This window comes from Paenibacillus turpanensis, from assembly GCF_011421635.1.
GTDB classification, from domain to species: domain Bacteria; phylum Bacillota; class Bacilli; order Paenibacillales; family YIM-B00363; genus Paenibacillus_AK; species Paenibacillus_AK turpanensis.
In genome coordinates, this window is sequence record NZ_WTLI01000015.1 from 55,150 (window position 1) to 112,820 (window position 57,671).

Consider the following 57,671-nt stretch of genomic DNA (forward strand, 5'->3'; position numbering starts at 1 on the left):
TCATCCTGCTCGTGGTCGCCTTCGGCATTAAGCTGCCGATCTTCCCGTTCCACACGTGGATGCTGCGCGTACATACCGAGGCTCCGCCTTCGGTCGTCATGATCCATTCCGGGATCCTGCTGAAGATGGGGGCCTACGGCTTGATTCGGTACGGCGTGCTGCTATTTCCGGAGCAGGCCAAGGCTTGGGCAATGCTGCTGGCGATTCTCGGGGTGATTAACATTTTGTACGGCGCGGTGCTTGCTTTTGTGCAAAAGGAATTCCGCCTCGTGCTGGCCTACTCCAGTATCAGCCACATGGGCATTTGTTTGCTCGGGATTGCGGCGCTGAGTGAAATCGGACTGCAGGGCGCGGTGTTCCAAATGGTATCCCACGGGCTTATTTCCGCGCTGATGTTCCTGCTTGTCGGCAGCATCTACGAGCGTACGAACACGACCAGGCTGGATGAGCTGGGCGGATTGGCCAAAGCGGTACCATTCATGGCGGGGATTTTGCTCGTTGCGGGGATGGCTTCCCTTGGACTTCCGGGGCTGTCCGGCTTTATCAGCGAGTTCCTCGCCTTCTTGGGACTGTTTGAAGTCATGCCGATCATTACTGTGGTTGGTATGATCGGGATCGTTCTGGCGGCCGTCTATGTGCTTCGCGCGGTCATGGCGATAACATACGGGCCGATTGCGGAACACCACAAAGGCTTAAAGGATGCGCGATTCATCGAGACGATTCCGATGATCACGCTGGTTGCGTTTATTTTATTGATCGGGATTTATCCGGCGGTGCTGAGCGAACCGATCCGGCAGACGATCCTGACGCTTGTCGATACGATTCAAAGCTCAGGAAAGGTAGGGGGATAACGTATGGATTCGATGCAAAGGCTGAGCGCCTCCGATCTCGTTTATCTGCTTCCTGAGCTCGTTCTTGTCGGAGCAGCGGTCCTGCTGACGCTGCTGGACCTGTTCCTGCCGAAATCGGCCGGTCGGCACACGATTGGTGTGCTGGCGCTGGTCAGCTTGCTGGTGTCGGGCTTCTTCGCCTTCCAGCAGCTTGGCATGGAAAATCCGGTCTCGCTGTTGTCGGGAAGCTTCCGGGTGGATGATTTTTCTGCGCTATTTAAGCTAATCCTGCTTGGCTCTACAGCGTTCATTGTGCTGCTGGGCTTGGGGCAGGAGGAAAAGCAGGGCATTGTGCATCGCGGGGAATTTTATTATCTGCTGCTGCCGGCCGTCCTAGGCGGGATGGTGATGGCATCGTCGGCGGATATGATCACAATGTTCGTCGGCCTGGAAACACTCAGCATTTCTTCTTATGTGCTAGTCGCCCTAGCGAAGCAGAAAACCGTTTCTAACGAGGGAGCGTACAAGTATGTTGTAATGGGCGGGATTTCGACCGCGTTCATCCTATACGGCATGTCATTCCTCTACGGGCTGTCCGGTTCGACCCATCTGGGGCAAATCAATGCGGCGTTAGCGCAGCATGGCGGCTCGTATGAGTTGCTTATCTACGTGAGCTTTTTCCTGCTGCTGACGGGCTTTGGCTTTAAAATCGCGGCAGCGCCGTTCCATGCGTGGGCGCCGGATGTGTACCAGGGGGCACCGACACCGGTGGCTGCATTCCTTGCGGTCGTATCCAAAGGAGCCGCTATCGCGCTGATGTTCCGCTTCCTGTTTAATGTGTACTATGGAATTGTCGATCCGAATGTGAGTGCGCTGGAGAACGACTTCTTCTTGGCGATTGGCGTGCTTGCCGCCGCAGCGATGATTATCGGTAACGCGATGGCGCTCAAGCAAACGAACGCAAAGCGGCTGCTCGCCTTATCAGGCGTAGCGAATGCCGGTTATTTGCTAGTGCCGATTGCCGCGCATTTTAACACGATTCATTTCTCCAATGCGGCGGAAATGATGTATTATCTCATCGCTTACGCGCTTATGAATATCGGCGCCTTCGCCCTGCTCATGATCGTCAGCTCATCGGCGGGTCATGAGGAGCTGCGCGGCTTCGCCGGATTGTATCACCGTGCGCCTTGGACGGCCATTGCGGGAGTATTGATCGTCATTTCGCTGGCGGGCCTTCCGATTTCCGGCGGATTCTTCGGGAAGCTGTTTATTATGTTCGGCACGATGCAGGTGCAAAAATATTGGCTTGCCGCCATTATGATCGTCACGAGCGTAGCTTCCTTCTACTATTACTTTGGGCTGATTCGCCAAATGTTCATGCGGCCGGGGGATGATGCGCAGGAGGTGCGTGTACCTTGGAACCTTGGCGCCGTGCTTTGGATCATGGCCCTCGGGGGGCTGCTGCTAGGCTTATTCCCGCAGTGGGTGCTTACAGCACTGAATGACTTGATCGCTTTAAGCGTTGATTTATTTGAGAGATAAGTCACGAGTTGGATTTTTCTTTTTGACTTCGGCTCCATGCTCCGGCATGGGGCCTTTTTTTATGCAGTCGATCGACGGGCATCCCATCATTTACAAGGACAAGCCCACACATAATTTAAAATTTGAAAGAGGAAATAAAGGCGGTCTGGAGAATATAAATATTTTCGGAAGAACGTGAGAATGGGGAAACAGGAGAAATTTTCGCGATGCAAAAGCTTTTAATATATGTCTGTTTATTTGCGCTGTTGTCGGTCATCGCTGTACCCGCGGCCAACGGAGCGGAGCCGCACGCGCAGCGCGGGCGGGCGAACCTCCCGGATACGTGGATTGTGAAGTGGAAAGAGAGTGTGCCTGAGCGTTTTCGTGCAGAAAGCGAAATTGTTCGCAGCTATGAAGACAGATTAATTACGGTTGTAAAACCCAAGAAGGGAAGAGACCCGGCGGCTTGGGCGGCTTATTGGGGGCAATCCCGCGAGACGGTCTATATGCAGCCGAACCAAGAGGTTCGGATTCAAGCTGGAGTGAAGCCTAACGATACGTATTACAGCAAGCAGTACCATTTGCAGCAGATTCGGGCAGAGGAGGCGTGGTCGGAGGCGACGGAAAACCCCCAATTGATTATCGCTGTCGTGGACACGGGCGTCGATCTGGATCATCCCGATCTTACGCCGAATCTTGTCAAGGGCTACAACCTCATTGATCCGTCCGAACCGCCGGAGGATGATAACGGTCATGGAACGAACGTGGCCGGGGTGATTGGAGCGGTAGGCAATAATCGTCTTGGGGTCACCGGCTTGCTGTGGCGCACAAAAATTATGCCGATCAAGGCGGTCGAGGCGAATGGCCGGGGGGAAGAGGATAAGCTAGGAGAAGGGATTCGTTATGCCGTTGACCACGGCGCCAAAATTGTGGTGCTTTCTCTTGGGCTCAACCGTTATACCCCATATTTGAAAGAAATTGCGGATTATGCGGAGAAGAAAGGCGTCCTGCTCGTTGCCGCTTCCGGCAATGAGGGGACGGATGTGAAATACCCGGCGGCGTATCCGACCGTTGTGGCTGTAGGCGGCGTAGGGCTGGACAACACCGCGGATTACCGTTCGAACCGGGGACCGGAGCTGGATATCGTCGCACCTTGGTTTGTGTACACGACCGCGAAAGACGGCGGGTACGAATATAATGAAGGAACGTCGATGGCAGCGCCGCAGGTAGCCGGTGTGGCCGGATTGATATGGAACAAGTATCCGTATATGAAGCCAGTAGAAATTCGCAGCCTGCTGCGCCAAACGGCGGAGGATCTCACTTCGTCCGGCTGGGACGCGGCCACAGGCTATGGCCTGCTGCGGGCCGACTTAGCGCTGAAGGAGCAGCTGATGGCCGATCCGTTCGAGCCGAATGATACGAAGCTGACCGCGAAGCCGCTGCCGATTACGAATGCGATCAGTGCGCAGTTTGCGGATTCGTCAGATGTGGACTGGTTTTACTTTGATGCACCATATGACGGATATATCCAGCTGCAGTATCAGCCGGCGATTGCCGAATCGGTGGAGCTGACCTTCGAAGGTGCGGGCACGCCAACCGCTTACGAGCTAAAGTCCGGCGGGGTCGGGAAGTTTCCGGTGCGCAAGGGGCGTACGCAGCTGCGGCTGCGGTTGATGAATCCGACTGTAAAAGCTGCGGTTCCATACACGCTGACCAGCTCCTTTGAGATGGGGGCCGATCCGTTTGAAAACAATGATAAAAAGTATCAGGCATTTACGCTCCCGGGGCGCAGCGGAGTGTATACCGGATCGTTTCACAAAGTGTCGGATGTTGATTGGTTTGCGATCGATTTTGAAGAGACCGGCTCGCTGCAGGTAAGAGTGTCAACGAACACACCGCGGATTGATCCGGAGATTTTGATAGAACCGCAGAAAGCGGAAAAGGAATTGCTTGTCGATCAGTACGGAGAGGGCATCGAGGAGAGTACGCCGATGATTGATGTAACGCCGGGCAGGTATTACATCCGCTTACGAAACGTCGTATCGGCGATGCCGTACCCGGTCGTGGGTGAATACGATCTGGCAATTGAGTTTACGCCGCGGTTCTTTGATCCGAACGAGCCGAACAATCGGGCGTATCAGGCTGTGGCGGTAAGCGACGGAACGCAATACGAGGGTGTATTCCACAATGCACAGGATGAGGATTGGTTTTCGTTCCGCGTTCCGCAGTCGATGGTGACGGATATCCGGTTGGATGGAGTGCCTTATGAGGCCACGGTCGGAATGGAGCTGATCAATGCCAGCTTGAAACCGGTCGGTCATTATGTAGCGGCCGGAACCAGCGGAGGCTCGGTGCGGGTTCGCAGTCAGCTTGAACCGGGAACCTACTATATTCAGCTGAAGTCCGACCGAACGTTCCATCATCAGAAATATACGCTGAAGGTAGAGAGCTACCCGCTGCTGAGCGGATTTATGGACATCGGCGGTCACTGGGCAGCGCCGCAAATTCAAGAATTGACGCAAAAAAGCGTGATAAACGGCAAAGAGGCTTATTTATTCCTTCCGCAATCGAAGGTGACCCGGGCGGAAGCCGCCGCCATGATCGTAAGGGCATTTAAATTTACCAAGAGATCTTCGGAATCGTTTCATGATGTAGGAGGAGATCATTGGGCGTACGAGGTCATTCAGAAGGCGCTGCAGGCCGGGGTCGTCAGCGGTTATCCTGACGGGACGTTCCTCCCCGATCAGCCCATTACGCGGGTGGAAATGACGGTGATGCTGGCGAATGCCCTCAATATCCGGGGGAAAATTCGCGGTCCGAACCCGTTTGCCGATGTGACGGAGGAATGGGCGATTCCGATCATCAAGCAAATGAATGCCGAAGGCTGGATTACCGGTTATGGAGACGGGTTATTTTATCCGAAAAATCAAGCCACCCGTGCCGAATTCGCTGCATTGCTGTACCGGGTGATCAGCGGGAATAATCGATAAAGGGGGCGGCTTGTAAACGATGGATGATTTATCGCAATCGTTTTTAGGGTATTCGGGTATTGTCTATATTGTTTTGAATCTAATTTGTATCGCAGCTGCTTGGTGGGCGCTCCAAGCCGTCCGTGTAGATGTTTTGCTCTTCCGTCCCAACGGGGCCAGAGCCAAAGCGCTTCTCATCATGGTTTCGATTGTACTCGGTCACGGTCTGGCCGGATTTTTGATACAATATATGGGTTGGACCTCTCTTTTAAAATGGATGTTTTAGATTCGCAGCAGAGAATAACATCGGTGGATGTTGTCAAAAATGAGTAGTACAACCACATCAAACCGGCAGTACGCTACAATCCTTTGTTAACCCATCAGAACAGATTTACATCTAATAACTGAAGCGCGGAGGGACCGAAGGAATGAGCAAAATCATCGTCCGCGGCGGTAAACGTCTAACGGGTAATGTAAAAGTAAGCGGCGCAAAGAACGCCGTTCTTCCGATTATTGCAGCGTCGATTTTAGGCTCGGAAGGGGAAAGCGTGATTTTAGAAGCGCCAGCCCTTGATGATGTAATGACTATCAGCAGTGTGTTGGAAGCAATGGGAATTAAGATACGTTACGATAATGAAACCATTACAGTAAACGCAGAGCACATTGAACGTTTTGAGGCGCCGTATGAGCTTGTACGCAAAATGCGCGCATCCTTCCTTGTCATGGGGCCGATGCTTGCGCGGGTAGGCCGGGCACGCATTTCCTTGCCTGGCGGCTGCGCCATTGGAACAAGACCGATTGACCAGCACCTAAAAGGCTTTGAAGCAATGGGGGCGGAAATCGGGCTGGGCCAAGGCTACATTGAGGCGAAGGTCGACGGACGGCTGCAGGGCGCAAAAATCTACTTAGATGTCGCGAGCGTTGGAGCGACGGAGAACATTATGATGGCGGCCACGATGGCTGAAGGGGTAACCTTTATCGAAAATGCCGCCAAAGAACCGGAAATCGTAGACCTGGCGAATTATTTGAATGCGATGGGGGCAAAGATTCGCGGCGCCGGCACCGGCGTGATTCGCATTGAAGGCGTCGATCAGCTGAAAGGCGTGACGCATACCGTTATTCCTGACCGCGTGGAGGCGGGCACGTATATGATTGCTGCCGCGATCACCGGCGGAGATGTGCTTGTCGAAGGCGCGATTTCCGACCACCTGACTCCGGTGATTTCCAAGCTGGAGGAGATGGGGGTTACGGTGCAGGAAGAGGAGCTGGGACTGCGTGTAATTGCCGATCGCAGCAAGCTTCGCTCGGTGGATGTGAAGACCCTTCCGTATCCGGGCTTTCCAACCGATATGCAGTCGCAAATGATGGCGCTGCTGCTTGTCAGTGAGGGGACGAGTCTCGTGACCGAGACGGTGTTTGAAAATCGGTTTATGCATGTGGAAGAATTCAAAAAGATGAATGCGCAGGTGAAGGTGGAAGGCCGTACCGCTGTAATCAGCGGCGGAGCCCAGCTTGTCGGCGCCAAGGTTTGCGCAACCGACTTGCGCGCAGGAGCTGCGCTCGTGCTGGCGGGTCTCGTTGCCGATGGCGAAACCGAAGTAACCGGCCTGCATCATTTGGACCGCGGCTATGTAGACATGGAGGCGAAGCTGGTGCAGCTTGGCGCCGATATTCGCAGAGTGACGACGGAGGAAACCGCGGCATCCGCAGATTTGGCTGCAGCGGAGCCTGATGCTGTACCTGTTAAGGCAAAACAGAACAAGCGTAACACAAGGGAAAAACGGGAAGGCAGCAGCGATGCGTTTAGCGTCAATGCGGTGCAGCCGACCTTAGCATAAGCAGCACCACAGCAGGGAGACGGCCCAAGAGGCGTCTCTCTTTTTGTTTGCTCGTTCTACTCGGTAGAGGGTTCTCATAGAATAATAGTGTTCCAAACGAGAATCGACGGAGTAAAGGAGCAGACAGCATGAAAATGAGGTTAAAGGTGCGGGCGAAGCCGCTGGCGGCGGTGGGGCTCGGAGCGCTTTTTTTGGCATCCTTTTTTATCCCCTTCATTCTAGCATCGCGTGAAGGAGACCGAGCGATAGGGGCCCAGACTCACGGCTTCGAATCGATAGAGGCTGCGGCGGAATGGTCATTTTTAAACCAAGGGCCGGTCATTCCGGTATATCGTACCCGTTCCCATATGGTAGAAAACGTCCCTCTGGAAGCGTACGTCCGCGGCGTGCTAGCAGCGGAAATGCCGGCCGAATTTGAGATGGAGGCGCTGAAGGCACAGGCCATCGCAGCACGGACGTTTATTGTGAAGCGAATTGGCGAACGGAATAAGGGGACGCTGCCCGTACAAGGGCTGGGACCGCAGGCTAACGAAGCGGAGAAGAAGGCTGCGGATTCGGCGGGAGAGCAAGCGGCTGTGGAAGCCTGGGTCAATGATACGATCGAGCATCAGGTGTATCTTTCTGTAGAGGAAATGAAGCAGCGCTGGAGAGGCGGGGAGTTTTCGCAGTATCTGACCAAGCTTACCCGTGCCGTGAAAGAGACAGAGGGCAAGGTCATCACCTACGGCGGTCAACCGATTCAAGCTTCCTTTTTCTCCACGAGTAATGGGTTTACGGAAAATTCGGAGGAATACTGGAGCAATGCCTTTCCGTATTTGCGCAGTGTGGCAAGTCCTTGGGACAGCGAGGTATCTCCGAAATTTTCGGCGGTTACCATCTTTACGGTCGATGAGTTTACGGAGAAGCTCGGGTTAGGGGCAAGCGCGAAGGCTTCGTTTATCAAGAGCGGGGTGAAGGTGGAGGCTTACTCTACCGGCAAGCAAATCGCTAAGCTGAAAATCGGCGGCCAAACCTTTACAGGAAGAGAGCTGCGGGAGAAGCTGGAGCTTCCTTCGGCAACCTTTACGATTCGGCGCAGCGGGCAAGAGGTGCGGATCGAAACGAAGGGCTACGGACACGGAGTCGGTTTAAGCCAATACGGCGCGAACGGGATGGCGCTGGAAGGCAAAACGGCGGAAGAGATCATTTCCTACTATTATAAAGGGGTTACGGTTGAAAACGCAGCAGCCTATCTACCAAAATAAAACCGTGTGAAAGTCTTAAAAAATTGTTTTCAGCCTCAGTATAAAAGTGCGCAATCTGGCAACAATGGCTACTGAGGTGATAGAATATGAATCAAGAAAATCAAAAGAATCAAACGCAGGACAACGCTCCAAAATCTATCGATGGAGCAGCTTCTGCCGACACTTCCACTTGGAAGAGAGCGTCCGGTAAAAAGTGGGTATTCCCAGCGGTTTACATGGCGGCAGCGGCAATTATTCTAGCATTGATGTGGGTATACCAGGATGCCGGAACAAACACGAATTCCGAAACGAAGCCGGGATTGGAAGTTTCCTCGAAGACCAACAACCCAGCTGATACGACCGGTATGCCAGCAGTGCCCGTAAATGCGAACAAGTCGGAAGCTATGCAGTGGCCAGTAGCGAAAGAAGCAAATGCTCAAATGAGCATGCCTTTCTTTGACAGCAACGCATCCAACGATGTGAAGCAGGCGGCAATCGTTGAGTACGGCGATTCCTTTACGCCTCACATGGGCGTGGACTTCTCCCGTGAGGACGGTCAAGCTTTTGAGGTTGCTGCAGCTATGAGCGGTAAAGTTGTTCGTTCCGAGCAGGTGCCGCTGGTAGGCCATGTCGTTGAAATTGAGCATGAAGGCGGATTGAAGACGGTTTACCACAGCTTGGCGGAAGTGAAGGTTAAGAAAGACGACCAAGTGGCGCAAGGCGATATCATCGCAACTGCAGGCCGCAACGAGCTGGAAAAGGGCGAAGGCACACATCTTCACTTTGAAGTGCTGCTCGACAACCAGCCGGTAAATCCAGAAACATACTTAATGGAAAATCAACAATAACATAATCACGACAGAGCCCGGGCGATCGTCCGGGTTCTTTTTTTATCGCTACGCTCTGTTGATCGGCGTAAATGCAGCACAAGAAACACGAAAGGAATGAGATTTTTCTATATAGTGCAAGGCGGATTCGGTTTTCCCGGGAAATAACTTGGCTGCCCATTTTTGTCCGCTCTTTGGACATTATTTCGTGCCGCTTGGGCGATCCTAGATGGACAAATAATCAAAAAATGTAGCTAAGCTAAGCTTGTCATGCTTGGAAACAAAGAATATAACAGTTTGCCCCTCATATAATGTACCAAACTATCTCGATTAGGGAGGCGAGGGGCGTGCACGATTACATCAAAGAACGAACCATTAAAATTGGTCGCAGTCTTGTGGAGACCAAAAACACGGTTCGTATGATTGCCAAAGAATTCGGTGTTTCGAAAAGTACGGTGCATAAGGATTTAACGGAACGTTTGCCGGAAATTAACCCGGAGCTGGCCAATCAGGTGAAAACGATTTTGGAATACCATAAATCGATTCGTCATCTGCGCGGCGGGGAAGCAACGAAGGTGAAGTACAAAAAAACGCGCGGCCGTTCGTCTCAGGCAGCAGCACAGCAGCAGACGGCAATGGTGTCTTCTAAAAATTAGAAGCACACTCCTCCTAAATTTTTGTGACGTCCTAAAGGATTTTCCCCCTCCACGTCGAAATAATAGTTAACTTATATATTGCGCGTCGATAACCCTTTAGGGTTGATGAAATTTAGGAGGAACTGTCCGATATGTTCAGCAAGGATATAGGCATCGATTTGGGAACGGCAAACGTATTGATTCATGTGAAAGGCCGCGGTGTCGTTCTCGATGAGCCTTCAGTAGTCGCAATTGAAAGCGATACGAAACGAGTTTTGGCCGTCGGTGAGGAAGCACGCCGAATGGTAGGCCGTACGCCGGGCAATATTGTGGCGATTCGTCCCCTGCGGGACGGAGTTATTGCCGACTTTGAAATTACGGAAATGATGCTCAAGCACTTTATTAACGTAGTCGGAGGCAAGAAGTGGTACAGCCATCCGAGAATTTTGATTTGCGCACCGACGAATATAACGTCCGTTGAACAGAAAGCGATTCGCGAGGCTGCAGAACGCAGCGGGGCGCGCGATGTGTACTTAGAAGAGGAGCCGAAGGCTGCTGCGATCGGCGCAGGAATGGATATTTACCAGCCTAGCGGGAACATGGTAGTCGATATTGGCGGCGGCACGACGGATGTGGCGGTACTGTCCATGGGGGACATCGTTACCGCCTCCTCTATTAAAGTTGCTGGGGACAAGTTCGACGCGGCGATTATGAAATATATTAAGAACAAGTACAAGCTATTAATCGGGGAACGCACGTCGGAAGATATTAAGGTAAAGATCGGTACAGTTCTTTCCAATTCTCGGAATGAAGTGATCGACATCCGCGGCCGCGATATGGTCAGCGGTCTTCCGCTGACAATCAGCATCAGCTCGGAGGAGGTTCGCGAGGCGCTTTGGGAGCCGGTTTCGTCGATCGTGGCGGCTGCCAAGACGGTGCTGGAGCGGACGCCTCCGGAGCTGTCGGCGGATATTATTGATCGCGGAGTCATCTTGACCGGCGGCGGAGCGATGCTGCACGGCCTTGATCAGCTCATGGCGGAGGAATTGAAGGTTCCTGTGCTCATTGCTGAGGACCCGATGCATTGCGTTGTAAAAGGCACTGGCATTATGCTGGACAACCTTGACAAGGTGACCAAGCGAAACTTTGGTTAATGATCGGAGTAGTAATATAGAAGGGTTATCTTTTGAAAGAGGTGAATTCCTTTGTTAAGAGGATTGGGAACTGCGGCGGCTGGCATGATTTCGCAACAGCGCAAGCATGATACGATCACGAATAATATTGCGAACATTAACACGCCCGGTTACAAACAAGGGAATAGCGTAAACCGCTCCTTCCCGGAAATGCTGATCGCATTGTCCGGCGGCGGGAACGGTACGAACAACGATGTAAAGCAAATCGGCCGGCTGAATACCGGTGTGTTTGCCGAGGAAGAGCCGTTTACTTTCGTCCAAGGCGAGCTTTACGAAACCAAAAACCCGAGCGATTTTGCGATTGCTTCGTTTATCGAGGTTCCTGGCGTTCAGTTTGATGCTTCCGGCAAAGCAGTGCAGGAGGACGGAACAAAGATCTTCCGGCCGCAGGCATTTTTCACTGTAGCAGATGCGAATAACGAGCTTCGGTTTACCCGTAACGGCAAGTTTACGGTTGACTCGGCTGGACAGCTGGTTACCGGCGATGGACTGCGTGTCGTAGACCAGAATATGCAGCCGATCGTGATTCAGGGACGTTCGATCAGCGAAGTAAAGGCCAATGAACGCGGGCAGTTGTTCAGCGCTTTTACAGGGGAGCCGATCCTCAATGCGGCTGGACAAGCTGTACAGCTTCGCATTTCCGTGCTGGACAACCCGAACGATCTCATCCGGGAAGGCAACGGAAATTTCCGTTTGGCTAATGCGGACGATATCCCGGAGGAACTGGGAGCGAATGACCGGGTACAGGTAAGCCAAGGCTTTATTGAACGTTCCAATGTGGATGCAAATCAGTCGATGGTCGATATGATGGCTGCTCTACGGGCTTATGAAGCCAACCAAAAGGTCGTGCAGTTTTACGACCGCAGCCTAGAAAAGCTTGTGAATGAGGTTGGTCGAGTATAACCGCAGAGAGGTAGGAAACGATGAATCATTCATTAATCACGTCCAAGGTATCGATGAACGCTCTCCAGCAAAAGCTGGATATGATCGCAAATAACATCTCGAACGTAAATACGAACGGATTTAAGCGCCGCGAAGCGACGTTTCAGGACGTGTTGACGAATGTGAAGGCGCAGCCGGAAGGCTTTATGCAGCCGGGCCGCTTGACGCCGAGAGGCTTGACGGTTGGCTGGGGCGCCAAGCTGAGCCAGACGCAGGTCGATCTGTCGCAAGGGTCGATTAAGCCGACCGACAGACCGCTTGATGTTGCCATTGAAGGAGACGGGCTGTTTGAGGTTGTGACCGACCAAGTTGGAACGGACGGCCAACCGGTTATCGCTTATACGCGTGACGGCAACTTCCAATTCACAGGCATTCCGGGCGATAACCAGAGAATGTTCCTGACGACGAGCCAAGGCTATTTGGTTCGCGGCGAGAATGACCAGCCGATTGCCGTACCTAACGGCTACCAGGTGGAAATTAACGAGACCGGCCGTATTATGGCTCGTGACCCGTTAAATCCGAATGCGCCATCGCAAAAGCTGGGCCAGCTAAAGTTGGTGCGGGCGGTGCGTCCACAGCTGATGATCAGCAACGGCAACAACATTTACACGATTCCGGATAACGTGAATCGTCAAGACGTGGTTGCGAACTATAACGCGAATGCCCCAGAAGCCGATCAGTACAAGATTTCCGTCCGCCAATACCATTTGGAAGAATCCAATGTAAATTTGGCGGATGAAATGACGGAGCTGATGCAGGTACAGCGGGCTTATCAATTGAATGCAAGAGCCATTACGTCGAGTGATACGATGATGGGTCTGGTTAACAATTTGCGAGGATAATTTCAATGACGAATGAAGCTAAACCGGTCCGCCGCGTGAAGCCCCGCGGGCTTAGGATCACCCTCCGCATCCTGCGTGTGCTGGCCGTCCCGCTTTTATGCTTGATCTGCTTCATCGTAGGCCTGTCGATCGGCTTTGTGACGATCGGCGGAGGAGAGGCTGGCGACGTTTTCCGCTGGGGAACGTGGAAGCACCTGTATGATTTAGTTTTTGCCCCCTAAAGGCCTTGGAAACTCCCGGTATAAACCGGGAGTTTTCTTTTTGGAGGGGTTAACGTTATAATAAATGGGTGAATATGACAACCAGGAGAGATGAACGTTGAATATGCCCAATCTGTTGACGTTCGGGCGTTTTGCACTCGTGCCGGTCTACTTGGCGGTGTTTCATTCCGCACATCCGTTGTGGGCACTCGGTGTGCTGCTGTTGGCGGGGCTTACGGATATCGCCGACGGCTGGATCGCTAGATCACGCGGCATAACGACGGCGCTCGGCGCCATGCTTGATCCGCTTGCAGACAAGTGCATGATGCTGGCCGTCATGCTATCGCTGCTGCTATCCGGGCAAATTCCGTGGAGCGCTGCAATCGTACTTGCCCTACGGGAAGTTTGCATGATTGCGGGATCGGCCTATTTTACAGTAAAAGGGTGGCGAACGGTTCCGGCGAATCAAATGGGAAAGCTGACAACCGTACTATTATACATAAGTATAGTTTTAATCTTTATCCAAGCCCCGTTTCGCAACGAATTTTTGTGGGGCACGATTTTCTTTTCTTTGTTTACATCGTGGAACTACATTGTGCAGTTCCGTCATTTAAATGATCTGCATGGAATGGAAAAAGAGCATATCGGCAAATAAGTTCATCGCGCGCCGAATATGCTCCTTTTATATCAACCTTCACGTCTGCAGAACCGCGAAGGATGTTCCTATTATCATGCTGAAGGCCAAATTTTATTCAAATTGAACTGGAGGACCGAATATGTTAAATGTTACCGAGATTCAGGACATTATCCCACACCGTCATCCCTTTTTATTAGTGGATCGGATTTTAGAGGTAGAAGAAGGCGTCAGGGCGGTCGGCATCAAAAATGTGACTGTAAATGAGCCTTTTTTTTCAGGTCATTTTCCGGGGTACCCGGTTATGCCGGGCGTTCTGATCGTGGAAGCATTGGCGCAGGTCGGCGCTCTGGCGATGCTGAAGGTGGAAGGGAATAAGGGCAAAATCGGATTGTTTGCCGGTATTGACGGCTTCCGTTTCCGCGGGCAGGTTGTTCCGGGGGATACTCTGCGTCTTGAAGTAGAAATTACCCGCCTGAAAGGGCCGGTGGGCAAAGGAAAGGGAACGGCATCCGTAGACGGGAAAGTGGTTGCGGAAGGAGAACTCATGTTTGCGCTAGTCGATCCGCAGGAAAAGAAGGCGGGGGAAGCATAAGATGAGCCAAAATTCGAACACTACCTATGTACATAAATACGAGGCTTGGTTACATGATCCGTCCATTGATGAGGCGACAAAGCAGGAATTGCGGGTCTTGGCGGGGCAGGACAAAGAAGTGGAAGACCGGTTTTACCGCGACCTTGAATTTGGTACCGGCGGCTTGCGCGGGGTGGTCGGCGCAGGCACGAACCGGATGAATATATATACGGTTGGCAAAGCGACACAAGGCTTGGCGGAGCACTTGCTGGCTAAAGGGCTGGAAAAGCAGCCGGCGGCTGTTATCGCTTATGACTCGCGGAACATGTCCCCGGAATTTGCGCTTGAGGCGGCGTTGGTGCTCGCGGGCAATGGAGTAAAAGCGTATGTGTTCACATCGCTGCGGCCGACGCCGGAGCTTTCCTATGCCGTTCGCAAGCTGGGCGCAAGTGCCGGTATTGTCGTTACGGCGAGCCATAACCCGCCGGAATACAACGGGTATAAGGTGTATGGCGCCGACGGCGGCCAGCTTGTACCGGGTGAAGCGGAGCAGGTAATCGGCCGGATTCAGTCGATTCCTAGCTTTGATGCGATCCGCAAAACGTCGAAGGAGCAGGCGGAAGCGGACGGGTTGTTAGTGTGGATCGGCGAAGAGATAGATCAGGCGTACCTGGATGAGGTAACGGCGGTGAGTCCGATTGGCAAGCTGCCGGCGGAATGGGCTGACCAGGTGAATGTGGTGTATACGCCGCTGCACGGGGCCGGCAATTTGCTGGTGCGCGGGGCGCTTTCGCGGCTTGGATTTACGAAGGTTTCGATTGTGGAGGAGCAGGAGCTGCCTGATCCTTCATTTTCAACAGTGGCTTCGCCTAACCCGGAGGAAAAAGAAGCCTTCACGCTGGCGATGAAGCTGGCGGATCGTGTGGGTGCGGATATTATTGTTGGAACGGACCCCGATTGTGACCGGATGGGTGCGGTTGTACGCGATGCGCAGGGCGCTTATGTTGTGCTGTCGGGGAATCAGAGCGGAGCGATCCTGATCGAGTACCTGTGCAGTCATTTGCAGCGGACCGGCACGATGCCGCTGAACCCGGTGGTGATTAAGACGATCGTGACCAGCGAGATGGGCGCAGCGATTGCCACTCATTACGGCGCAGAAGTGATGAACACGCTGACCGGCTTCAAATATATCGGGGAAAAAATGACCCAGTTCGAGCGCACGGGCTCGCACTCCTTCGTGTTCGGATACGAGGAGAGCTACGGCTATTTAGCAGGCACGTACGCACGCGATAAGGACGCGGTCATCGCCGCGATGCTGATTTGCGAAGCGGCGGCTTATTATAAGCAGCAGGGCAAGACGCTGTACGATGTGCTGCAGGAGCTTTACCAGCGCTTCGGTTATTACTTGGAGGCGCTGCAATCGCGCACGATGAAGGGCAAGGACGGTATGGAGCAAATCCAGTCCATTATGAACGATTGGAGACAAAATCCGCCGAAGGCGATCGCTGATATCGCTGTGGAGACGTTCCTGGATTATGCTGAAGGCATCGAGGGTCTGCCGAAAGAAAACGTGTTGAAGTTTATTCTTGCGGACGGGTCGTGGGTTTGTCTGCGCCCATCGGGCACAGAGCCGAAGATTAAGTTTTATTTTGGGGTACGCGGGGAGAGCGGGCCGGATGCGGATGCAGCGGTCAAGCGCCTGGTTCAAACGGTAATGGATCAAATCGACGGGAAATCGAAGTAGGGAGTTGTTCGGATTGCTTCAAATGATTAACGCTTTGAACCGGAAGTCAGGCTTGGTTCTTCGTTTGCTGGTGCTTCTTGGGATTTTAGCTTCCATCCCGTTTGTGTTTGTCCGCCATCAGGCGGAGCAGACGGGAAAAACGGTTTCCATCGTATTCGATTATCGCGACGTCATGGAAATTGCCAGCTATAAGCCCGATCCGGAGGCGTTTTTAAACAATCAGTTGGATAAAATGCAGCAGGCCGGCGTGAATGCGCTGGCCATTTACGAAAGCTCCTTAGCGGAGCTGGATATGAATCGGAGAATTAAAGTATTCTCCGCTACGGAAGCAGCCGTTATGACGGGGTATGCCGTTTCTCCATCGGAAACGGCAGCTTACGTCTTGTTTACGGATACGGAGCACGCGGACTTGTACCGCAAGTTGATTACGGATACGTTTACCGGTTTGCATCAGGTGCGCGCGGAGCCGTGGAGCTTTAAGGAAGTGAGCGGACTAAAGCTCCATATTTCTAAGGACGAGGCCATGATGTATGCCTTGGATCCTGATCCGGTCCTTATGGAGCAGGTGAAATCACGCGGCTTCGAGATCATCGCTCGTTTAAGTGATCAGCGCCAGCCTTATCCGACCAAGCATATGGAATCACTGTTCGGCCGCCTGCAGGCTGCTGGAGTGAAATGGATTTTATTTGAGGGACAAGCCGTAACCGGCTTTGCCGACCAAGGCACGAAACGTTCACTGAACGCAGTGGCGGAGCTCTTGAAACGTTACGGCATTGGAATAGTCGCGATCGAGCAGCTGGACCAAAAGGGCTTTAACCAGCTGGCCTTCCAGACGGATTACCAAGTCATACGCCTGCATTCCCTGAGTGACCGCGAATCGGCGATCGCGCCGGAGACCATGTCGGACCGTTTTCTGCTGGCTGCGACGGACCGCAACATCCGCATGATCTTCTTGAATACGAAGATTGCCCGGGATACAAGCAGTGCCAAGTATATCGACACGTTGGACAATATTTACAAGGGTTTGTCCGGTCCAGCGGGAGCGGTAAGCAAGCTTCAAAAAGCTGGGTTTACTTTAGGACTGCCTGAACCGTTTACGATTGAACGCTACAGCTGGCAGACGCCGTTAAAAGGCTTGCTTGTCGTTGGTGCGGTGGCTCTCATCGCATTAATGGTCGGAGCCTTCATTCCGCAGCTGATCGCTGCCGCGTTTGTGTTCGGCATGGTTGGGTCTGCAGGACTGTACGTCATATCGGAAAAGCTTCTATCGCAAGGTCTAGCTTTGGGCGCTTCGATCAGCGCACCAACGCTCGCGCTGGTTTGGGCGTTCCGCAAGCTTCGGGAATGGCAGTCCCAAGGTACTGCCGCCACAATGGGCAGCCGGATCGGCTTCTCGCTTCGAACGTTCTGGACAGCTCTTGCCATTTCGGCCAGCGGTATCTTCTATATTATCGGGCTTCTGAATCATGCGACTTATTATTATGTAATTGAGCAATTCCGCGGGGTGTCCGCACTGCATTTGATCCCCATCGCGTTGACGGCGATTTATGCGCTTCTGTACACCGGATTGCTGCATTCAGAGCAAGGTGCGTCAGAGGCTGGGGCAACGAAGGATCGTCACGCAAAGCAAGGCGTTCACTCCGCCTTGTCCGGAGTGAAGCGCGTGCTAAATACGAACATAACCGTATTGTGGGTTGTGCTGGCCGGTTTGTTCGGCGTCGTCATTATGTATTATTTATCCCGAACGGGCAATGATGCGCAGGTATCTCCATACGAGCGGGCATTCCGCGCATTGTTGGAAAACACCTTCGGTGTGCGTCCGCGTACGAAAGAATTTTTGCTGGCGCATCCGCTGTTTATCTTCGGGGTATACCTTGCGGCACGGTACCGGATTGGCCTGCTGCTGCTAATCGGAGGCGTAATCGGGCAGTTGTCCATTGTGGACACGTTTGCGCATCTGCACACACCGCTCCTGATTTCGTTGATCCGTGTGGTGCTGGGTGCAGCACTTGGCACAGTGATAGGGCTCATCGCGATTATGGTCTGGGAGATTGCTTCTCGCATTCTAGTAAGGGGTTGGAAGCTGTGGAACGAAGCACCAAGAAAATCGTAATTTCCGGTTATTACGGCTTTAATAACAGTGGAGACGAGGCCGTGCTGTGCTCGATTTTACACGCTCTGCGGGAGCAGGGGGAGCAGGCCGGAGTGTCGATCCAGCCGCTTGTTCTTTCGGCTAACCCCGCGCAAACGCGAGAGATGTACGGGGTCGAAGCCGCGCATCGGATGCGCCCTGCGGAGGTGCTGCAGGCGATTCGCGGCAGCGATGGCCTGATCAGCGGGGGGGGCAGCCTACTGCAGGATGCGACAAGCGCGAAGACCATCCCGTATTACTTGGCTATACTAAAGCTGGCGCAGTGGTTCGGCAAGCCGACGTTCATTTATTCGCAAGGCGTAGGGCCTGTTCAGCGCCGGTGGTTTTATCCCTTAATTAAGGGCACGTTTGCCCGTTGCAGCTATGTTTCGGTTCGTGATCAAGAATCGGCGGCGCTGCTTGCTTCGATGGGACTTTCCCGGGAGCGGATTGCCGTCGTCCCGGATCCGGTCATGGGCATGCCGCTGCCTCAGGAACAGCCTGTGCTGGAATCGGCCGCGGATAACGGACGCAAAGAGGAAGCCCCGGGCGAAGCTTATAAGGGGAGCTCCACTTCCACGGTAGGGGTATCGCTCCGCTTTTGGAATAAGGATCGCAGTGATATGCTGCATGCAGCGGAGGCACTGCGGAAGCTGGCGGCCGAGCAGCCGGAGGTGCATCTTCGCTTCCTGCCATTCCACGAGCCGCATGACACGGAGGCTTCTCGCTTCGTCATGGAGGAATTGCGGAAGGGCGGCGTGGCCGAGAGCCGGATGACGCTGACGCAAGGAGTTACGAATCCCCAAGAAATGCTGGCGGTCACAGCGTCCTGCGACCTCTTGATCGGAATGAGGCTGCATTCTCTGATTTACGCGGTATCGCAGTTCGTGCCGGTAATCGGCATCTCGTACGATCCGAAGATCGATCATTTTTTGGCGAGGATCGGAATGAAGGCTGCGGCGCATACGAGTGCGTTTCAGCCGGAGCGGGTCGTAGAGGAAGCGCGGAAGCTGCTTTCGTCAAAATCCGAATGGATTGCCGAAAAACGTCCGCATATTGAGCAGTTAATTTTAAAATCGCAGGAACCTGCGCAACATATTGCCACTTTTTTTCGTAAATAAAGGGTGAGGACATGAATATTCCAACAGTATCCATTTACGGCATACCAGTCAGCAAGCTCAATATGAAGGATACCGTGCGTTTGCTTTCCGACATCATACGCAGGAAAGAGAAGCCGCACCAGGTTGTAACGGCGAATCCCATCATGGTTATGGCCGCTTTGGAGCAGCCGGAGTATATGGCCATGATGAAGCGGGCGGAGCTCGTCATCCCTGACGGTGCAGGGCTTGTCTGGGCGACAGGCTACGTTGGAAACCCGGTTTCCGAGAGGGTAGCCGGCTTTGATCTCGTACAAGAGCTCATGAACGTGGGTCGCCAAGAGGGCTGGAAGGTCTATCTTATCGGTACAACGGCGGATGCCATCGCCAAAGCGGCGGATAAGTTTCAAGAGCTTTACCCCGGGATTCAAATTGTCGGCGCGCGAGACGGTTATTTTGGGGAAGCGGAGGATGCGGAGGTCATTGCTTCGATTCAGGAGGCAAAGCCGGATATTTTGCTCGTCGGACGCTCCGCCTCTACACAAGAGCCCTGGATCGGCAAATATAAGGAGCAGCTTGGCGTGCCGGTGATGATTGGGGTGGGAGGCACCTTTGACATCATGGCTGACAAAATTAAGAGAGCTCCCCTTTGGATGCAAAAGCTCAGCTTGGAGTGGTTGTTCCGGCTTATCCAAGAGCCATACCGCTTCCCAAGAATGCTTGTGCTTCCGAAATTCGCCGTGAAAGTGATCCTTGAAAAGAACAAGGTGAGAAACTCTTGAAAATTTCCTTGAAAATGAGTGAAAAACCGTCGTTTTTTTGCTGAAATGAGGATTGGTTTTGCTTCATAAAGGGAGTATAATGTGATCCGGTAGCGAGAAAAGAGGGTGGTCAAAGGAAAATGGAAGCTTTATATGGGATTGGATTTGTGGCGGCATTAATTTTGGCATTAGTCTTGACGCCGGTTGTAAAAAGGTTCGCGATTCTGGTAGGTGCCGTAGATGCGCCGAATCACCGTAAAGTACACACACGGATCATGCCGAGGCTTGGGGGATTGGCGATATTCCTTTCCTTCGCGGCAGCGTTTTTTATCATTTTGCCGGTGCTGGAGCAGTACAACGCTAAGGTGGCTTGGGGGCTGCTGTTAGGCGGAGCCGTTGTGGTCTTGGTCGGAGCGCTTGACGACAAAATGGATTTGTCTCCGAAGGTGAAGCTGCTCGGTCAGCTGATTGCAGCTGTGATCGTGGTTAGCTTCGGAGTAAAGATAGAGCTTGTCAATTTACCGTTCGGGGATTACATACCCGTCGGCTGGCTAAGTATCCCGCTTACGATTTTCTGGATTGTCGGCGTAACGAACGCCATTAACTTGATCGATGGTTTGGACGGGTTAGCGGCGGGAGTATCGGCGATCGCAACCGGAACAACGCTGGTGCTTGCTCTCATGATGGGCAATTTCACGGTAGTCTTGTTATGTGCGGTGCTGCTCGGCAGTATCCTTGGCTTCTTATTTTTTAATTTTCATCCCGCAAAAATCTTCATGGGCGACTCCGGGGCGTTATTTCTCGGTTTCAGCCTTGCGACATTATCGGTATTAGGCTTCAAGCAGGCAACCCTGTTTTCCTTCGTTGTACCGCTGCTGATTTTAGGCGTTCCGCTTTCGGACACCTTCTTTGCCATCGTACGGCGCAAGGTAAACAAACTGCCGATTTCCGTGGCCGATAAAAACCATCTGCACCACTGCTTGCTGCAGCTTGGGTTAAGCCACCGCAATACGGTGCTTGTGATCTACGGGATTGCCTTGTTTTTCGGGGCGATGGCAGTATTGCTTTCGAATATTCCGGGGGATGCAACATGGATTGCGCTCGTCTTTATGGCAGCGATAATCGTTGTGCTCCAGCTTGGAGCAGAGGCAATCGGTATTGTCAGTAAGCAGCAGAAGCCGATTATCCATCTGGTTCAAAAGCTTCGCATGAAAACAACGCGGCCGGCTGCTCGCTCGCGTATGAAATAATATGTTCATTGGAGTCCTCTTGCCTTCGCGGCGGGAGGACTTTTTTCTTGTCGATATTTCCAGAATTCCACCAATTCCATCATTTTGAAGGATGCTCTAAAACTTTTGTCGTTTATTGCCGATAAAACATATACAAGCGACATTTTTCTGCCATTCCAGGTGGAATCAAACCAAAATGGTTTGGGTGCTCTACTACATAAACAAAGAGGAGGAACAACATTGTTAACGAGAATGCGCGCATCATGGTTAAGCTTTCTTCTAATCGCAGCTCTTCTCGCGGCTTTACTGCCACCAGTTCAAGCCAAAGCAACGGCGGTTATTAGTTTTTCGAACATTTCCACCAGTCAGAGCAATCCGACGCAGGTTACGTCTAACTCCATAGACATTGAGTTTTTAGTTTCTGGTGTTACGATTGACTCCAATTTTATTAACAACCTGTATTACAGCGTTGGCAACTTGAATTCAGGAACGGCTGGAACGCCGATCCGCAACAACAAGGCGCTGCAGAACACGACCAACGGCTCGATGACGTTCTCGAGCGTGAAGCTGACTCAAGGCCTCAATGAAATCTACATTAAATATGGGGATCCGAATACGGTTGCTTCATCGGCCGCGTATGTGTATTACACGCCGACCACCAACATCACCAATTTGAAGTTTAATGATGCTGACTTTATCGGGGGCACCACGGACATTTATCCAAAAACCGCCCCGGCAACTCCTTATATTTCTGGTATGTCTCCGAACGCCGATTCGATCACGGCAACTCTCGTAGGCAATACAACGAAGCTGGAAGGACCGAAGGATACGCAGGGTAATTTCAGTATCTTCTTAAGTCGGACAGGCAGCCCGATCAAAGCGGGCGACAACCAAATTAAGATCGTAGCGCAGAATCCAACGAATTCAAGCTACGTAACTCGTTCTTTCGTCTATGATGACGGGGATGCGTTTGCTTTTGAAGGACAGATGGATAATGTGCTTGGGGCGACAGATCCGGCGGCCTTTTCACCGTTGTTTGGGGAAACAACGCTTCAAGTGACTTCTCCTTCGGTACGGTTTAAATCGTATCTGAAGGTTCCGCTTGAAACGAATGCTGGAGTTACGGAAATGAAATACAACTTCGTAGAGGTTTCCGTTAAAGGCGGTAATACGTACGAGTGTGACCTTACAGCGTTGACTTGTACCGACCAAGGATCCGGCACGACATTGAGCCTTACGGCAGTAAATGCTTTGTCTACTGCTGCTTACAAGGTCTTTAGCTTGCCGGAGCTTCCAATGACACTTGACCCAATGGTTAAAGAGCAGTCCATCGTTGTTTCGTTCGTTTCCGGGTCGGGCAGCGTTCCGCCGCAAACGGTGTACAGCTTCGACTATGTGAATCCAAACATCCCTTATGTGAACCGGGTAGAGGATTTGCTGTCGGGAGTAAACCTGAGCAGAACCCCGGCTTTGAACGGAGTGACCCGTCAGCCGATTACGCTGCGCGCACATACAACAACGAATCCGGCTCCATCCAAAGTGGAATTTGTAGTGGATGGAATGGCTGCGGTAGAAGCAACCCAAGTGCTTAACGGCACGACACCGGTTGCGGGACAGTACGAAGTAACCTTAAAAGATATTCCGGACGGAATTAGAGCGCTGAAGGTTATCCCTTATGATGCGGGTGGAATGCAGCAGGCAGCCGGAATTCTTACATTCCAATTAAACGTTTCCTCCGCGCCGTTTTTCAACCCACTCAATTTTACGGATGGAACGATCATCAACGATTTAACGAAGTATGCAGTGGGCGACAATTACGATCACGATCCTACGTCCGCGACAGAGTATAACCATAAATACGGATTCTTGGGTCGACTGTTTAACATGCCTTCGGCCGATACGACGAATGTTATTGCCAAACTGGATGGGGTATCGTTAACCACACCGCTTTACAAAGTGTTTAACGATCCAGCAGTAGAGAATGACGAATATGTAGCGGTATATCTGGACCGACCTCAAGCTACCAAGCTGAAGGATGGACGTCATTCCATCTCGCTTGAATTCTATGTCGGTGGTCAGCTCGTATCCTCGGCTTCCTACAACTTCTTCTTGTTTGAGCAGCCGACGCCTGCCTTTGGTAATGTGACGCCAGGACCAGACAATCAGGACTTCATCAAAGGACAAAGTGATGAATACTACGCGACGACAGAATCGATGGTTCAGTTTACAGGCGAATTGAACAACATCGATACGCTCAAGTTTAAAATTACTCGTGCAAAGCCGGATAATACGACGCAAGTGATCGAGCAAATTTATAAGTACAGCAACGGCGCGATGACCTTATTTTCGTCCGATCCAACAGGGACTGCGACGCAAATCCCGACGATTAGCTGTACGGGAGTGTCTACCAATCAATGCGCATCTTCCGTTTTTACAACGATAAATATTCCGATCCTTCATGCGGATAACCAATCCGGCAAGGGTCAATCGTATTTTGAATTTACGATTACCAACAACTCGGGAATTACCGTACAAAAAACAATTACGATTGCCAAAGAGCCTTTGCCTTATAAAGTGTTAAGTCCGAAGCTGGTGAAAAACTCCGAAGGCAAAGAGCATGTCAGCATTAACAGCAACTTCTTAGAGATTTTCCTTGTGGCCGATGGTGCCACCAGCGTCCTGTTCGGCAAAGAAGAAGTGCTGCCGAAGGTGGATAAGGGCGGTACGATTACCGGAGAAGTTGATAAAGAGTACTTCTATTATGTACTCAAAGAAGTGAAAGCAGGAACATCCACTGTAAAGTTCACGGTAATGCGCGGCACAGAGAAAACGAACGGCAGCTTTACGATTTACAATGCGAATGCATCAATTGAAGGCGCGTCGCTTCTTATGCCGATTAACTCGACCATGAAGGTGTTTAACAGCTTTGCAACTATAAAGTTCCCGAAAAACACGCAGCTAATGCGTAATGACCCAACAGCGCCGGAAAAATACTATACCACCGACCGTCAAATTTATTTCGGTTTGGCGAACGTAACGGACGGCCGAGTCAACAAAGTCAGCGACAGCAGCAGCGTCGCAGACGGGAACGCAACATTCTGGCTGCGTGAAGAAAGCGGACGCTTCCGTGCAGCAAGCCCGCATATGCTTTGGGTTGATGCCGGTTCGATTGAGCAGGATGTGTACAAGGATCCGGATCTGTCCAAGCTCAAGGAAGCGTTGAGCGGAATGGGCGGCGATCCATACAATTTGAATCCGGGCAACGGAACAGCCGTTAAATTTTATACGCGCAATTCCACTTCGGATTTAAAGAACTTGGTTGTCCCATCGAAGCGTGGAGAGCTGACGCTGCAGTATGATCCTTCGATTCGTTCGGAGGCATGGAAGTACGTGACTGTGATGCAGTTCGGCGTATACGAGACAGCGGATGGCTACTCCACGCTGGGCTGGAGAAACATCGGAGGCGTAGTGGACCAGAAGAAAAACACGATTACGGTGCCGATCGACAGCTTCGGTTATTATGTTCCAATGTATATGTTCGACAGCTTTGACGATGTGATCTCGCACGATTTTGCTAGAAATGATCTGGATATTTTGTATTCGAAGGGTATTATGAAGAATAAGGTTCAGGGGCTGTTTGTTCCGAATGATCCGATTAGCCGCGGCGAATTCGCAACGGTATTGGTTAAAGCGTTTGATATTCCTCTGAATTATGAAGGGACAGGCTCTTTCATTGACGTCTTCCGTTATAATTCTTCAACGGGCTCGATGTACGATTACAAATATATCGAGACAGCGGCAAGAGCAGGTATCGTCCGGGGGAATGCGGGAGGACGTTTCTCACCGAATTCTACAATTACAAGAGAAGAAGCCGGTGTGATGATCGCACGTGCGGCAGAGCTTAAGCTCAGCACGAGCGAAACCAAGACACAGCAGGCGCTTCAAAAGCAGTTCACCGATGCTACCGATATTGAGTTTTACGCACGGCCGTCGATTGAAGCCATCGTCAAGGCAGGCTTTATCACCGGCAGAGAAAACGTGCTGCAGCAGGGCGATGAGAAGAAGACGTATCGCTTTGATCCGAAAGAGAATATCACAAGAGCAGAAACAGCGGTAATCATGATTCGCGTCATGAAGTCGCAGAAGAAGATCCCGAAGTGATAAGGGAAAAAGGGCCGTCGGACTTGATCCGGCGGCTCTTTATTTGTAAATTTGACTTGGAAAAAGTTATGGCGTGACGATGGTGATATATCATAGTATACTAGGTTTCGTAGACGAGGCGTACACACAAGAGTATAGCAAATGAGGCAACAGGAGCTCGTGAGTACGTCGAAAAAAAAGTTTCAGCAGCCCCGCAACTTTTCGAAACACTGAGCGTTTAATTAGATGTACTTAACAACAGCGACATTAACGACGCAGGCGACAAGGTCAAGTAGAACTTTTTGCCAAATAGCACTTGTATAATGCTAGACTTGCGTTGTATAATGTTAAAGTGGTCTGCGTGTCTACTCTATCATTTTGTTTACTAGTTTCTGTAGTGCTTAAGTGCTATAGAACCCAAAATAGCTAATTTGTGCTCAACTTCGGAAAGGGGGTGACTCGACAATGAGGGAAACGAGCTCCACTTTTATTAAAGAGAATCCTATACAACCGAAAGATCCCCAAGGAGGAGAAAAAAAGGTTATGAAGAAAAGTTTGTCCGCAATTTTAGCAGCATCCATGGCGTTCAGCATGTTCGCTTCCGTTGCATTTGGTGCAGAGAAAACAGCTCAAGAGAAATTTGACGAGCTGAAAGCAGAAGGCTTCTTCACAGGTTACGCTGACGGCACTGCAGGTCTTGACAAAGAAATGACTCGCGCTGAGTTCACTGCAGTTATCGCTCGCATGATGGGTCTTGAAGAAAAAGCTTCCGCAAATGACTTCAACGACGTAGCAGCTGGCCACTGGGCAGCAGGTTACATCGGCGCAGTTAAAGAAGCTGGCGTAATCAACGGTGTTGGTAACGACAACTTCGATCCAGAAGGTAAAGTAACTGTAGAACAAATGGCTAAAATCCTTGTTGAAGCAGCTGGTCTGACTGTAGACAACACTGCAACTGTAGAAGGCGCAACTGAGTGGGCGGCTCCTTACGTGAAAGCAGCTGTTGCAGCTGGTTTCATCGCTGAGCAATCCAACTACGCTGTGAACGCTACTCGTGACATCCTTGTAACTGCTTCCTATGCAGCAGCTGACAAGCTTGCTCCAACTCCAGACAAAGTTTCTGTAACAGAAGCTAAAGCAACTGGTGTGTACACTGTTGAAGTTAAATTCAACAAAGAAGTAGACACAGCAAAAGCTGTAGTAACATTGAAGAAGGGAACTTCCACAGTTACTACAACTCCAACTTGGTCTGACGACAAGAAATCCGTTTCTTTGAAGACTGGTGCAAGAATTACAGCTGGTGAGTACACTGTTTCTGTAACAGGTCTTGATGCAGCAACTGTTGACGTTACTTCCGCTAAATTCACTGCAGAAGACGAAAAAGTTTCGAAGATTGACTTCGTAAACTCCAATGATACACTTGCTTACAGTAAGAGTGTTGCGATCAAGGTGAAAGCAGTTAACCAATACGGGGAAACTGTTTCCACAGGTACTTCTAACTTTACTGCACTTGTATCCGGCAAAGCGCCTGCAACTTTCAAGAAGCAAGATGATGGTAGCTTCTTGATTACTGCTGACGTTGTAACTGACAAGAGCGTTTCCCAAGGAAACGGTATTGTGCCGGTTACTGTATACATGAACAACAGCCCAGTTAGTGTTTCGAAAAACTTCAAAGTAGGCACTGTTCCTATTCTTACTAAGATTGAATCTACAGGAGTTACTTACTCCAACGCTAACAACGCTTTGACTAACGGCGACGACACTGCGTCTATTGCTCTTACGATGCTTGACCAGTACGGCAATGAAATCGTTAAAAAGCAATTCACTGATAAGGAAATCAATGCGAACAACCTGAACCCTGTAATTACTCCTTACGAGGAAGAAATTAAGGTTGAAAAGGCTGATCCAGACGGTTCCCTTGCAGCTGAAGACATCTTTGATGACAACGACAAGCCGCGCATCAAGATTAAGTTGACAAAAAAGATTGACAAAACAGCTGATTACACTGTAAACATTTACGGTGGTACTTCCTCTGCTTCCGCGGTTATTAAAGTATCCGCAGCTGCAGTTCCAACAAAAGTAGAGTTTGAGCCTTCCGATATTACCATTGCATCGAACGATGATGATGTGTTTATTCCAATCGTCGCTTATGACGCTAACGGAAACAAACTTTCCATTGAAGATGTCGTTGATGGCGTAGCTCGCTTTAAGTTTGATAGCTCTGCTGGTGTTGCAAGCCTTCAAGAAACTGGCAAGCACAAAGGTAAAGTTAAGATTGACTTCACTGGTGAAACTTTATCCGCAGGCTCCCGTATTTCGGTGACCGGTCAAATTAAAGATTCCCAAACTAATACTTTTGTTCAGTCATTCTTTGATGTTCAAGACCCACGTTACCCAGATCAAATCAACGTAAAAAATGAAGCTGAGAAAAAAGGTCTTCCTGGTTCCAGTGACGACGTTGAATTCCAGCTTGTAGACAACTACGGCAAAAACCTTGACGATATCGAAACAGTTGTTAGGGATCGTAACGGTGAATCCTATAATCACCAAGTTAAGGTTAAAGTAACTACAAGCGGTACTGGTGTTACTGTTGCTGCCAAGAATGCAGCTGTTGAAGCACTTAAGAACGTGATTTCTGCAACAGAAAGCGAGTATGTTGTACCTGCAAACCTGTTCAAAGAGTTCAATGCTGGTTTTAAATTCAGCGTAGCTGAAAATGCTGTTGACACAGGAAAAGCTACAATTAAAGCAACTGTTGAAAGAAAGAAAACATCTGATACTTCCTTTAATGAGCAGGCTTCCGTTAGCCGTTCCTTTGAATCGGTTAAAGCTGATGCTAAGTTGACTTACTCGATCAAGACAATCGGTGATCTGTTTGCAGCTAAAGACAAATTGGGAGATGACGCTGGCGCAGCTGCATCCAGCCCTTATGACAAGAAGATTTCCGTTGTAGCTAAGGACGAAGGCGGAACTACAGTTAAACTTCGTAACAATGCTGTTAAAGGTGTATCTGCAGACGCTAACGTAATTACTACAGCTATCAGTGGTAACGATGGTTACATTTTGGGTAACAAAGCTGGAACAACTACTGTAACAGCTGTTGTTTACACAAACAAAGGCGACACTGTTTCCTTCTCGCAAAGCGTTACAGTTAAAGCAGACTCGATTACTGTTGCTTCGATGGAAGCTGGTAAGTCCGATAACACTTACGATCCAGCTAACCTTCTGAATGCATATGACTACTTCACAGATGGAGAAGACGGTCTGACTGTTAAAGACAACTACGGCGTTTCCTATGAAAACCAAGCTATTGTCGATGCATACAAAGGTTTGGGTGTTGTGTTCACAGCTAAGAGAACAAACGGAACTGGCACAGTTTACGTTGATCCACAAACAGGCGTATTGACAGTTAACGGCGATGTAAGAGAGTTCGTTCTTACTGCAACTGCACCTAACGGTCAATCCTTGAGCGTTGTAGTTACAAAGTAATACAGCAAGTTCTTTTTAAAAAAGAACCCCAAAAGGGGTTCTTTTTTTTATTTCATGCAACTATTGTTTCCATTATTTCGTTTATATATACAAGAACTTGAGGAGGTTGGGAAATGGATCGGAATAGGTGTAGAGTTAAAAGAACCGTGTCATTACTTTTAGTGCTTTTCGTTTTATTAGGAGGATTGTCTCCTACTGTTACTGCATCAGAAGGCCCTTCTAATGCCAATGTATTAGGGCAAGTCGTAGTGAATAACGAAATTACGTTTGCTGTTGAAAACCTGATATTGATGGATGCAGAAAATGAGGGGATCTTAGCCTTTCAACTGAACGTACAAAACAACAGTAATTCTGAATTGAATTTTATCGATTATTGGGTAAAGTTAAACGATAAGAAAGGGAATAATATTACGGTTAACAATTACACCGATACCCAATCCAACAATGAGAAAATTGCAGCCAAAAGCTTTAAAACATTTAAGTTTTATTCAAAGATTAATAAAGATACGAAAATTAATGACTTAGTGTTTAGTATGATTAAATGGGACTTTTCAAAGGGTGATTTTGAGACGGTATTGGGTAAAATCGAAGTGCCCGATCAATATAACAGTATTACACAACCCGGTACACATAAGACGGTTTCATTCAGTAATGCTAATTTAGATACGTACATAGAACGTGTGAGCCTTAACGCGAATGACAAATACAGTCTTCCATTTATATATTTTGAGTTAACCAATAAAAGCTCGCAAAGCGTCAAACCCAATGGTATTGAATTTATGCTAAAAACGAAAGATGGACTTTTGTATCCACTAACCGTGAATGGAATTACAGAAAACACCGTCATCCAGCCACTTGAAACCAAGGAGATTAGTCTATCTGGTTCAATCCCTGTTTCAGCGGGGACAGAAAACTGGGAACTGCTAATGACTCATAGTATTAAAGATAAAAATGATGTTAAGATCAGCCTTCCATTAAGTCATTACGATTTACCTGCTATGTCAAAGCAGGAAGTCTCGATTGGAAACACCTACGATTTTTCCACAAATGACGGAACGTATACGGCAGTTCTAGAGTCGATTCACCGTTTGCCTTGGGAAGATGATGATGTCTTGTCGGCTAAGATCAAGATCGCAAACCTTTCAACTACTACTGTTCCTGTCCCGGATTTCGACGGGTACTTCAAATTAAACGATGTAATTCGGGTAGAGGCTGATGCACTAATCCAGGACAGAGTAGTAGGTATTGCACCTTCACAAGAGGTCACTCTTCATCTCTATGGGAAAATACCTTACACCTCACAGTTTGAAAGATTAGAATTAAATCTGCAGCATAAAACAGCAACTGATGGATCGACCAGTACGACTGAAGCCAAGACGAAAACGGAAGATTTAGTTCAATTTTTCCATACTTCAGAATTAACAAAGACAGAAGAAATACCAATAGGAGGTCAGTACCAAAAAGCTGCCTTAGGTTCAAGCGCAAATTATATGGTACAGAGCTTACGAGTATTTGATGGAGCATTCTCAAAAAAAGTCGCTGTAAATTTGATCATGGAGAATGCGGAAAAACGCTCGACGAATGTTGGTGTTCTTTTTGCACAGTTTAAGACCAATAAGGACTTAATGATACCAGCTGAAGTAACTGAAATAAAAAGCAAGGTTATGCCGGGGGGAAAAGCCCATATTACTTTACAGGGTACTTTACGTAAGGATGTAGCTGTTGAAGACATGAAACTGATTATTGGTGATGCAATTAGCTTAACGAATAATACTGATTCAAAAACCACTGATGATAAGAAAGCGGATGGATATATTAATGCTGTTTCATTCCGTTTAAATACAAAACAAGAGGAGCCTAAGGATTCTTTTAAAGAATTAAATTTATATCCTTACACGTTGTCTTTAAGTCGAATCGGAACTAAAGTTGAGTTTACTGGAGCCGGCGTAAGTGAAAAGGTTGAACTCACCTTTGATTATGAGTTGACTAAAGATGACACCATAGAAACCGCTGGAGACCGAAAAATCATTGTAGAGATGAAAGATAAAGAAGGTGTTTTCACCTTTGAACAAGAATTAGGTCTTGAAAAAACTACATTAGAAAAAGATAAAACGGCGACTTCTGATTCACCGGAAGACAAAACTCTAAAAATCGGAAAACACGACATTACGCTCTCAAAAGTGGATAACAACTTATTAACACATGTACGATCCTTAAAAACATATCAGCTTAATGTGTATGAGCAAATTAGTACTGGCTACAAACGACTGATTGCTACGAAAGAATTAGAGTGGTTTATTTACGGCGAATAAAGGTTACAAAAAACGATCCTGTCGAATCTACTTCGTGAGGATCGTTTTCCATTTCAGTCATATGACCCGCGGTTCAAATTGTTACTAAATTGTTCATACGTTATGACTATATTCACCTGCCATTTTCGGCCTCCCTTGTTATAATAATCTACGTGGGCAAAATCGTGACTCGTGGTCATATTATGTCCTGTGGGGAGAACGGCTTAATAAAATATTTATGATTTCAATGAAAACTGTTCGTCCTCATTTACGTAGAAGATGTAGAACAAAGGAAAAAGGATGGAGGAGTGCGAGCCTCATGAACAAACTTACAGATTTTTCAATGAAGAACGTCGCAGCGGTATTTATTATTTTACTGCTGATTTTGGGCGGCGGTACCTATGCGGCTACCTCATTGAAGATGGAGAGCTTTCCGGATATTTCGTTTCCGGTAGTGTTGATTCAAACCCAGTATACGGCTCCGCCGAAGGATGTACTGGATCAGATTACGAAGCCGATTGAAAAGGCGGTCGCGAGTGTAGAAGGGCTCAAGAATATGACCTCTACCTCCAGTGATAACTTCTCCAGCGTTGTCATTGAGTTTGAGCAGAGTCGGGATACCGAGGATGCCAAACGCGATATTGAAGGGCTGCTGCAAAATGTAAAGCTGCCGTCCAACGCGCAAAACCCAAAGGTTTTAACGTTTGGTATGGCGTCTCAGCCGGTTTATTATTTGGCGGTGTACGGCGAAAACGGGATGAACCAGGCAGAGCTTGACAAAATTTACAAAGATACGATTTTACCTGCATTCAACTCGTTAAACGGCATCGACCACGTAGAGTCCATCGGTAATCAAGATGCGGTCTTAAGTATCCGCTTGGATGCGAATGCGCTGCTCACCTATAATATGACGCCGCAGCAGGTTGCGGGATCGATCAAGGCAGCGTTGTCGTCAAGCCCGGCGGGAAGTGTAGAGCTGGACGGCAACAGCCAGATGGTGCGCGTCACAGGAGAGTTTAACACGATCTATAGCCTCGATAATATGGTCATTAGCAGACCTGACGGCGGAACACTGCTGCTCAAGCAGATTGCTAAAGTTGAGGCAATTAATGAATCTACATACATCGCACGCCTAGACGGTAAAGCTGCGATCGGAATCAACCTTTATAAGGCGAAAAGCGCGAATACGGTTAACTTCGCGGACGAAACGGATCGTTTGATTGAGGGCTGGAAACAGACGCATCCGAACGTTAAGTTCCATACGATTTATAACTCTGCAGTCGATATTAAACACTCGATCGACGGAATGGTGCGTGAAGGCGCGCTCGGAGCGCTGCTGGCTTCGATCATGATTTTGTTGTTCCTGCGGAACTTCCGCATGACGATTATCGTTCTTGTATCGATACCGTTATCGATTCTGATCACATTGCTGGTTATGGCTCCTTTAGGAATAACCTTGAACATTATGACGCTCGGCGGCATTGCGATCGCGATTGGCCGTGTCGTCGATGACAGTATCGTTGTAATCGAGAACATTTACAGTCAGCTCGTGAAGCGTCATGAGCGGGATGAAGGCGTTATTCGATATGCAACAGCGCAGGTTGCAAGTGCCATTACGTCGTCCACAATTACAACCGTCGGCGTTTTCGGTCCGATTGCCTTTGTTTCTGGGGTGTTGGGAGAAATCTTTAGACCGTTTGCGATTACGCTTGTCGTAGCGCTGATGTCGTCCCTTTTAGTGGCGGTGACGGTAATCCCGATGCTTGCAAAGCTAATGGTTCTGAATCAGAAAAACTTGAAGCATGAAGACGAATCGAAAGGTAAAGTCGTTACGTTCTACAAGAACGTGCTGAACTGGTCCTTAAAGAATCGTTTAAAGACATTATTAATCACTATCATTATTTTCGTATTGTCGATTGGCGGTACGGTTCCATTTTTGGCTGTTGCATTTATGCCGGAGAGCTCCTCCGACAAATCCATCATGTTTGATATTGAAATGCCGCGGGGCACAACGCTTGAGATGATGGATGCCAAGATGAAAGAAATCGAAACGAAAATGATGGAGGCTAAAGATGCGCAAGGTAATTCAACTTTTACGTATGTTGAAGGTTTAGTTGGTTATGAAATTGGCAACGAAGAGCGCATCACGCATCGGGCGACGTTGTTTGCAGAAGTAAACGAAACGACGGATGCAAATGAAGCGATTAAAACATGGACCGAAGAAATGCTTTATGAAATGCCGAAGGAGTCCGAGGTTGAGGGTACTTTGCTTGGTTTTGGACCTCCGAGCTCGGGTGCAGATTTCCGGTATAACCTAAAGGGCGATGACCTCGTTTACCTGGAGCAAGCAGCGGCGATGATTCGCGAGCAATTGAAGAATTATCCGGAGCTTTCGGAGGTCAAAGACAGTCTTGGGGAGAAGAAGAGCCAGATAGAAATTACGGTTGATCAGAATAAAGCGCGGCTCTATGGACTTTCCTCCGCACAAGTGTTAGAAGCGGTGTCCAGCTGGATCCGTGAGGATGACCTGGGAGAGCTTCGTTTTGATAATGTGCTTTATGAAACCAAAATTGAGCTTCACCCGGATGATAAAAACTCGGTTCAAAAAATTGAACAGTTCCGCATCAAAGCAACTACGGGTGTAGATATCGCACTAAGCGATATTGCGAAGGTTCTTCAGATCGACGCACCGGCATCGATTCAACGTGAGATGCAATCGCAAACCTTATCGGTAACGGCGATGGTCGATAGCGTCGATAAGGCTGGAGTTATTGCAAAGATTACGGCTGACTTGAATAACCTGGAGCTTCCTCCTGGAATCAGCCGTGAGGTAAAAGGGATTTCAGATGATATCGAATCGAGCTTCCAGCAAATGTTCTTGGCTATGGGGGCATCCGTATTCATTGTTTACCTGATCATGGTAATTGCATTCGGAAATGCAAGTGCGCCATTTGCCATCTTGTTCTCCCTTCCACTTGCAGCGATCGGCGGCTTGTTCGCACTGTTGATTACCAATGAATCGGTAAATATCACATCGCTTATCGGTTTCCTTATGCTGATCGGTATTGTCGTAACGAACGCGATTGTATTGCTTGATCGGGTACAGCAGCTTCGTGAGGAAGGGCAAGATGTACGTCCGGCCCTGATCGAAGCAGGTATAACACGTTTGCGTCCAATCATTATGACAGCGGGAGCGACGATTATAGCCTTGATGCCGCTTGCTTTGGGGATGTCCAAAGGGGCCCTCATTTCCAAAGGGCTTGCAGTGGTCGTTATTGGCGGTCTGATAACCTCCACGTTATTGACGCTAGTTGTCGTACCGGTAATCTATGATATCATCGAGTCAATGAAGCGAAGAATCACGCGCAAACGCGGCGGAAACCAACCGATCGAGAAGACGACAGTATCGGTCTAACAGATAGATGGGGAAAAGGAGAGACGGACGATGAAGATATGGAAGCAACCGAATCATGTGCTGCAGCGCAGCGCCTTAACCGTCGGTACAGTAGTTCTAGGAGCGGCCCTGATCGTGGGCTGCTCCGCCCAACCGCCGGCGGGGGAAGGTACACAGGCTGCGCAGGAAAGCCAGATCAAGACGGTAAAAACCGAAAAGGTGCAGAAGCAGAAAATTGGTGATCCGCTTGAGCAGGTCGCGGATGTAACCGCATCGGTGCAAATTGATGTATCAGCAAAAGTAGGCGCAGAGGTTCAAGAGATTTTGAAAAAACGCGGCGATTATGTGACGGCGGGTGAAACGATTGTTCGGCTCAAGCAGGATGACGCAGCTTTATCGCTTCAGTCCGCTGAGCTAGCGCTTCGCTCGGCACAGCGTTCGTATTCTACGAGCGGTCAAGAAATCGCCAACCAAAAGAAAGAAATGGCGAACAATGTAGCCAGCATGGAGCAAAACTATAAAACGAAGCTCGAAAATTTAAATAAGCAGCGCAATGATTTTGATCTGGGTCTTATTGAAGAACGTGAATTACAGCAAGCGGAAACGGAAGTCGCTTTGCTTGCGGACCAACTGGATCTTTTGAAAAAGAAGCAGGCGACCTTGAATGCGACTCTTTCCCAAGAGACTTATGAAATCCAACTAAAGCAAGCCCAAATTCAATATGAGCAAGCCCAGAAGTCTATGGAACATTACAATATTGAGGCGCCAATTAGCGGGTTGTTGACGGATCTTCCACTTGAAGTCGCGATGACGACCCAGCCGGGCAGTAAGGCGCTCACAGTCCTGCAGATGGATCCTGTGAAAATCAAAGCGGACTTAACCGAATCATCGGCGAAGCTGATTCAAGGCAAGTCTGAGCTGAAATTTTATGTGCCGGGAACAACGGAGGTTATGACAGGTAAGATTTCTTATTTGTCACAAGTAATGAATCCGTCGACCAAATCGTATGCGTTAGAGCTGGAAGTATCGAATGCAGACGGCAAGTTAATCCCTGGCAACAAGGTACAAATTCTTTTAACCGAAGAGCAGGATCAAATGGTCGTTGCGATTCCTACTTCCAGCGTCGTTCGGGAAGGCAGCGAAAACTTTGTTTTTGTTTTGAAAGGCGATACCGTAGAACGTCGCAAGGTGGAGCTTGGCCGTTTGAAGGATACAATTCAAGAAGTGCTATCAGGGGTAAGCGAAGGGGAAGACCTCGTTATTTCCGGCCAGCATCAGCTTGTTGATAAAGAAAAAGTTACCGTGAAGAACTAGCAGAGGGAGGAATACATCTATGAATCATTGGAAAAAAACCGCACTCACTGTCGCCCTGTCCACATCACTGCTTGTTACTGCTGCACCGTTTGCTCTCGCCAATGAGGCTCTGCAGACGACAGCTGCCATCTTTAACACAACTCATAACCTGAACGAACAGCTTCAGGTTCAAGTAAAAGCCCTTTACAATGAGCGCACTTCGGACGGTGTTCGTATTGCCGCAGTTGTTAAAGTGAACAATGCTGCAAATAAAATTACCCGTATCCCTACATACGAGCTTCGGGTAAAAACTGCTGATGGGGTAGAGTATACGCTCGCTGGCAGTACGACTAACGAACGCTCGGTGAAGCCTCGTTCCCAATCCGAATTAAGCTACTACACGATGATTGATTCGACGGAGCCTGTAGAAATTGTCGAGCTTCAATGGGTCGACGTAGATTGGTATACGTATCCGAAGACGGAAACGGTAAAGCTAAGCTTGCCTGTGGCCGGTTCTGCTTGGACCGGTTTTGACGGTGAAAACCAAGTGCCGGTACATAAGTGGGGAGAGTCCTTCACCATTCCGGGAAGCCGCTCGCCGCTCAAGTTCACACCGGTATCGTATTCGAAGCAGCTGACAGGGGAAAAACCGGCTACCATCGTAAAGGTACTGGTTGAAAACCCGACAGCACAGCGCGAAACGGTTCCGGAATTTACTCTTTATGGCCGCGATAATAACCAAACCTTTGAAGGAAGCCGTGTGGAACAGTCCCAAGTTGCTGTCGAGCCGAATGAGAAAAAATACATTCATTTCACGATTGCTACCGAGCAGGAAACAACGCTTTCCAGCGTTTCCGTAATGACTCCGATTCAGCATGTAACTGCTGCGGGAGCTTCCTCCTACCAGGTTGGCAGGTTAAGCCTCTTGCTGCCGCAAATGACCTTTGGCAGCAACGTCACACCTACGCCATATAAGCTTGGTGAAATCATTGCGGTTGATGAATTAAGCAAGAGCATCAACAAAGATGTGGATGTGTCACTCGTAAGCTTGACCTTGCACGAGAATCAGGGTTCGGGCTATAAAACTGCGGTAGCGAAATTCAAGCTGAACAATAAGAACTCGAAGCCTGTCATTCTTCCGAATTTCGAAGCAGAACTTCAGAGCACAGATGGTTTCTCTTATAGTGGTGTACGTCAAACGATAAGCCGCACACAAATGGTACCTGGGCTATCTAATGTGGTATCGTATGCATTTACGTTGCCAGCTAGTGAAACAGGAGAAAACCTGATTTTGAAGCTGCAAGACAGTATCGGATCTTACCGTACGGATGTTGCGGCAGTAAAGACGTCGGTGGTTGAACTGAGGTCGGATACAGAGCTGGACTTATATCCATTCAAGGTAAAAGTCGACTACATGGTGCCTGAGATGAGTTATGCTCTAACGACCGGATACAGCTATAAAGTGAAGTTCGATGCCGTTGTCACTTCTGATGAAAAAGTGATTGCCGATCAAGATAACTCTTTACTAACTATAGAGATGATTGATCGTAATGGCCATGTCCTTGCACAAGAAGATGTCTCGCTTGTTGGACCGACTGAAACCCAAAATCAATTAATCACAGGTAAAAATACGGTTAGCTTTACTAAGCTGAGAACAGAGCAAGTTGAAACGGGCACTTCTTATAAAATCTATGAGAAGGTTAATACACCAAATGGCCCGGTCAAACGTTTGCTGACTACATTGAAGGGTTTTTAAATTTATACCTCATTCCCCTCTGAAAATTTCAGGGGGGATTTTTTTGTCCTAGAATGATAGAATGGGAGGAGCAATTCTCGAATCTAGCAGGAGGTTTCAAAGAATGAGAGCATCCTATAAAAAAATGGGCGTAGCCCTGGTTGTCGGCATTAGTGTATTTTGCGCTTCGGCGTACATTATAAAGGCAGACAATGTGCTGCAGACGAATGAACCGGGATCGGTGAACGATCCGGTTGTAACGAAAAGCTACGTGGACGAGCAGATTCAGAAGCTGACGGGCATAAAGCCGTCGACTTCGACTTCCTCGGGCGCTGGGGCTTCGACGTCAACGTCCGGCCTATCGGCGGCCGAAGTACGCAAGCTGATCCAAGAAGAGCTGGCCAAGCTGCCAGCTCAAACCAATCCAAGCGGGTCGGCGGCCGCTCCGGTCGCGGCACCCTCGACGTCAGGCTCTGACGAGCTGAAGGTCGTGCAAATGTCGACCGGCCAAACGCTGCTTGCCGGAGCCGGCAGCGAATTTATCGTGCGAAGCGGCAAGGTCTACGCCTACAGCAATACCGAGAATGGCATCCCCGATGTAACGGGGGGTAAGGATTTGTCCAGCGGTACGCAGGTTCCACACAACCACCTGCTGATTTTCCCGCGTGAAGGCCGGGGAATTAAGGCTGACGCGAAAAACGCCGGGGACGTTTATGTCATGGTTCGCGGCAGCTACCTTTTACAAAATGCGGATGGAAGTACCGTCTCGCCTTAATATTTCCCCGATAGGCAACATCTTATGAAAGTAAAATGCGTGCCCGAGACCCAAACTAAACGTACATCTTCGCAAGGGAGGTGAACGTCAATGGGTAGCGGACAAGCAAACAAACGCAACATCGTCGTGCCGGAAGCGGAAAAAGCGCTGGACGCGATGAAGTACGAAATTGCTGCGGAGCTGGGCCTTGCAGTAGGCAAGCAAATCAGCGGCATCGCGGGCGATGTCGAATTTGCAACAGAGCTCGGCGCGATCCCGGCATCGCAGATCAAAGAGGATTACTGGGGTCATGTGGCTACACGTGACGCAGGTGCTGTCGGCGGTCATATGACCCGCCTGTTAGTGCGCAAAGCAGAGGAAGCATCGTTTCAGCTATAATTAAAAAATTGTAAATTTCGCTTCGCTGCAGCAATTGACAGCCTTCGGCAACTTCTGTAATATAGGGACGGAAGGTAACGGATAACCTTTTCCAATGGAAAAGGTTCCTTTTTTTGTTTTTCGTGCTTTTTACATAACCTAGGCATAATGAACTTTATTGATCATAGGAGGGTGAACCCCAATGGCAAATCAAGGCCGTCGTTTGTTTACATCGGAGTCCGTAACGGAAGGGCATCCGGATAAAATTTGTGACCAAATCTCCGATTCGGTGTTGGACGCGTTTCTGCGTAACGATCCGAATGCGCGCGTAGCTTGCGAAGTATCCGTAACTACGGGTCTCGTGCTCGTCGCTGGTGAAATCAGCACACGTTCGGAATATGTAGATATTCCGTCCATCGTTCGCAACACCATCAAGGAAATCGGTTATACCCGTGCCAAGTACGGCTTCGACTACCAAACTTGTGCAGTATTGACTTCCCTGGACGAGCAGTCCCCGGACATTGCACAGGGCGTAGACAAGGCGCTAGAAGATCGTGAACGCCAAATGTCCGATGACGAGATTGAATCCATCGGTGCCGGTGACCAAGGCCTCATGTTCGGCTTTGCCGTTAACGAAACACCGGAGCTTATGCCGCTTCCGATTTCGTTGTCCCACAGACTGGCACGCCGTCTTTCCCTGGTTCGCAAAGAAGGCATCGTAGAATACCTTCGCCCGGACGGCAAGACACAAGTAACGATTGAATACGAAGGCGACCGTCCGGTTCGCGTGGACACAATCGTTATCTCGACACAGCACGCAGAAGAAATTACGCTTGAGCGTATCAAGCGCGATATCCACGAGCATGTAATCAAGCCGGTTGTTCCAGCTGATCTGCTTGACAGCAATACGAAATACTTCATCAACCCTACAGGCCGTTTCGTTATCGGCGGACCGCAAGGCGACGCGGGTCTGACAGGCCGCAAAATCATCGTTGACACCTACGGCGGTTACGCTCGCCATGGCGGCGGCGCGTTCTCCGGCAAGGATCCGACAAAGGTTGACCGTTCCGGCGCGTATGCAGCCCGTTACGTAGCGAAGAATATCGTTGCTGCAGGCCTTGCTTCCAAATGTGAAGTTCAAGTTGCTTACGCAATCGGTGTGGCACAGCCGGTTTCCATCGCGGTTGACACGTTCGGCACGGGCACGATCAGCGAGGACAAGCTGGTTGAGCTCGTACGCAAGCATTTTGATCTTCGCCCGGCAGGCATCATTAAGATGCTCAACCTGCGTCAGCCGATCTACCGTCAAACGGCAGCTTACGGCCACTTTGGACGCAACGATCTCGATGTTCCTTGGGAGCGTACGGACAAGGCAGAGCTCCTCAAGGCAGACGCTCAGGCATAAGCACCAAAAAGTACGAATCATACAAGCTGCTTGTACGAGAAATCGTGCAGGCGGCTTTTTTACTTTTCACACAAAGGATAAACTTACCGAGAAACTTTTTTGGCAGGAAAAGGGTCTAATAGATAGAGAGATGAACAAGGGAGAGAATGTCTACATGAAAAAAGCGTTTTACCTGTCCAAATGCTTGCTTGCGGCGAGTCTCGCGGTTGCCGGTTGGTCTGCAGTGATTCCGTCCATTCAAGCGGCGGAAGTTCAATCGGAAGCATCCTTAAAGCTAGTGAAAGAAGAAGCCATTTCGTATGGTGTGATTCTACGAACCTATCAATATAGCACCACACGTGACAAAAAGCCGGCGTATACGACGGTGCGGGTCATCCAGGCGGATTTGCAAAATCCGCATGTGCGAGTCGATGTGTTGACAGGGGTAAACAATCAATTTACGAAAAAAGCAACCACGCTGGAAATGGCGACGGAACGCGGGGCCATTGCGGGTGTGAATGGCGATTTTTATAATACGCAAGCGGAAGGCGTGCCGGTTGGCCCGCAAATTTCCAGCGGTGAGCTGATGGCGACGCCGCCATATTTGCCGGGGTTTTATACGTTTGCGATTACGAAGGATCGCCAGCCGGTCATTGATTTGTTCACTTTTAAAGGGGAAATGAAAACGAAGAATGGCGCCTCCTATCCGCTGGGCGGCATTAACAAGACCTATTACTGGTACGAGCCAAGCGGCCAGCACAGCATGATCGACGGCTTGTATATGTACACCAGCGCCTGGGGACAGGTCGACCGTTCCAATGACGGCGTCACCTACCCAACGGAAGTGCTGGTGCGCAACGGCATAGTGGAGCAGGTGCTGGATAACGGCATCGTCGACATGATCCCGCCTGAGGATGGGTACATTCTTCGTGCCTCCGGTAAAGCGGCCGAGTTCGTGCTGCAGCAGTTTAAAGTAGGCGAGCCGGTCATCGCGGAATATGAGATTACCCCGGCCGACCCGAACAAGACGCTCGACTGGAAAAATATCGAGGTCATGATCGGCGGCCATACGATTATGGTGGACGAAGCCAAGCCGACCGCCTTTGCCCGTGAGGTGGCAAGCTTAGCCGGTTTCCGCGCCCGCACAGGCGTAGGTTATTCGCAGGATGGCCGTTACGTGTACATGCTTGCGGCAGATCGTCGTGGAGACAGCGCCGGCCTGTCGATGAAAGAGTTCCAGGATGTTATGATTCAAGCCGGCGTTTGGCGCGGGATGAATCTCGATGGCGGCGGTTCGACGCAGATGGTGGCCCGTCCGCTGGGAGATTTTCAACCGCAGCTGGTGAATGAAACGGAATATGGAACCCAACGTAAAATAGTTAATAGTTTGGGTGTATTTTCCGATGCGCCCCCTGTTTCTTTGCAGGGGGTTGAGATTAAGGGAGCTAAAGCTTTGTTTATGGGCGAATCGTCTGAGCTTTCTATTAAAGCCTACGATAATTACTATAATCCGGTTGATCCGGCTTCCTTACTGCTGAAATGGGAGCTGCCGGAAGCCGGAGCTATTGCGATGGACGGGATGAAGGTAACCGGCCTGAAGCCGGGCAAGGCGAGCCTTGCGGTTTCGGCTGCGGATGAAGGCATTGGCGGCAATCCGCCGGCAACGGTGCGGAAGGAGTCGCAAATTGAAGTGATCGGCAGACAGCAAATTCAAGCCCTGTCCGTATCAGCGGTAACGAACGGCTTCCTCGAGGGCGGTTCGTATCCGTTGAAGGTAACGGCCGTTTTGAAAAACGGCGAGACTCGCACGGTGCCGCCGAAGTCCATCCAATGGGAGCTTCGTGGCTTGAAGGGCAAGGTTGAAGGCGACGTGCTGACGATCGAAAACTTTGAACCGAACACGGTAGGCCGTGTCATTGCGAGATACGATGGATTCAGCGCTATGCTGTCGATCGAAAGAGGAACGGAAACGAAGTTTACCGATTTCGATACCACCCCATTCATGATTACCTTTGAGAGCTACCCTGATTTCGTTAAGGGTGCTGTGGCATTGCAAAAGGGCTACCAAGGCCAAGAGCCGAATAACCAAGTGCTTAAGCTGGCGTATGATTTTACCGAAGGAACGGGTGTAAAAGCGGCTTACGCTGATTTTGCGGACGGAATTTCTGTCGCAGGCAAGCCTTCGATTTTGAAGGTGCGCGTATTCGGGGACGGCAGCAACCACCGGTTGAGAGCTGAATTTTTAGATGAAAACAACAAGTTCCAGCGTGTTGATCTCGCGCCGCAAATCAATTGGACGGGCTGGAAAACTGTTTCCATGAGCCTTGAAGAGAACAAAATCAGCTACCCGACCAAGCTGCATCAAATTTACGTGGTAAATAATGCGGAAGGTCAAGATGAGCGCCCGATGAAGGGTGAAATCGCGCTGGATACGGTAAGCTTCGTCTATCAGAAGCAAGCCTCCGATCAAAAGGCCAAGCCGGTGGTTAAGCTCACGGTGGACAAGAAGGAGCTGACCGTAGACGGAAAGGCGATGAAGCTGGATCAGGCTCCGGTCATTCGTAACGACTTAACGCTTGTGCCGATCAAATTTATCGGGGATGCGCTGGGCGGCGAAGTGCTGTGGACGGCGGATGAGCGGAAGGTGACGATTTTCAGGGACGGTCATATGATCGAAATGTGGGTAGACCAGACCGACTTGATCGTGAATGGCCAGGCGGCCGTGAGTGATGTAGCGCCGACGATTATCGGAAACCGGACGATGGTGCCGCTGCGCCTCCTGTCGGAAAAGCTCGGATGGAAAGTGACCTGGGCGCCTAAAACGCGTTCAATCACGGTGGAATAAGAGCGTTGGCCTATGGGGATGGGCAATTAAGCCCATTTACGAGTATAATATGAAATAGCATACTATATAATGTCAGACATGGAAAAGAGGGCCGCCGTGGACATCAGCCTTGATTCGATTGACCGTGTCATAAAAAATGCGACACAAGTCATGGAAAGCAGCAAGTATCAAATCTTCGAAATTACAGAAGGCGCACGGAAAGAGCTTGCTGCACTTAACCATGAGCTAGAGAACGTCATTCAAGAAACTTATGCTATTATTGATAAAGTGGATCAGTTGGAAACCGAGTTTAAACGGGCACGCTTGCGATTGATAGAGGTAAGCCGGGATTTCCAGCGTTATTCCGAAAATGATATCCGCGATGCCTATGAAAATGCGACGCAGCTGCAGTTCCAAGTGACCATTCACCGGGAGAAGGAATTCGCGCTGAAGGAACGGCGAAACGAGCTTCAGCAGCGAATCCGCAGCAGTGAACGTACGATTGAGCGTGCGGAATCGGTGGCTTCGCAAATCAATGTTGTTCTCGAATATTTGTCGGGTGACCTGAAGGAAGTCCCGAAAATTATCGAATCGGCGAAAAATCGACAGCAGCTTGGGTTCAAAATTATTTTGGCCCAGGAGGAGGAACGGAAGCGGGTGGCGCGGGAGCTGCATGACGGCCCTGCCCAATCGCTGGCGAACTTGGTGCTGCGAGCAGAAATTGCCGAGCGGATGCTGGCGAAGGAGCAGTATGCTAATGTAAAGGAAGAGCTGAGCGATCTAAAGAGCCAAATTCGGCTTGAGCTTGGTGAGGTCCGCAAAATCATGTTTAATTTGCGGCCGATGGCGCTTGATGATTTGGGTATTGTTCCAGCTCTCCGTAAGTTTGTGGAGGATTTCGAAGAGAAAACGAAGCTTCGCACCAAGTTCGATCTCATCGGAAAAGAACAGCGTCTGCCTTCCGCGATGGAGGTGGCGATTTTCCGGTTAGTGCAAGAAGCGTTTTCTAATGTTTATAAACACGCGGAAGCGTCTTTCTTGTCGTTGACGGTAACCTTTCAAATGCACATGGTGAAGATTGTGGTGCAGGACAATGGGGTTGGTTTCCGTACGGACAAGCTGGAGACCTTGCCGAAAGAGCGATCTAATTTTGGGATCGTCGGCATGCGGGAAAGGATTGAGCTATTGGAAGGCCGCATCGAAATTGAATCAGAGCCGAATGCGGGAACCAAGATTTCCATGCTCATTCCAGTGAACATCCAATCCAAGGAGGATCCCAACGATGACGGATCAGAGACCAGATAAAGTAAAGCTATTGCTCGCGGATGACCACCAGCTTTTTCGGGAAGGTCTAAAGCGTATTATTAATATGGAAAATGATTTAGAGGTTGTCGGGGAATGCGGCGACGGCATTCGTGTGGTGGAAATGTGCAATGAGGTACATCCGGACGTCGTACTGATGGATATTAACATGCCGATCGAGAACGGGGTAGCGGCCACCACGAAAATCCGCGATTTTTTCCCGGATATTAAGGTCATTATTTTATCGATCCATGATGATGAAAGCTATGTATTCGAAACGCTTCGTAAAGGCGCGACAGGTTACCTGCTGAAGGATATGGAAGCAGAGGAGCTGCTCAACGCCGTTCGCGCGGTTGTGGCGGGACAAGCGTATATTCATCCGAAGGTAACAGGCAAGCTTATTAACCAACTTCGCCGGATGACGTACCTAGATGAGAAGGGCTATGCGGGCGAACGTCAGGCGGCCGTTACCTCCGAGGATGCCGGCGTGAAGTATATTCATCACGATAACAGCCCGCTGACTCGTCGTGAGGCGGAGGTGCTTCGGCTCATGGCTGAAGGCAAAAGCAATAAATCGATTGGCGAGTTCTTGTTTATTAGTGAAAAAACGGTGAAAAACCATGTGAGCAGCATTTTGCAAAAGATGGAGGTTGACGACCGAACGCAGGCCGTTATCATCTCCATTAAAAATGGCTGGGTCACTTTGTAGTGCAGGCACCTTCCCCCTCTGTGCGGCATATAGATGAAGTAAGCACAGCTTACGAGGCAAGTCCGGCTGATCCGCAAGGAACGCGTCGGGCTGGCCGCACCAGAGGAGGTTTGCCGCATGGTGGAGAGTTTGTTAGTCATTGTCGGCGTATATGGGTTGTGTGTCGCATGGGTGCACTGGATACACGCTCGCAGCCGGGGAGAGGAACGAGTGCCGCACTACATCCTTGTTACACATAATAATCAAAGCTCGATAGAATGGGTGCTGCGTCTGTTGACCTGTTGGTCGTGGATGCATGGTACGGATGTCAAGGTAACGATTTTGGATGCTGCTTCCGAGGATGACACACTCTCGATTATTGAGAAGCGGAGTATTCTTCAGACGGTGGAGGTGCGCCGGATGCGGAATGAAGAGGATGTCGAGACGGTGGCGGCGGCTTACGAAGGTCGAAAAGATGTCGTCATTACGCGTCTGTCCCAAGGTGAGTCCCTTCAGCGATCGGCGGCTTGGTAAGCGTTCTGGAGCGTCGGTGAAAGCCGGAATGGAATCGCTTGCAAGGGCGGAGGCGGCAAGGGAGCAGCCAGGGAAATGCATAAGTAAATATGATGACGGACGCAAAGCATGCGCCGCTCTTCACAGGTAGGGGATTCCTTATTTCTGTGGAGAGCGGTGTTTTGCGTTTCTGGGGGTGTAGGGGTGTATACGGCTTGTCGATCAGGGAGTGGGAGAGTGAAGAATTTGGGCGGGGTGGTATCGAAGGAATGAATGAGGAGAGGGATAACAGCTGTATTGGGGAGATGTGAGATACTTCTGAAAATGGCTTGGAAGGGGGCGTAGTGATGAAGGCGGTCGTCTATGGCGTTGGTAACGGGAAAGGAGCCGAGAGCTCTGGATCTTGGAGAGTGTCGCTGCATTGGGCGAGCACGGTGGCATTTTTGGTGGAAAAGGGGGTAAAGGAGGTAGTGCTGCTTCCTGCGGCAGTATCGTTTGGGCAGGCTGTATTACTGAGTGAAGCGCTTGAGAAGCACGGAAGGCTGGGCCGGGCCGTTCAGCAGCTGGAACAGAGGGGGGTTCCTTTACCGCAAGCGGCAAGGGAGTGGAAATTGCGCCGTGTACTGCTGGATCGGGACATGGATCGGCGGTACCGTGAAGGGGGGGTTGGCATTGATGCTGGCGGGCTTTCGAGGTTCGGAGTGAATGTGGCATCGGGTGAGTTATCAGAGTTGGTAGGGGGCAGGTCGCTGCTGATGGAGGAGCTAATGTCTTTTCTATCCGCTTGCGGTGTGGAGCTGGAGATCCCAGTCGAGGTCATGCTGGAGAAGGCTTCGCTAAGGGGGGAGCTGAGAAGCTTGAACGGCCTGGAGCTGGCTGAAGAGAAGGGCCGAGGCTGGCTCTTCGGGCTTGGAGGCAGTAAGACCAAGGGCTGGAGCTTCCGGTGCCGAAGATGTGGAAGCGGGATGGACAAGCTCCATTTTACATGGTGCCCGACTTGTGAGGCGGAGTGCCCTTATTGTGAGGCGTGCTTGACGATGGGGCGGGTTCGTCTTTGTTCGGTACTGGTGGAGGGCACAGGAACGGGGATGCCAAGTGACGAAGGAGAGAGCTGCAGTGCGCAGCCGCTGGATTCGTGGGGGCTGAGTCCTGCGCAGGAGGCGGCAGCCAAAGAGGGCATGTGCTTTTTGCGCCAGTCTTGGCAAGGCAGAAGCAGGAAGGAGGATCGCCGCTTTCTCATCTGGGCGGTTACCGGAGCGGGAAAGACGGAAATGATTTTCCCGCTCATCGATGATGAGCTTGCTCGCGGCGGAAGGGTGCTCATAGGTACGCCGAGACGGGATGTCGTTATCGAGCTTATGCCGCGGATTAAGAAGGCTTTTCCGTCACGAAGGGTAGTGACGCTTTACGGCGGAAGCGAGGAGCGATGGGAAAGCGGAGAGATTACGCTCGCCACGACTCACCAGCTGCTGCGCTTCTCGCAGGCTTTTGATTTAGGCATCATCGATGAAATCGATGCCTTTCCATATCACGGCGATGCCATGCTGCATCATGCCGTGCTGCGTTCGCTGCGGCCGGAGGGCCGGATGCTGCTGCTGACGGCGACGCCTCCGCCGGAGCTGAGGCGCCAAATGCGCCAGGGAGCGCTTGCGCATGTGAAGGTGCCGGTGCGGTATCACCGCCATCCGCTGCCGGTGCCCGTGTGGATCGGGCCGGAGGGGATCAGCAGCATGCTGAAGCGGGGCAAGCTGTCCCGGAAGCTGGCGGATCGCATGCGCCGATCGGTAGACCGCGGGGCGCAGCTGTTTGTGTTTGTGCCCGAAATTAGAGTAGTGGAACCGGTAAAGCGGCTGTTGGAACGGAATTTCCCTTCCGTGCGTATCGAGGGCACGGCATCTGTCGATGCAGAACGAAGCGCCAAGGTACAGGCGTTTCGGCAGAAGGAGATCCGCATTCTGGTCACAACGACAATTTTGGAACGGGGGGTGACGGTGCCGATGTCGGATGTCTATATTTTCGATGCGCATTCCTCCTTATTTGATGAGGCTGCGTTGGTGCAGATGGCGGGACGAGCGGGGCGGTCGGCACAGGACCCTGCGGGCTATGTCGTCTTTGTCGGAGCGGATCGAACCCGAGGGCAGCGCGGTGCGATTCAGCAAATATGCACGATGAATAAGCTTGCAAAGAAGAACGGCTTTTTACGGGGAAAGGAGGAGCAAGGATGAGTGGCAGCTTCCTGCTGGAACGCTGGGAGCAAGTGCTCCAATGGCTCGGAACGAAGCCCATTCCGTGCCGTGTGTGCGGTGCTGATGCAGCAGGCAGCGGCCGTCCGGATGTGCTGCGACACTCTGTATTAGATCAGCTGCTTTGTCCGGCGTGCTTTACGCGGATCCCTTGGATTCATGAGGTGCAGTGTGAACGCTGCGGCCGGGGGGAATGTTGTCCGGATTGTGCCCGGGCTGGCGTGACGTTTCATTATCATAGGAATCGGGGGGCGGTTCGTTACGACGGCGAAATGAAGGAGTGGCTGGGGCTGTATAAGTACCGTGGGATGGAAAGGCTCGAGCCGGTATTTTACGGGATGCTGCATCACGCATATCATCTGCTCCTGGAGGCGATGGAGAGAGAGGGTGCAGCGGTTAGCAAGCCTGTCCTTACCTTTGTGCCAGTGAGTGAAGAGCGGCTGCAGGAGCGGGGATTTAACCAGGCTGAGCGAATGGCTGCGGGCTTAGGGAAATCAATGAAAATGGACGTTTTCCCTCTAATAAAACGGGTGCGGCATACCGATAAACAAAGTATGAAAAGCCGCGGAGACCGTCTGCGGGATATGGAGCTTGCCTTCGCGATGGACTCGGAAGGCGCCCGCCAGTTTCAAGCGATGGTACGGTCACGTCTAATGACAAGTCAGTCAGCGTCGCGGAACCGAGTGAAGGAGCTGCATCAACTGATTCCCCCGATCATCCTGATTGATGACGTTTACACGACGGGGAGCACCATGCAGCAATGTGCCGGTTTGCTAAGGTCACAGCTTGGTGTGGACGTGTACGGGTTGACCTGGGCGCGGTGAGAGGATCACTATTTTACAAGATATACAAGCTTTGTGGTTATAAAGTAAACTAGGATTACAAAGACTAAATAGAAGGGGTGTCCCCGCGATGAGTATGAATATAGGCAATTGCAGCCGTTGCGGACGAGTGTATGCGAAGAATCCTTTTCACGACGTTTGTCCAGCTTGTGTAAAGGATATCGATAAAATGTACGAGGTCGTATCCAAGTATCTGCGTGAGAACCGGGGCGCCGGGATTCAGCAGGTGAGTGATGAGACGGAAGTGCCGGTTCGGCAGATTGTGAAGTTTATTCGCGAAGGCCGCATCTCCATTATGAATATGCCGAATATGAGCATTCCCTGTGAATCCTGCGGCATTTCCATTCGTGAAGGCCACTTGTGTGATGATTGCCGGAAGAAGCTCAGTCGCGATGTGCGTCATTTAAGCGAAGACGAGAAGCGGGAGCAGGCGCTCAAGCAGCAGCAGGATAAGCGCAGTAACTATAATATAAATGACAAATGACGGCCAAGGTCGCTGAGAGGGCTAAACATTAGACCGCAACGTGCCGATAATAGTTATAGACTATTATCGGTTTTTTAATTGAATCGCAAGATATGAGGTGACGACGATGAGAATTAATGATTCCTCGCGAATTAACGGTGTAAACCCTTATAGGAAATCAAACGTTGGGCAGACATCTGCGTCCGATATGAAGAAAGGGAAGAGGGATGAAGTCCAGATTTCAGCGGAAGCGAAAGAAATGCTGGGCAATGCCTCGAATACAGAAAAGCTGGAGAAGCTGAAGGACCAAATTTCCAGCGGCACTTATCAGGTGGATGCTTATAAACTAGCAGATAAGCTGTATCCTTACTTTAAGTAATGCTATGAAGAAAAGAGGATGAATGACTTTGGCGATCCAGGAATTAATCCAAGTGCTGCGAGATATGAAGGACATTCATCAAAGTTTGCTCGATATAGCTCAGTTGAAAAAAGAAACCCTGATCAACAATCAGGTTGATCAGTTAAACGGACTTGTTATTAAGGAATCCAAGCTGGTGAAGCAAATCGCGGAGCTGGAGCAGAAACGTGTTTTTGAAATTGGTAGGTTCTTGGTGGGAAAAGGCTACAAACCGGATCCTGCTGTGACGGTGAGCGATCTTTCGCGAATTGTGTTTAAAGCGGAGGATAAGCAGGCGCTGCTTGATGCCCAACAGGAACTCGCCGTCGTATTAGGTCAGCTCCAAAGGGCGAATCAGGTGAATCAAGAGCTGGCTCGGAATTCTCTTGCTTTTATAGATTACACGTTAAACCTCCTAATAGGAGCGGAGGATGATAGCGTATACCAACATCCGCAGCAGCAAGCGGGCGGCTATAAGCGGAACAGCTATTTTGACACGAAAGCGTAAGCTTTTCGATAGGAGGCGTATTCATGAGATCAACGTTCCACAACCTGGAAACAGCCAAGCGCAGCCTTTTTACCCAGCAGGCTGCTCTTAGCACGACAGGGAATAACATCGCAAACTCCAATACGGAGGGTTACTCGAGACAGACGGTAAACATGGTTGCTTCCCGTCCAATGGAAGCCGTAGGGCTAATGCGTTCGAATGCTCCCGGGCAGATCGGAACGGGTGTCGAATACAGCTCGATTACTCGTGTCCGCGAGCAGTTTTTGGACGCGCAATTCCGCAATGAAAATAAGACCTATGGCAGCTGGTCGATTCAACTGGATACGCTAGAAAAGCTGGAGACGATCGTTAATGAACCGTCGGAAGCTGGATTGAATAAAGTTATCGATAAGTTCTGGAAAGCATGGCATGACTTAAGCGAATCGCCAGAAGATATTACCGCCAGAAAACTGGTTCGGGAAACAGCAGCAGCTTTAACCGACGCTTTTAATCAGACGAGCAAACAGCTTGAAGATCTAAAAACCGACATTAGCGAAAATATCGAGGTAAAAACGTCGCAGATTAATACGATAACCTCCACGATTGCGAATTTAAACGGACAAATTATTCGTATTGAAGGACTAGGCGACAACGCAAACGACTTGCGTGACCAACGAGATCTTTTGGTGGACCAGCTTTCGAAAATTGCCAATGTGAACGTGCAGGAAGCACAGGGCGGCTATCAGGTTACTTTGGCCGGAGTCAACGTAGTGAATGGGCAGCAGGCGACTGAGGTTACCGTGGACGGACTGCAAGACAACTATGAATCCGGTACCCTTATCGGCGGCGAAATTCATGGCATGTTTCGATCGCGTGATGTGTATGTCACGGATTATCAGAATCAACTGAACACGTTGGTTAACGGATTGGCTAATGGAGAGATAACGGTAACGCTTCCGGCAGGAGCCGTTATTCCGGATGGCACAACACTCAATGGAGTTCCGTATCAAGGCACCGTAAAGGACAGAACGCTAGCCAATGATTTACCTGTTACGGTTCAAGGCTTCAATGCTCTTCATAAGCTTGGTTATACGATGGTTGGTGATCAGGCTCAACAAGCAGGAAACTTCTTCGTTGCAAGCAATGGGGGAGTTCTTACGGCTGGAAATATTCAAGTAAGCGCGGATATCTTGAGTGACGAATCCTATATTGCTTCTTCCATGAGAACGACGATGGATGGGACCACAGAGAAGGTTGTCAAAGGGAACAAGGATCTAGCGCTGCTCATTTCGCAGTTCAATGATACGAAAATTGACTTCTCTACGGTTGGCGGAGGAAACGTTCAAGGAACGATCAGTGACTATTTCCGCTCCGTGGTTGGACAGCTCGGTGTGCAAACCGAGGAAGCGCAGCGACAAGCGGATAATGCTAAGCTCGTTGTTGATCAGGTAGATTCCCGTCGTCAGTCTGTAAGCGGCGTTTCCTTAGATGAAGAAATGTCGAACATGATCAAGTTTCAGCATGCGTACAATGCAGCGGCACGGGTCATGACATCGGTCGATGAGATTTTAGATAAGATCATTAATGGGATGGGTGTCGTAGGAAGATAAGATAAGGCTCCCGTTTAAGAAGGTGAGGATAACGATATGCTGGGCCGTGTAACCCAAGGAACGATGACAAATCAATTGCTTCGTAATATCAATACGAATCTTCGCACAATGCAAGGACTACAGGAGAAAATGTCGACCGGTCGGATGATTAACCGTCCCTCCGATGACCCGGTAGGTATCACGTATGCTTTGCGTTATCGCAGTGATATCTCTATTAATGAGAGATATCAGACGAATGTTGATTCGGCCAGCTCCCAGCTGGAATTCACCGATACGGTGCTTACGCAAACGAGCGATGTCTTGAAGCGTATCAAAGAGTTGGCGGTTCAAGGCTCGAACGGGACGAACCCTGATGTAGCTTTGAATAACATTGCAGGAGAAATCAAAGAATTAAAAGATCAGTTGATTGATATTGCCAACAGCCAATTTAAAGGGAAATATATTTTTAACGGTCAATTTACTGACAAAAAGCCGTACGATCCTTCCACAGATGTGAAGAAGGCGATTACCGATACCGGAAAAATTGAATATGTGATCAATAGCGGCGTCGAATTATCCGTCAATTTGAACGGTAATGATGTTTTCGGGTATCCGCCTCCGGGAACGCCGGCAGATAAAAATGAAGATGACAATATTTTTAATATTGTAGATCAGTTGGTTACGGAGTTGGTGGCAGGCGAGTACGACAAAGTAAGTGCACAGCTTCCTCTTCTGGAAACCCGCATGAACAAAGTGTTGACGCAGCAAGCGGAGATCGGGGCTCGCGTAAACCGGATTGAGCTGATGCAGCAGCGTTTAGAGGATTTGAACTACAATTTGACATCGCTGCAATCGAAGACCGAGGATGCGGACTACGAAGAGCTCATCATTCAGTCCAAAGTGAATGAAAACGTCTACCAGGCCGCTTTATCGGTAGGTGCGAAAATTATTACTCCGTCACTGGTCGATTTTCTGAAGTAGTTGCGGAAAAGGAGGGAACTGAGTGGTTCCACAGTTATCCATTCAGTCACAGCGAGGTTTAATTGATATTCGAACTACGCGAGGGCATTATGAAATTGAACGCCCTAAGCCAGACGTTCAAGTCGAATCCTCTCCTACTGTCGTTACTGCGAATAATCGGCCGGGACAGCTGCGGATTGATCAAAGCTTAACCGAAAACGCCTTAACGGGCGGCAAGCCGGAAGCCTTCTGGCAGCGGCTCTACTCGCAATATAAAGAAGTGGCGCAGCAAAATTTAATCCAAATTGTCGAAAAGGGCAATCGAGTCGGCGATTTGAGAGTACAGGGAAACCCGCAGGCCGAAATGGCTCTTGATGAGTTTATCGAAGGGCCGCCGGACCTTCAGGTATACGGACCTGCATCTCCCGCGAATATATCGTTTGAGTACACGCCGAATGATTTAAATATGCAGGTTGAAGTAGGCAAGCGCGATGTGAATATTCAAGTGCATCGCCCGCAGATTACGTATCATCGCGGCTCAGTGGAAACGTATATGAAGCAGTATCCGTCGGTGACAGTCACACCGCCGGTTATTAATACGATTGTGTAAGAGGCTATAGGCGTAGGAATCGCTTATAGCTTTTCCTATTTCATTCAGGAGGAGAGAATATGAAGCTGGATACAAGCCGTTTTGGTGAAATTGATGTCAGTGATGAGGCTATTATTGAGTTTAAAGAGGGTATTCCCGGATTTGAGGATCAACGTTATTTTACCGTAATTACAGTTGAGGATCATGAACCGTTCTCTTATTTGCAATCCATTGATAACGGCGAACTTTCCTTCATTATAGTTGACCCGTTTGAATACTTCCCGGACTATGACTTTCACTTATCGGAAAGCGATGTAAAGCAGCTGCAAATCGAGGGACCTGAGCAAATTATCGTGCGGACCATTGTATCGATTCGGGGTGAGCTGGATAACGCAACGACGAATCTCGTCGCGCCGATTGTGCTTCAAGTGGATACGCGCCAAGGGAAACAGATCATTCTGACGAATACCGAATATACGACACGTCACCGCCTTTTCCCGGCTGTGGTTGAGAAATAGAAAGGGGCGAATACGATGCTGGTGCTATCGCGGAAAAAGGGGCAAACCATAGTCATTCAAGACAATATCGAAATCACGGTACTCGAAGTCGATGGAGAGACGGTTAAAATCGGCATCTCAGCGCCAAAAGAAGTTCAAATCGTCCGAAAGGAGCTGCTTTCCTCGATTAAAGAAACAAACCAGGAAGCGGCAGGTATTCAGGTGAACATAGGGCAGCTGGCGAATCAGCTAAAATTAATGAAAAAAAAGTTGTAGATTGCTATAAACAAATCGTTAACTCTGCCGATATATATAATATAGCCAATCAGGGCGGCCGACCTGAGTCCGGCGATAACCACATGGATGTGGAACTTACCTAATTTCAAGGAGGAAATTTAACATGCGTATTAATCACAACATCACAGCTTTGAACAACCACCGCAACATGTCTTTGAACAACAATGCAACAAGCAAGAACATGGAGAAGCTCTCTTCCGGTCTTCGCATTAACCGTGCGGCTGACGACGCTGCAGGTCTTGCAGTTTCCGAGAAGATGCGCGGTCAAATCCGTGGTCTTGAGCAAGCTCAACGTAACGTTCAAGATGGTATTTCCTTCGTACAAACAGCAGAAGGCGCATTGAACGAAGTAAGCGCCATGCTGACTCGTATGAAAGAGCTGAACGTTCAAGAATTGAACGGTACGTATTCCGACACAGATAAAGCTAACATCAATACCGAATTAGAAGCTCTAGGTGACCAGATTGACTTGATCATGTCTGACACAAAATTCAACGGCATCACAATTACTGCAGGTGCATCCATTCAATCGAACGATGCATCACAATCGATTTCAATTGGTGCAATCACAACTACTAGCTTTGTTGGTTTGACTAGTGGATCCGGTCTGAGTAGTGTTGAAACTGCTATCGAAGCGGTTGCTACAGAGCGCGCGAAGCTCGGTGCTCTTCAAAACCGTCTGGAGTACACTTCCAACAATCTGGGCACTACAGTTGAGAATTTGACTGCAGCTGAATCCCGTATTCGCGACACAGATATGGCGAAGGAAATGGTGGAACTTACAAAGAACCAAATCTTGCTCCAATCTTCGCAATCGATGCTTGCACAAGCGAACTCCGCTCCACAAGGCGTTCTGTCGCTTCTGCGTTAATCGATACCGGTTTACTAGAAAGAGATCCTGTTTTTATCAGGGTCTCTTTTTTTATAATACATTTTCATGGAATGTCTAAAGTTTTCTGCTGAGGACGTCGATATAATCTATATATCATATATAAGGGCGGAGTGATTGATGTGAGCGTACAGTCTTCGGGTACCTCAGGATTCAATACCCCCACTTACTCCTCTGTTTCAAAGATAAGCAGCGGAGTTGCACCGTCAGCAAACTACGAATCGACATCCAGAGTGGTGAAAAGTGGGCTTGAAGTTAAACGGCTTCAGGAACAGGGAGTGCCTTTATCCATCGGTGAAGGACAACTGGTGAAAGCAATCGATAGAGCGATTAAGGCATTGGAGGGACCTTCGACTGCTTTTGAAATGTCTTACCATGAACAAACTCATGCCATTGTAGTAAAGGTTCTGAATAAGGAAACCGGGGAAGTAATCCGGGAAATCCCCCCGGAGAAAACATTAGATCTTGTCGCAAAGATGATGGAGATTGCTGGGATTTTAGTCGATGAAAAAGTATAAGGGGTGATTGATAGTGATGAGAATATCAGGATTCGTATCGGGCTTGGATATTGACAGTATGGTTAGCGAGTTGATGAAAGCAAGGCGCGTTCCGCTCGATAAATTAAACCAAAAGAAGACGACGATGGAATGGCAGCGGGACCAGTATCGCGATGTAAATATTAAGCTGGTCGATTTTCGAAATAATAAGCTATTTAACTACGGATTGACTTCATCGATAAGCGCAAAACAAGCGACGGTTTCAGGTAACACCTCAGCTGTCTCTGCGAAAACGACAGCAAATGCGGTAGCGGGTACGATGACCGTTGAAGTGTCCTCGTTAGCGACTGCAGCTTATTTGCGAAGCGGAGCAGGGACTACAGATGGGATCGGGGCAGTAGACTCCACCAAATCGCTTTCGGCCCTTAAGGCCGCAGGACAAATCAACTACACAGCGGATGCGAGTGGTAATGTTTCGTTCGATGTAACAAATAACGGGGTAACCTCAACCATTACCGTCAATGAGGCAGATTCCCTTAGCTCGGTTATCTCTACAATAAATAATAACAGCACGGCAAATGTAAATGCATTTTTAGACAGCACGACGGGGCGTCTATCCTTATCTTCGAAGACAACTGGTGGTGGAACAGGAATTACGGTTTCCGGAGACTTTTTAGCGAACTTCGATCTCACCAGTAGCCACACGGGATCTGACGCTCAGCTGACGATCAATGGACTTGCAACAACTCGGAAAACAAACACCTTTACGGAAAATGGCGTCGAAATTACGCTAAATGCAACGACAGCTTCCACGGGCGGCACTGCGAGCACAATTACGGTGAACTCCAACGTGGATAAGATTGTGGATACAATCAAATCCTTTATTAAGGATTACAATGACATTTTCGATACGGTGAATAAAAAACTGAATGAAGAACGATACCGATCCTTCACCCCGCTTACTTCTGAACAGAAGGAAGATATGAAGGAAAGTGAGATCGAGCTGTGGGAAGGGAAGGCAAAGAGCGGCCTGCTGCGTCGAGATTCAACATTAACTTCCCTCGTAAGCAACATGAGGCTCGCATCAGTGACCAGTGTTACCGTTGATGGACAAGCCGTACACATGAATGACTTGGGGATTGCAACCGGCCAGTGGCAGGATCGGGGGAAACTCGTTATTCAGGACGAAGCCAAGCTTCGTGCGGCGATTGAGGCTGATCCGGATAAAGTAATGGCATACTTTACTCAACAAACGACATCAACTGACCCAACAGTAAAGACTAGTCCTACAAATCCCGATAATGGGTTGTTTAACCGGTTGTCGAATTCGTTAAGCACTGCACTTGATGAACTAGCGAAGAAGGCGGGTACATCGAGATACAGTACAGATTCAACTACAGCTTTTATAGCCTCTAGTTCTATGGGAGAACAGCTTCGATCGCTAGATTTAAGAATTTCGGATATGGCTAGACGCATGACCATTATCGAAACAAACTATTACAAGCAATTCACTGCTATGGAAACTGCAATGAACAGATATAGTGCCCAGTCGTCTAGTTTATTTGGTTCCTAAGAATTGAAAGAGGAGAGATTACTTCATGGCTTACTCACCGCTTCAGAAATACCAACAATCTTCCGTACAAACGGCTTCTCGTGGTCAATTAATTATCATGCTCTACGATGGTGCAATCCGTTTTGTAAAACTAGGCATTGAAGGAATAGCGGAGAGAAACATTGCAAAAGCAAATATTAATTTGCAAAAGGCCCAAACCATCTTACATGAATTAGTTGCATCTCTTGACTTTACTTATCCGATTTCAAAGAATCTACTTTCCATTTACGAGTACATGATTTATCGTCTCATTCAATCGAATATAAAGAAGGAATTATCGTTTGCTGAAGAGGTTTTGAATCATCTAACAGAGTTGAGGGATACTTGGCATGTAGCATTGAAACAAGGACCAAAGACAAGTGAATCATAGCATGGAAGAGATTCTTCAATCTATTCTTTCTATGACCATTACTCTTGCCAATAGTAGTGAGCATGGATTCGAAGATTACTTGCTTCTTATTGACTTGAGACAAGAAGTAGTAAACAATTTAGAGGCGGGGTATGTGCTTAGCGCCTCTGAAAAAAATATTTTGTCAAAAATAAAACCATATGAAGATTTGGTTTTCCAAAGAATGAAACTCTTAAAGGATGAGGCTGAGCAGGGATTAGTTCGTATACAGAATTCAAAACGTCAACGTAAAGGATACAATCAACCAGGTCTTTCAGAGAGCATTATGTTTGATAAAAGAGAATAGTAAAAAACTATCCCCTTTGATAGAGCAGTGATGAGATTCAAGTAAATTGAACTCAGAACTGTTGATCAAAGGGGATTTTTTATTCATAAAGGGTAACACTTAGAGATAGAAAGTGGTTTATGATAAGGGAATATTGTGAATTAAAAACGGCGATCTTTCCATTGTTTCTGGATTGATCGCCCTAATAATGAAATTTTAACGTAGCTACTGAGAGGCTACCTTTGTAAGCTACTAATTAA

At 49.4% G+C, this 57,671-nt stretch carries 48 protein-coding genes (2 of these 48 only partly in view); 47 read left to right on the plus strand and 1 reads right to left on the minus strand.

What is annotated here, in order from left to right; translation table 11 throughout:
- From GQS10_RS14925 to GQS10_RS15155, 47 genes are all read left to right on the plus strand, one after another.
- A protein-coding gene (locus tag GQS10_RS14925) for a complex I subunit 4 family protein (protein ID WP_166243558.1) crosses the window boundary here: on the plus strand, positions 1-851 show its 3' portion. It extends 781 nt beyond the left edge of the window; the window shows 851 of its 1,632 coding nt (coding positions 782-1,632); the start codon falls outside the window, past its left edge; its stop codon occupies positions 849-851.
- 3 nt (positions 852-854) lie between these two features.
- Entirely contained in the window at positions 855-2,372 is a 1,518-nt protein-coding gene (locus GQS10_RS14930) for an NADH-quinone oxidoreductase subunit N (RefSeq protein WP_166243560.1), read from the plus strand.
- Between the two features lie 206 nt (positions 2,373-2,578).
- Positions 2,579-5,341, plus strand: a complete 2,763-nt coding sequence (locus GQS10_RS14935) for a S8 family serine peptidase (RefSeq protein WP_243735191.1) — start codon at positions 2,579-2,581, stop codon at positions 5,339-5,341.
- Positions 5,342-5,360: 19 nt separating this feature from the next.
- Entirely contained in the window at positions 5,361-5,606 is a 246-nt protein-coding gene (locus GQS10_RS14940; protein WP_166243562.1) for a DUF1146 domain-containing protein, read from the plus strand.
- A gap of 142 nt (positions 5,607-5,748) precedes the next feature.
- Positions 5,749-7,158 carry a UDP-N-acetylglucosamine 1-carboxyvinyltransferase gene (murA, locus tag GQS10_RS14945; protein WP_166243564.1) on the plus strand — a complete coding sequence of 470 codons (1,410 nt, stop codon included), beginning with the start codon at positions 5,749-5,751 and terminating at the stop codon, positions 7,156-7,158.
- A 128-nt stretch (positions 7,159-7,286) separates the two neighbouring features.
- Positions 7,287-8,402, plus strand: a complete 1,116-nt coding sequence (spoIID, locus tag GQS10_RS14950) for a stage II sporulation protein D (protein WP_243735192.1) — start codon at positions 7,287-7,289, stop codon at positions 8,400-8,402.
- Positions 8,403-8,488: 86 nt separating this feature from the next.
- Positions 8,489-9,229, plus strand: coding sequence for a M23 family metallopeptidase (locus tag GQS10_RS14955; RefSeq protein ID WP_166243565.1), 741 nt, complete (start codon positions 8,489-8,491; stop codon positions 9,227-9,229).
- A 326-nt stretch (positions 9,230-9,555) separates the two neighbouring features.
- Entirely contained in the window at positions 9,556-9,864 is a 309-nt protein-coding gene (gene spoIIID / locus GQS10_RS14960; protein ID WP_166243567.1) for a sporulation transcriptional regulator SpoIIID, read from the plus strand.
- A 131-nt stretch (positions 9,865-9,995) separates the two neighbouring features.
- Positions 9,996-10,997, plus strand: a complete 1,002-nt coding sequence (mreB, locus tag GQS10_RS14965) for a rod shape-determining protein (protein ID WP_166243569.1) — start codon at positions 9,996-9,998, stop codon at positions 10,995-10,997.
- Between the two features lie 51 nt (positions 10,998-11,048).
- Positions 11,049-11,939, plus strand: a complete 891-nt coding sequence (locus GQS10_RS14970; RefSeq protein WP_166243571.1) for a flagellar hook-basal body protein — start codon at positions 11,049-11,051, stop codon at positions 11,937-11,939.
- A 20-nt stretch (positions 11,940-11,959) separates the two neighbouring features.
- Positions 11,960-12,820, plus strand: a complete 861-nt coding sequence (locus GQS10_RS14975; protein WP_166243573.1) for a flagellar hook-basal body protein — start codon at positions 11,960-11,962, stop codon at positions 12,818-12,820.
- Positions 12,821-12,825: 5 nt separating this feature from the next.
- Complete coding sequence (locus GQS10_RS14980; protein WP_166243575.1) at positions 12,826-13,041, plus strand: DNA-directed RNA polymerase subunit beta; 216 nt, start codon at positions 12,826-12,828, stop codon at positions 13,039-13,041.
- Between the two features lie 103 nt (positions 13,042-13,144).
- Positions 13,145-13,675, plus strand: a complete 531-nt coding sequence (locus GQS10_RS14985; RefSeq protein WP_341805078.1) for a CDP-alcohol phosphatidyltransferase family protein — start codon at positions 13,145-13,147, stop codon at positions 13,673-13,675.
- Positions 13,676-13,796: 121 nt separating this feature from the next.
- Entirely contained in the window at positions 13,797-14,249 is a 453-nt protein-coding gene (gene fabZ / locus GQS10_RS14990) for a 3-hydroxyacyl-ACP dehydratase FabZ (RefSeq protein WP_166243579.1), read from the plus strand.
- 1 nt (position 14,250) lies between these two features.
- Positions 14,251-15,972, plus strand: coding sequence for a phospho-sugar mutase (locus GQS10_RS14995; RefSeq protein WP_166243581.1), 1,722 nt, complete (start codon positions 14,251-14,253; stop codon positions 15,970-15,972).
- Positions 15,973-15,994: 22 nt separating this feature from the next.
- Entirely contained in the window at positions 15,995-18,085 is a 2,091-nt protein-coding gene (locus GQS10_RS15000) for a DUF5693 family protein (RefSeq protein ID WP_243735194.1), read from the plus strand.
- Positions 18,058-19,224 (plus strand): polysaccharide pyruvyl transferase CsaB, encoded by a 1,167-nt coding sequence (gene csaB, locus GQS10_RS15005; protein WP_166243585.1) that lies wholly within the window; start codon positions 18,058-18,060, stop codon positions 19,222-19,224. Before GQS10_RS15000 ends, csaB begins: the two co-directional genes overlap by 28 nt.
- Positions 19,225-19,235: 11 nt before the next feature.
- Positions 19,236-19,982 carry a WecB/TagA/CpsF family glycosyltransferase gene (locus GQS10_RS15010; RefSeq protein WP_166243587.1) on the plus strand — a complete coding sequence of 249 codons (747 nt, stop codon included), beginning with the start codon at positions 19,236-19,238 and terminating at the stop codon, positions 19,980-19,982.
- Between the two features lie 119 nt (positions 19,983-20,101).
- Complete coding sequence (locus tag GQS10_RS15015; protein ID WP_166243589.1) at positions 20,102-21,211, plus strand: glycosyltransferase family 4 protein; 1,110 nt, start codon at positions 20,102-20,104, stop codon at positions 21,209-21,211.
- A 219-nt stretch (positions 21,212-21,430) separates the two neighbouring features.
- The gene (locus tag GQS10_RS15020; protein ID WP_166243591.1) at positions 21,431-25,351 is read left to right on the plus strand and encodes an S-layer homology domain-containing protein; all 3,921 of its coding nucleotides are present in this window, start codon (positions 21,431-21,433) and stop codon (positions 25,349-25,351) included.
- A gap of 444 nt (positions 25,352-25,795) precedes the next feature.
- Positions 25,796-28,819 carry an S-layer homology domain-containing protein gene (locus GQS10_RS15025; RefSeq protein ID WP_166243593.1) on the plus strand — a complete coding sequence of 1,008 codons (3,024 nt, stop codon included), beginning with the start codon at positions 25,796-25,798 and terminating at the stop codon, positions 28,817-28,819.
- Positions 28,820-28,932: 113 nt separating this feature from the next.
- The gene (locus GQS10_RS15030) at positions 28,933-31,131 is read left to right on the plus strand and encodes a hypothetical protein (protein ID WP_166243595.1); all 2,199 of its coding nucleotides are present in this window, start codon (positions 28,933-28,935) and stop codon (positions 31,129-31,131) included.
- A 298-nt stretch (positions 31,132-31,429) separates the two neighbouring features.
- Entirely contained in the window at positions 31,430-34,525 is a 3,096-nt protein-coding gene (locus tag GQS10_RS15035; protein WP_166243597.1) for an efflux RND transporter permease subunit, read from the plus strand.
- Between the two features lie 30 nt (positions 34,526-34,555).
- The gene (locus GQS10_RS15040) at positions 34,556-35,818 is read left to right on the plus strand and encodes an efflux RND transporter periplasmic adaptor subunit (protein WP_166243599.1); all 1,263 of its coding nucleotides are present in this window, start codon (positions 34,556-34,558) and stop codon (positions 35,816-35,818) included.
- A gap of 19 nt (positions 35,819-35,837) precedes the next feature.
- Positions 35,838-37,553 (plus strand): hypothetical protein, encoded by a 1,716-nt coding sequence (locus GQS10_RS15045; RefSeq protein ID WP_166243601.1) that lies wholly within the window; start codon positions 35,838-35,840, stop codon positions 37,551-37,553.
- Between the two features lie 103 nt (positions 37,554-37,656).
- A complete protein-coding gene (locus GQS10_RS15050) occupies positions 37,657-38,307 on the plus strand; it encodes a hypothetical protein (RefSeq protein WP_166243603.1) in 651 nt (216 codons plus the stop codon).
- Between the two features lie 90 nt (positions 38,308-38,397).
- On the plus strand, positions 38,398-38,685 hold the full coding sequence (locus GQS10_RS15055) for an alpha/beta-type small acid-soluble spore protein (RefSeq protein WP_166243605.1): 288 nt from the start codon (positions 38,398-38,400) through the stop codon (positions 38,683-38,685).
- A gap of 181 nt (positions 38,686-38,866) precedes the next feature.
- Positions 38,867-40,069, plus strand: a complete 1,203-nt coding sequence (gene metK, locus GQS10_RS15060) for a methionine adenosyltransferase (RefSeq protein ID WP_166243607.1) — start codon at positions 38,867-38,869, stop codon at positions 40,067-40,069.
- A gap of 154 nt (positions 40,070-40,223) precedes the next feature.
- Positions 40,224-42,893 carry a stalk domain-containing protein gene (locus tag GQS10_RS15065; protein WP_166243609.1) on the plus strand — a complete coding sequence of 890 codons (2,670 nt, stop codon included), beginning with the start codon at positions 40,224-40,226 and terminating at the stop codon, positions 42,891-42,893.
- Positions 42,894-42,971: 78 nt separating this feature from the next.
- Positions 42,972-44,177, plus strand: coding sequence for a sensor histidine kinase (locus tag GQS10_RS15070; protein ID WP_207952283.1), 1,206 nt, complete (start codon positions 42,972-42,974; stop codon positions 44,175-44,177).
- Positions 44,155-44,883: a response regulator gene (locus GQS10_RS15075; protein WP_166243611.1), complete on the plus strand. Its 729-nt coding sequence runs from the start codon at positions 44,155-44,157 to the stop codon at positions 44,881-44,883. The genes GQS10_RS15070 and GQS10_RS15075 overlap by 23 nt, the downstream gene beginning before the upstream one ends.
- A gap of 117 nt (positions 44,884-45,000) precedes the next feature.
- Positions 45,001-45,396, plus strand: coding sequence for a hypothetical protein (locus GQS10_RS15080; RefSeq protein ID WP_166243613.1), 396 nt, complete (start codon positions 45,001-45,003; stop codon positions 45,394-45,396).
- A 326-nt stretch (positions 45,397-45,722) separates the two neighbouring features.
- Positions 45,723-47,600, plus strand: a complete 1,878-nt coding sequence (locus tag GQS10_RS15085; protein ID WP_166243615.1) for an ATP-dependent helicase ComFA — start codon at positions 45,723-45,725, stop codon at positions 47,598-47,600.
- Positions 47,597-48,442 carry a ComF family protein gene (locus GQS10_RS15090; RefSeq protein WP_166243617.1) on the plus strand — a complete coding sequence of 282 codons (846 nt, stop codon included), beginning with the start codon at positions 47,597-47,599 and terminating at the stop codon, positions 48,440-48,442. The genes GQS10_RS15085 and GQS10_RS15090 overlap by 4 nt, the downstream gene beginning before the upstream one ends.
- A gap of 88 nt (positions 48,443-48,530) precedes the next feature.
- Positions 48,531-48,944, plus strand: coding sequence for a TIGR03826 family flagellar region protein (locus tag GQS10_RS15095; RefSeq protein WP_166243619.1), 414 nt, complete (start codon positions 48,531-48,533; stop codon positions 48,942-48,944).
- A 106-nt stretch (positions 48,945-49,050) separates the two neighbouring features.
- A complete protein-coding gene (gene flgM / locus GQS10_RS15100; protein WP_166243621.1) occupies positions 49,051-49,302 on the plus strand; it encodes a flagellar biosynthesis anti-sigma factor FlgM in 252 nt (83 codons plus the stop codon).
- Between the two features lie 28 nt (positions 49,303-49,330).
- Positions 49,331-49,828, plus strand: coding sequence for a flagellar protein FlgN (locus GQS10_RS15105; RefSeq protein WP_166243623.1), 498 nt, complete (start codon positions 49,331-49,333; stop codon positions 49,826-49,828).
- Positions 49,829-49,851: 23 nt separating this feature from the next.
- The gene (gene flgK / locus GQS10_RS15110) at positions 49,852-51,417 is read left to right on the plus strand and encodes a flagellar hook-associated protein FlgK (protein WP_166243625.1); all 1,566 of its coding nucleotides are present in this window, start codon (positions 49,852-49,854) and stop codon (positions 51,415-51,417) included.
- A 36-nt stretch (positions 51,418-51,453) separates the two neighbouring features.
- A complete protein-coding gene (flgL, locus tag GQS10_RS15115; protein ID WP_166243627.1) occupies positions 51,454-52,377 on the plus strand; it encodes a flagellar hook-associated protein FlgL in 924 nt (307 codons plus the stop codon).
- Positions 52,378-52,399: 22 nt separating this feature from the next.
- On the plus strand, positions 52,400-52,966 hold the full coding sequence (locus GQS10_RS15120) for a DUF6470 family protein (protein ID WP_166243629.1): 567 nt from the start codon (positions 52,400-52,402) through the stop codon (positions 52,964-52,966).
- 59 nt (positions 52,967-53,025) lie between these two features.
- Complete coding sequence (gene fliW, locus GQS10_RS15125; protein WP_166243631.1) at positions 53,026-53,463, plus strand: flagellar assembly protein FliW; 438 nt, start codon at positions 53,026-53,028, stop codon at positions 53,461-53,463.
- A gap of 15 nt (positions 53,464-53,478) precedes the next feature.
- Positions 53,479-53,718, plus strand: coding sequence for a carbon storage regulator CsrA (gene csrA, locus GQS10_RS15130; protein WP_166243633.1), 240 nt, complete (start codon positions 53,479-53,481; stop codon positions 53,716-53,718).
- A 124-nt stretch (positions 53,719-53,842) separates the two neighbouring features.
- Entirely contained in the window at positions 53,843-54,610 is a 768-nt protein-coding gene (locus GQS10_RS15135) for a flagellin N-terminal helical domain-containing protein (protein ID WP_166243635.1), read from the plus strand.
- Between the two features lie 140 nt (positions 54,611-54,750).
- Complete coding sequence (locus tag GQS10_RS22950; RefSeq protein ID WP_341805077.1) at positions 54,751-55,146, plus strand: flagellar protein FlaG; 396 nt, start codon at positions 54,751-54,753, stop codon at positions 55,144-55,146.
- Positions 55,147-55,162: 16 nt separating this feature from the next.
- Complete coding sequence (gene fliD / locus GQS10_RS15145; protein WP_243735195.1) at positions 55,163-56,698, plus strand: flagellar filament capping protein FliD; 1,536 nt, start codon at positions 55,163-55,165, stop codon at positions 56,696-56,698.
- 25 nt (positions 56,699-56,723) lie between these two features.
- Complete coding sequence (gene fliS, locus GQS10_RS15150) at positions 56,724-57,107, plus strand: flagellar export chaperone FliS (RefSeq protein ID WP_166243639.1); 384 nt, start codon at positions 56,724-56,726, stop codon at positions 57,105-57,107.
- A gap of 1 nt (position 57,108) precedes the next feature.
- Complete coding sequence (locus GQS10_RS15155; protein WP_166243641.1) at positions 57,109-57,432, plus strand: hypothetical protein; 324 nt, start codon at positions 57,109-57,111, stop codon at positions 57,430-57,432.
- A 231-nt stretch (positions 57,433-57,663) separates the two neighbouring features.
- Here GQS10_RS15155 and GQS10_RS15160 read toward each other — a convergent pair whose 3' ends face one another.
- Positions 57,664-57,671, minus strand: partial view of a tetratricopeptide repeat-containing glycosyltransferase family 2 protein gene (locus tag GQS10_RS15160; protein WP_166243643.1) — the 3' end only. The gene runs 1,921 nt beyond the window's last position; 8 of the gene's 1,929 nt are visible here — the last part of the coding sequence; its start codon lies off the right edge, out of view; it ends in the stop codon at positions 57,664-57,666.

Excerpts from the sequence above, each read along its gene's own strand:
- GQS10_RS14940 (WP_166243562.1), top strand. The coding sequence starts at position 5,361 with ATGGATGATTTATCGCAATCGTTTTTAGGGTATTCGGGTATTGTCTAT.
- GQS10_RS15070 (WP_207952283.1), top strand. The coding sequence starts at position 42,972 with ATGGAAAAGAGGGCCGCCGTGGACATCAGCCTTGATTCGATTGACCGT.
- GQS10_RS15015 (WP_166243589.1), top strand. The coding sequence starts at position 20,102 with ATGGAAGCTTTATATGGGATTGGATTTGTGGCGGCATTAATTTTGGCA.
- fliW (WP_166243631.1), top strand. The coding sequence starts at position 53,026 with ATGAAGCTGGATACAAGCCGTTTTGGTGAAATTGATGTCAGTGATGAG.
- spoIID (WP_243735192.1), top strand. The coding sequence starts at position 7,287 with ATGAAAATGAGGTTAAAGGTGCGGGCGAAGCCGCTGGCGGCGGTGGGG.
- csrA (WP_166243633.1), top strand. The coding sequence starts at position 53,479 with ATGCTGGTGCTATCGCGGAAAAAGGGGCAAACCATAGTCATTCAAGAC.
- GQS10_RS14955 (WP_166243565.1), top strand. The coding sequence starts at position 8,489 with ATGAATCAAGAAAATCAAAAGAATCAAACGCAGGACAACGCTCCAAAA.
- fliD (WP_243735195.1), top strand. The coding sequence starts at position 55,163 with ATGAGAATATCAGGATTCGTATCGGGCTTGGATATTGACAGTATGGTT.
- GQS10_RS14980 (WP_166243575.1), top strand. The coding sequence starts at position 12,826 with ATGACGAATGAAGCTAAACCGGTCCGCCGCGTGAAGCCCCGCGGGCTT.
- GQS10_RS15035 (WP_166243597.1), top strand. The coding sequence starts at position 31,430 with ATGAACAAACTTACAGATTTTTCAATGAAGAACGTCGCAGCGGTATTT.
- GQS10_RS15085 (WP_166243615.1), top strand. The coding sequence starts at position 45,723 with ATGAAGGCGGTCGTCTATGGCGTTGGTAACGGGAAAGGAGCCGAGAGC.
- GQS10_RS15040 (WP_166243599.1), top strand. The coding sequence starts at position 34,556 with ATGAAGATATGGAAGCAACCGAATCATGTGCTGCAGCGCAGCGCCTTA.
- GQS10_RS15055 (WP_166243605.1), top strand. The coding sequence starts at position 38,398 with ATGGGTAGCGGACAAGCAAACAAACGCAACATCGTCGTGCCGGAAGCG.
- GQS10_RS15000 (WP_243735194.1), top strand. The coding sequence starts at position 15,995 with ATGATTAACGCTTTGAACCGGAAGTCAGGCTTGGTTCTTCGTTTGCTG.
- GQS10_RS15025 (WP_166243593.1), top strand. The coding sequence starts at position 25,796 with ATGAGGGAAACGAGCTCCACTTTTATTAAAGAGAATCCTATACAACCG.
- GQS10_RS15095 (WP_166243619.1), top strand. The coding sequence starts at position 48,531 with ATGAGTATGAATATAGGCAATTGCAGCCGTTGCGGACGAGTGTATGCG.
- GQS10_RS15065 (WP_166243609.1), top strand. The coding sequence starts at position 40,224 with ATGAAAAAAGCGTTTTACCTGTCCAAATGCTTGCTTGCGGCGAGTCTC.
- murA (WP_166243564.1), top strand. The coding sequence starts at position 5,749 with ATGAGCAAAATCATCGTCCGCGGCGGTAAACGTCTAACGGGTAATGTA.
- GQS10_RS15045 (WP_166243601.1), top strand. The coding sequence starts at position 35,838 with ATGAATCATTGGAAAAAAACCGCACTCACTGTCGCCCTGTCCACATCA.
- fliS (WP_166243639.1), top strand. The coding sequence starts at position 56,724 with ATGGCTTACTCACCGCTTCAGAAATACCAACAATCTTCCGTACAAACG.
- metK (WP_166243607.1), top strand. The coding sequence starts at position 38,867 with ATGGCAAATCAAGGCCGTCGTTTGTTTACATCGGAGTCCGTAACGGAA.
- flgL (WP_166243627.1), top strand. The coding sequence starts at position 51,454 with ATGCTGGGCCGTGTAACCCAAGGAACGATGACAAATCAATTGCTTCGT.
- GQS10_RS14995 (WP_166243581.1), top strand. The coding sequence starts at position 14,251 with ATGAGCCAAAATTCGAACACTACCTATGTACATAAATACGAGGCTTGG.
- GQS10_RS15080 (WP_166243613.1), top strand. The coding sequence starts at position 45,001 with ATGGTGGAGAGTTTGTTAGTCATTGTCGGCGTATATGGGTTGTGTGTC.
- GQS10_RS15010 (WP_166243587.1), top strand. The coding sequence starts at position 19,236 with ATGAATATTCCAACAGTATCCATTTACGGCATACCAGTCAGCAAGCTC.
- GQS10_RS15030 (WP_166243595.1), top strand. The coding sequence starts at position 28,933 with ATGGATCGGAATAGGTGTAGAGTTAAAAGAACCGTGTCATTACTTTTA.
- GQS10_RS15155 (WP_166243641.1), top strand. The coding sequence starts at position 57,109 with ATGGAAGAGATTCTTCAATCTATTCTTTCTATGACCATTACTCTTGCC.
- GQS10_RS15090 (WP_166243617.1), top strand. The coding sequence starts at position 47,597 with ATGAGTGGCAGCTTCCTGCTGGAACGCTGGGAGCAAGTGCTCCAATGG.
- GQS10_RS14985 (WP_341805078.1), top strand. The coding sequence starts at position 13,145 with ATGCCCAATCTGTTGACGTTCGGGCGTTTTGCACTCGTGCCGGTCTAC.
- mreB (WP_166243569.1), top strand. The coding sequence starts at position 9,996 with ATGTTCAGCAAGGATATAGGCATCGATTTGGGAACGGCAAACGTATTG.
- GQS10_RS15135 (WP_166243635.1), top strand. The coding sequence starts at position 53,843 with ATGCGTATTAATCACAACATCACAGCTTTGAACAACCACCGCAACATG.
- GQS10_RS14935 (WP_243735191.1), top strand. The coding sequence starts at position 2,579 with ATGCAAAAGCTTTTAATATATGTCTGTTTATTTGCGCTGTTGTCGGTC.
- flgK (WP_166243625.1), top strand. The coding sequence starts at position 49,852 with ATGAGATCAACGTTCCACAACCTGGAAACAGCCAAGCGCAGCCTTTTT.
- fabZ (WP_166243579.1), top strand. The coding sequence starts at position 13,797 with ATGTTAAATGTTACCGAGATTCAGGACATTATCCCACACCGTCATCCC.
- GQS10_RS14930 (WP_166243560.1), top strand. The coding sequence starts at position 855 with ATGGATTCGATGCAAAGGCTGAGCGCCTCCGATCTCGTTTATCTGCTT.
- GQS10_RS14975 (WP_166243573.1), top strand. The coding sequence starts at position 11,960 with ATGAATCATTCATTAATCACGTCCAAGGTATCGATGAACGCTCTCCAG.
- GQS10_RS15050 (WP_166243603.1), top strand. The coding sequence starts at position 37,657 with ATGAGAGCATCCTATAAAAAAATGGGCGTAGCCCTGGTTGTCGGCATT.
- GQS10_RS15075 (WP_166243611.1), top strand. The coding sequence starts at position 44,155 with ATGACGGATCAGAGACCAGATAAAGTAAAGCTATTGCTCGCGGATGAC.
- flgM (WP_166243621.1), top strand. The coding sequence starts at position 49,051 with ATGAGAATTAATGATTCCTCGCGAATTAACGGTGTAAACCCTTATAGG.